Raw genomic sequence first — 57,397 nt, forward strand, 5'->3', positions numbered from 1 at the left:
CGCGACGCCACATCGCCGCGCCCTTCGGTGCACGAGCATCTTTGCGACGTCAGCGCGATGCGGCTGGTTTTCCGGCAGAGCCGTGATCAGTTGCACTGTACCGACGATCTGGCCATTTTCATGTTCCGCGATCAGCAGCACGCGCTCGCCGCGCGCGACATCGGCGGCGACCCTGATCCAGAACTGCACTGCCGTTTGCCGCGAGATCGGCAGCATGAAACTTACCGATGCCCCGCCCTCCACGCAGTCGATCAGTACGTCGGCCAGTCCGTCCACGCAATCTGCCGCTTCATTCGCGTCGACTCGGCGAACGGTGATGTTGTCGATCATCGGATGCTCCATTCAGTCAAAGAAAGCCGGCTAATGCGGCTGGCATGAGACGCGGGCTTGTCTGAAAACCGCACGACGCGATGATCGCATGAAGCGCCCTACCGATGTCTACCCTACGCAAGCGCGACGTCTTCCTTCAAACGAAACACCGCCACCGCGTCGTTCAATTCCCGGCTCTGCTCTTCGAGCGACACCGCCGCTGCCGACGCCTCTTCGACCAGCGCCGAATTGTGCTGCGTCATTTCCTCCATCTGCGTCACGCTCGTATTGACGAGTTCGATGCCGGCGGTCTGTTCGCTCGAAGCGAGGCTGATCTCGGTCATGATGGCGGTCACGCGCCGCACGGCCTGCACCACTTCATCCATGGTGGCCCCGGCGCGAGCGACGAGCGTGCTGCCGTCCTTGACCTTGATGGTCGAGTCGCCGATCACCTCGTTGATCTCTCGCGCGGCCGCCGCCGAGCGCTGCGCGAGGTTGCGCACCTCGGCGGCGACCACCGCGAAGCCGCGCCCCTGTTCGCCCGCACGGGCCGCTTCGACAGCCGCGTTCAACGCCAGAATGTTGGTCTGAAACGCGATGCCTTCGATCACCCCCACGATGCCGACGATCCGGTTCGAGCTTCCCGAGATGGCATCCATCGTGGCGACCACCTGATTCACCACCTGGCCACCGCGCGACGCGATGTCCGAGGCGCCCGTGGCAAGTTCGACCGCACTGCGTGCATTGTCGGCGTTCTGACGAACGGTGGCGGTCAACTGCTCCATGCTCGCCGCAGCCTGCTGAAGCGACGCGGCATGTTGCTCGGTGCGCGCCGACAGGTCCAGACTGCCGCCCGCGATGGCCCGCGCGTCGTGCACGATCGCCTCGGTGCTCGCCCGCACTTTCTGAACCGTCTGCACGAGGCTGTTCTGCATGCCTTTGAGCGCGTCGAGCAGATAGCCCATTTCGTTGTTGCGCTGTACGGCAATCGCGCCGGTCAGATCGCCGTCGGCAATGCGGCCGAAGTGATCGACTGCCATGTTGATCGGCTGCACGATTGCGCGCGCGAGGATGCGCTGCGCCAGCACGCCGATAAAGAGCGCGACCCCACCGGTTATCCCGAGCGCCCACAGCATGATGTGAAGGCGTGCCTCGGCGTGACCGAAGCGCGCTCTCTCACGTTCGACCTGATAGTTTTCGAGCGCCGTGAGGGCCGCCTGATAGTCGGCGAACAGCGCGGCCGGTGCCTCACGCTGCGTCGCGAGGAAGTCGACGAGGTTGTCGTCGTCGAGCTGTTTCAGCGCGCGCTCGAACACCTGATTGAGGAGTTGCTGACGCTTCGCGTTCATCGCGTCGACGAGCGGTTGTTCGATGCTATCCGGCACATGCAGTGCGCGGTAAGCGTCGAGTTCGCGATTGCTCGCGTCGAGCAGGACATGCAGTTGCGCGATGGCAGCCTTGGCCGGCTGACCCGCGCTGATGATCTGCTCCGTTTCCCCGAGCCCGCCACGCAGTTGCAGCAGACGCTCGGAACTCGTCTTCAGATGCAGCAGCGAAGCGGTGTCGTCCTGATACATGTCGCGCAATGCGGTGCTGCTGTCGTAAAGGCCGGCAATGCCGGCCACGATGACCAGCATCAGCAACAGCGTGTAACCTGCAATCGTCGCGGCCAATCCACCGCGAATGGTGATGTGTCTGCGCATAGGCATGAGACAGGATCGGACAGCGGTCACACGCTGCCTGACCCGATCCGTTCCTCCGGATAGCAAAGATCGAGCTGTGAAAGGGATGAGCGATCGGAAACCGACCCACAGCTTTACGGCAGGAACGCCGCCGGAGATTTGTGGCAATGCGACGTTGATATAGCGGATTGCGACACGCGGGAACAGATTGGCCGTGTGCATCCGGCACGCTCGATCTGCTCCCTGGTGATAAGCTCGAAGTCCCCGACACGCTGTCCCCCAGAAGCAAGGTGCTGGTGCGTATCGTGCGTGCTGACGCAAGCGTGCACGCCATCGGCGCGACGCCGGCCAGATTCATTTGCGACGCAGATCGTTGAACGATTCTTGAACCTTAACCCGATACCGCCGCGGAACGCGCGGCCTGCACGAGAACACCATGAACATCGATCAATCCGTTCTCTCCGCGTTCACGCCGACAGGCAAGCTGCGCGCGTCGATCAATCTTGGCAATCCGATTCTCGCCAACAACGATCCAAAAACCGGCGAGCCGTTCGGCGTCTCCGTCGATCTCGCGAGAGCGTTCGCGACGAAGCTGGGTGTCGAACTGGAACTCGTGGTGTTCGACGCAGCCGGCAAATCCGTGCAGGCGGTCAGCGAGGAACGCGCCGATTTCGGCTTCTTTGCCGTTGATCCCTTGCGTGGCGAGACCATCGCGTTCACCGCACCGTATGTGTCGATCGAAGGTTTTTATCTGGTGCGTGAGAACTCGCCCGTCAGAACGAACCAGGACGTCGATCAGCCGCATAACCGCGTCGCTGTCGGCAAAGGCAGCGCCTATGATCTTTTTCTCACGCGCGAACTGAAGGCCGCGCAGATCGTTCGCGCGCCAACGTCGCCGACGGTTGTGCAGACCTTCATCGAACAGGGTCTTGAAGTCGCGGCCGGCGTGAAGCAGCAACTCGAAGCCGACGCGCGAACGACTTCCGGCCTGCGGCTGCTCGACGAGCGCTTCATGGTGATTCAACAGGCAATGGGCACGCCGAAAAGCCGCGGCGAAGCGGCGGCGTCCGCGCTGCACCGCTTCGTCGAAGAGATGAAGGCGTCAGGTTTCGTGGCGGAGTCGCTGGCGCGGCATGGGATCGCGGGAGCGTCGGTCGCGCCCGCTGCCTGATACGCATAGTGTCGATGCGAAGGCCAGTGCGGTATGGAATACTGTGAGCCTTCGCTAACGCTCCATTGCCTCGCACGCTCTCCGGCCTGAATCGCGCATGCTCAGTTATACCGGCGGTCTCGTCCTCTTCGCTGCCGTGCTCCATGCAAGCTGGAACGCGATGCTGCACGGCAACCGCGACCGGTTCCTCTCCATGACGTGGATGAGCATCGCCATCGCGGCGGTCTGCACGCCGATCGCTCTATTCACGCCGTGGCCGGCCGCCGCCGCGTGGCCGTATATCGCCGCATCGGGGCTCGTGCATATCGGCTACAACGCGAGCCTCGTGCGCGCGTATCGCCGCGGCGACCTGGCGCAAGCCTATCCGATTGCGCGCGGCTCATCGCCGCTGCTCGTCACGCTCGGCGCGGCGCTCTTCGCGCATGAGGCGATCAGCCCGTTGCACGCGCTCGGAATCGCGATGATATCGGGAGGCATCATCGCGCTTGCGTTGCAAGCCAGTCACGTGTCGCGCGCGGGCGTGCTGGCCGCGCTGACGACCGGCGCGACCATTGCGCTGTATACCGTGATCGACGGCATCGGCGTGCGTTTGTCAGGCGGCGAGGCGCTCGCCTACACCGCGTGGATGTTCCTGTTCTATTGGCTAATGCCGTTACTGTTCGTCGCAATGCGCGGGCTGCCCGCGCTATGGACACCGATACGGGCGACGCCCATGGCAGTCGGCTCATCGCTCGCCGGCGGCCTCGTGTCGATTGCGGCGTATGGCATCGTGATCTGGGCGATGCAGTCGGGCGCGATGGGCACCGTCTCCGCATTGCGCGAAACCAGCGTGGTGTTCGCGGTGCTGATTGGGCGCGTGTTTCTCGGCGAAGCGGTCAGCGGCAAGCGCTGGCTCGCGTGCGTGGTCGTCGCGGCCGGAGCCGTTTGTCTGGGGCTTTAAGCCGGGAATCGCTGAGCGCGCGGTGTTGCGCTTTCCCGGGCGCTTCCCCGCGCGCTTCCTCGTGCCGCTCATTGGAGGGCCGTACACATTGGCTGGAATACACGCTTACCGGCCGACCCTCCTGCGCGTCAATGCACTTACATCGGTGGAGCGACGCCATCTTTTTCGACGACCACACGCTGAGCGACAAACGCACCCTGCGCTGCCGCCGTTGCCACCACGAACACTTTCTTGCCTGGCGTCAGGTCGGTGCGTGCAGCCGGCGCAAACGTCACGATGGGTACGTTGGGCGGCACCGTCACGTCATTGCTGCCACCTTTGTACGACAGTTTCAGGTTCCTGCCGCTGGTCGCCTGAACAACCGTATCGACGTTCGCATTCGTCATCGTGCTGTTCGGGCCGAGATCCCAACTGTAATGACCTTCGCCCGTGCCGCGCGCGGATTCCGGGAAGACGACCACTTCCGTCGCCGTCAGTTTGCCGTCGGTGCCGGTCGTTGCGGCCGTGCCGACGAACGAGCCCGGCTTGATATCCGAAAGCTGCATCGACTTGACCGCCGACACGGCAACAGTCGGCTTGAGTTCGACCGATACCGTATCGCCGCTACGGCGATGCACCTTCAGCACGTCGCCGTCGAGCGCGACGATCTCGCCGCGAATGCGCGACGGTTTGGCGGCGGGCGTCTGAGCGAGCGCGACACCGGCAAAGGCCAGCGCCGAAAGCGTGACGCCAAGTTTCAGGCGGATAGACATGAATGCTCCATATGGGCTGTTGAAGGGGACTGCTCAAAGCACGGCTGAGAGGACTACTGAGCCGGAAGTGGACTGCTTGAACATCAGGAACCGCCGAACCAGTTGTAGCCCTGGTTCTCCCAGTAACCACCGGGATATTCGTTCGTCACGCTGATCGCGACGATATGCTTTGGATTTTTGTAGCCGAGCTTGGTCGGCATGCGCAGCTTCATCGGGAAACCGTATTTCGGCGGCAGCGTCTGCCCGTCATAGCCGAGTGTGAGTTGCGTCTGCGGATGCAACGCCGTCGGCATGTCGATACTCGTCCAGTAGTTGTCCGCGCAATGCAGCGACACGTATTTCGCCGTGATGTCGGCGCCCGCGCGTTTGAGGAATTCCGCAAAGCGCACGCCGTCCCACCGGCCGATCGCACTCCATCCTTCGATGCAGATATGACGCGTGATCTGGCTGTGCTGCGGTAACGCGCGCAGTTCGCCGAGCGTCCACACGCGCTTGCCGTTCGCGAGGCCGCTTACCTGGAGCCGGTAGGTAGCCACGTCGACTTCGGGCACCTCGTCGATATCGTAGAACGCGTTGAACGGAAATGGCCGCGTGATTATCGACTCGGGATAGGTCGGCGCCAGCATGTTCGGATTGAACAGGAGCGCTTGCACGTCGTCGTTGAAGGACGACATTTTGCGCAGCATGCTGTTCACCGATTTGTCGTTGGACAGGTCGCAGCCTGACAGCATCGCGATGCCGCCGAGCGTGAGAATCCGCTTGCCCAACAAGCGGCGCGCGGGATTTTTCAGTTCGTTGCGCGCATCCGTGATAATGGATTCGGCGCGACACGATGCAAACGTATTGGGTTTTTCCGGCCTGTTTCGAAAGCTCATGATCAGCGTCCCCGAATCATCACAATGAGCGAGCGCGGCACCAGCGCGACCATCGCGACGTGCACAACAAAGAACGCGACCAGCACGCCCATGGCGACGAAATGCACGACTCGCGCATTGTCGTATCCGCCCATTAGCGTGCGCAGCAAGGGGAATTGCACCGGCTTCCATATCGTGAGCCCCGACACGATGACGAGCGCAATATCGGCAATAACGACAAGGTAGGCCAACTTCTGCACCGCGTTGTACCGCGTGAGGTCGTCATGCCCGAGCTTGCCGCGCAGCGCGGCGGCGAGATCCGTCGCAAGCGACCTGAAACTCACGGGCAACAATTTTGTGCGCAGACGTCCGGAAGCAATATTGAGCCCGACGTACAGGAGAAAGTTCGCGACCAGCATCCACATCACCGCGAAATGCCATTGCAACGCGCCACCGAGCCAGCCGCCCAATGTGATGGCGGAAGGAAACCGCAAGCCCGGAAAGACCGGCGATGCGTCGTAGATCTGCCAGCCGCTCGTCACCATCAGAACGACAGCGAGTGCGTTGACCCAGTGTGCGATGCGGACCCATGCGGGTTGAATCGTGGTGTAACTCAAAGCGACCTCGTGGTTGGTAGCCGCAAGCGATCAGGCGGTGTTACTGGCGTAAACATCGCTGGCGCGCAGCTATTCCATTGCACGAGAAATTATTTTGTCGGTGCCTAAAATCTCGCCGGGCCGAAGCCCGGCTCTCTTCGAGCGGAATCAGCTCTCCGGCAGCTCACCCGTGTATTCGAAGGCCACCGTCCCTTTCGGATGTCTGAACCAGCCGGGGTCGCGGTAGTCGTTCCTGCCGAGCCCCTCTCGCACCTTCACGACGCTAAACATGCCGCCCATTTCGAGCGCGCCGAACGGCCCTGTGCCGGTCATCATCGGCAACGTGTTGTCGGGCAGCGGCATTTTGAACTCATAGACGAAGGTCTTGCCGGGCGGAATATGCGGTTGCGTGAGGCCGCCCACTCCGTCCATTCCGCACGGGACCCGCATCCCCTGCCAATGCACGGTCGTGTGTTCCGGCAGTTTGTTCGTGACGAAGATGCGGACCTTGTCGCCTTCGACGGCCTCGATGGTCGGGCCAGGCGCCTGACCGTTATATCCCCACAGATTCGCCTTCATGCCGGGCGCCACTTCGCGCACGACCGGCTCTGCCGTCAGGTGGAACTCCTTCCAGCCGTTCTTCATGCGCCATGGAAGCGTCCAGCCGTTCAGCGTGGCCACGGGTGTATACGGGCGGCCGTTGGGCGGCATGAGCGGGGGTTGGGTAGCGGTTTTCTGCATCGTGGGCGCTTCCGGCAGCGACGCCGCACCGGCCTTGCTGACCAATGCCGCGCCAAGCAGCGCAGCGCCCGAACCGCCGAGAAATGTTCGACGTGAGAGCATATTCATTTACCTTCTGAAATCGCGGACGCGCCGTTCGCGGGTACTGTTTGTTACTGTTTGTGATTGCGCTGTATGCGTCGAGGGATCGTGCGCGTCGTGTATGTCAGGTACGTCCGGAGCTTGCGACATGGCAAGCGGCGGAAAGCGGCCGCCAAGCGACTGCTGCAACTCCGTCTCTGCCAGCCAATAGTCTTTCAGTGCGTCGATATAGCCGTTGACGGCGACCGCCTGATCGCGCGAATCGGCTAGTAGCTCGAACACGCTGGCGAGCATGCCGTTGTAGCGCAGCAGCATTTCATCGGAGACGATCTTGCGTAAGGGCACGACCTCGTCGCGATAGTGCTTCGCAACGTCGTAGCTCGTCAGGTAGGCGGAATACGATTCGCGTACTTCGGAGCGCGCGTCGATTGCCGTCTGGGCGAGCCGGTTCGCCGACTGCATATAGATGGCCTCGGCGCGCGCAACCTGTGCGCTGCCCCAGTCGAACAGCGGAATCCTCATTTAGGCGGGCCGCCTGCCCAATCCCGGCTTTACGGGTCGGCCTCGGAGATGCCCAGTTCGCCGTATGAAGCCTGCAGTCCCCGGTTGTTCAGCAACGCAAGCTGGATGGCATGGTCCATGGCCAGCGGCTTGGAAAGCAGTTGCTGCGTACGCTTGGAGACAGCGTCGCGGTCCGCGTCGGTCTTCATTTTCGGCACGGTGTTCGTGGTGTTGACGGCAGTCTTCTTTCGAACGGGTGGCGTCCGTATGATGCGCGAGATGGCGCACGGAGAACACGAACATCATGGGAGCGGCCACGGTTCTCATGATCGCGGCTCGCACTCACGTGACCAGCGTTCGCGTCAGGAACATTGAACGGGTGCCTGAATTGCGCAGCGCCCGCGCAAAGAATCCGGCCCTACAGTAGCGCTTTCGCGTGCACATCGCGAAGGAAATGCAGTACATGTTCACGTCCTCCCCGCTGCCATACATCGACGTGGTTCGCTTGGTCGATCAGCATTAGTCTCGCCGGCGCGCGGATCGCCGCATACAGTGCGGCAAACAAGGCGGGCGGTATCACGTGATCCGCCAGGCCGCCGTATCCGAGAACCGGCACGCGCACGCGGCCGATCTTCGATACATTGTCGTAACGGTCGCGCATGAGCCAGCGAAACGCGAACAGCGGAAAGCGCGTTTTCGCGACGTCCATGCGCGAATGCTCGATGCACTGCACGTCATACGCGGGGCCATGCTGCCGCAGCAACGCTTCAAAGCGGATTTCGACGATGCGCCAGTTCATGCGCGGCGAGTGTCGACAGGTCGTCGAGTAGCGCATCATCGAAGCCCCACGGCTTTGCCCTGAAGCTCGCCAGCGAACGTGCCAGAAAACTTCATACGCCGAACGGATACAGATCCGGCTCGCGCTCGGTTGCGCGCGTGGCGAGCGGCTCGACCGCAGTTGTCGTGTCGAACCATACGTATCCATCGAATTGCTCGGGCAGCACGGCTTCCGCATAGTGACTATGCAACTCCGTCTCGGGCCGATAGATGACGCCGATAAAACGTTCGAGCCGCGCCTCATTCAAGCGCTCGCGAAGTAGCGCATCGGCACCGCGCGACAAATCGACGAAACAGCGCGCCTCGCCGGACGCATGAAACTGATACTCATAGCTGTCGTCACGCGAAGGCCGCACAACCTTGACTTCCATCGGGCCGTCCCAATCAGACGCCGCGGCGACCGCGCCTGCGTGGGTGCCGAAGCCGATCAATGCGGCGGTGTCGCAGAAACGTTCGCGGCAAAGTTGTCCAACGTTCAGCTCGTTGCGCACGCGGCCCATTTCCGTCGCGGCCGCGTTGCCGATGTGCGAGTTGTGCGCCCACACCACCGCGCGGCTGTCGGGTCCGCGCGAATCGAGCAGGCTCTCGAGCGTCTCGAACATGTGCGTGTCGCGCAGATTCCAGCTATCCGCCGAGCTTCGATACATGATTCGATAGTAGCGTTCGGCCGACGCCACGAGGCGCGCATTCTGCGCGGCATCGAACCATCGGTCGCTGTCGCCGTTCGATTGCTCGAGCCGCTTGCGCAAGAGGTCTTGCAACTGCTGGACCACCGCGTTCTCGCAAGTCGCGAAGCCCGCCGAGAAGGCCGCACGTCCGTACACTTGCGGGTCCTTCTGCCACGGTGTCAGACAGCCGTAGCGTTCACGCGCGACCTGCGCTGCTTCGGGATCTGTGCGGTCCAGATAGTCGAGCACGGCGGCAATTGACGCGGACAGGCTGTACATGTCGAGGCCGTAAAAGCCGCAGCGTCGTTCATCGGCTGCGCGTTCGTTATGCGCGCGCAACCAGCGGACGAATGCGGCGAACTCCTCGTTTCTCCACATCCATACGGGAAAGCGCTGGAACGGCGGCTCGTCGGTGCGCGGCTCACGCGAGCGCACATAGCCGTCAATGACAGCCGCATCGGGCCAGTCGGCTTCGACGGCGACAATATTGAAGCCATGCCGCTCGACGAGGCGCCGCGTGATCGCAGCGCGCCCCCGGTAGAACTCGGAGGTGCCGTGACTGCATTCGCCAAGCAGCACGACGCGCTTCGTACGCAGATGATCGAATGCATCGCCGAAGCTCGCGTCTTCGGGCTCGGGCAGCGGGCGCGCGGCAGCGGCGATCAGACCGGCGAGCGGCTGGGGTTGTCGTTGTTTACGCGGCTGCGCTTGCCGCTGTGACTGCCGCTGTGATTGCGGCTGTCTTTGGGTCGGAGATTGTTGCTGTGGTTGCCGCCGCGATTGCTTCAGAGGCATGCCGCCCGGCGGCTCGCGAAACTCCTTCGCGGGCGTTGTTTCATTGCCGTCCTCGGGCCAGCCCTGTTCGCCGATCAGCGGCACGAAATGCACGTCCCAGAGGTTCTCTTCGTCGAACTCCGTGTCACTGCGGCGCGTCACCTTGATGAGCTGCTGCGTCTCCATCGACGCGCCCACGGGCATCACCAGTCTGCCACCGATGGCCAATTGCTCGCGCCACGCCGGCGGCACATCGGGACCGCCCGCAGCCGCGATGATCGCATCGAACGGTGCGGAAGCCGGCCAGCCGCGCGTGCCGTCGGCATGATGCACATCCACGTTATAAAAGCCGTGCTCTTGCAGAGTATGCCGCGCGGAATCCGCGAGCGATTCATAACGCTCGATGCTGTCGACATGCGCGGCGAGACGCGACGCGACGGCCGCCGCATAGCCCGATCCGGTGCCGACGTCGAGCACGCGATCGTCAGGCGATAACTCCGCCGCTTCGAGCATGCGCGCAACGATCACCGGCTGCGAAATCGTCTGGCCGTCGGACAACGGCAACGGGGTGTCGCTGTAGGCGAACTCGGCCAATTGCGGCAGCACGAACAGATGCCGCGGAACCTCGCGCATTGCATCGAGCACGCGCGGATCGCGCACGCCGCGCGACGCGATCTGGCTATCCACCATCTGTTGCCGTGCTTCTTCGAATGCTTCGTCCTTCGTTGTGGATTCATCCATCGTCGACCTTCAATCAGGTATCGGACTGTTTGCAATACACCTCACGATGAGGCCATTACGCGGCACTCCCTCGCGCAGGAGCGGCACGCGGCAGCGCAATCCTTGCAGTGCTGCGCGTCGTGTTTTTCGCATTCCTGCGCGCACGCATCGCAGAGATCCGCGCACATACCGCAGATCATCCTTGCCCGCTTGCTGCCGCGCGCCATCGCGCCCGACGCGAAACGGCAGGCCGCTGCGCAATCGATATCGGTTTTGATGCACTCGGCCATTTCGGCAACGCGCTGTTCGGAAAGGCAAGAGGCGGCACAGTGATCGCACGCTGTCGCACATGCGTCGCATGCTGAAATACAGGACTGAAACGGTTCATGCGTCATTCGATCCTCCATTTGGTGAGTCGGGTTTTCGACAGCTCACGCAACATGTTGGAAACTAAAGTGTGCTCAATAGCGAGGGAGCAAAGCGTATTCCGCGTTCGTTTCCGTGTACCCGAACGTCTACGTTTGAGGCCGCCATTCGCTAGCTTCGACCATCGCGCGCTCGGCGCTCTCCGATGACAGTTTCATGTCGAAGCCGAGCTTCGCCGCTTCCTGCACCTGCAGCGCGAGATATTTGTAGGCATCCACGGAATACGGCGCACCATCGCTCACGCCGGGCCAGCGAAGATCGAGCAAAACTTTCCCGCACTTTCCTCCTCGTTCCCTAGCGGCTCATGTTTCGAAACGACACAACCGGTCCTCAATTCGACGACGCAATCCCGAAGGGGCACCGCTTCGTATTGCGGAAGACCGGCGAGAAAAGCGATCAGCGGATGGCGGCCGGACATATCGATTCCCTTGGGCAGTTAAATAGTTGATGAGTGTCGGCACGGGTCCAATTCAATGCATTCGGTTCGGTGCACTTCGTCAAGCCAATGCACGCAAACCGCATTCCTTTCCTCCAACTGCACGCACTGGCACGGTGGATGCTGGGCGTTCGATAAGAACGAGGTGAGCAAGGGGCGCAACATGCAAAAGTCCCAGGCCCGCGAGCAGAAACACGCGGCACTGAGCGGAAAGCTTGTGATCATCGGTTTTGGTTCGATTGCGAAAGCAGTATTGCCGCTCCTGCTGCGCCATATCGATGTGAGCACGGACCGCATTGTCGTCATATGCACGCATGCGGACGACACGACGCTGGCGAGGGAATGCGGGGTCGAATTGTGTGTCGATCCGCTGACCCGCGACAACTACGTCAGCATCCTCCAGCGTTTCGTGAGCCAGGACGACTTTGTTCTGAACCTGTCGGTCTCAGTCTCTAGCGAAGCATTGGTGCGTTTTTGCTGGGAGCGCGGCGCGTTGTATCTGGACACGTCGATCGAACCTTGGGGCGACAGCGTGACCGACGAAAACGCGCCGCTATCGCAGCGCTCCAATTATGCGTTGCGTGAGGCCGTGTTGTCGTTCCGGCTCGACAAGCGCAACGGTCCGACCGCGATCATGACGCAGGGCGCGAACCCCGGCCTTGCGTCGATGCTCGTCAAGGAAGCGCTCGTCAATATGGCTGCCGATGAAGGCATCGACCCTGGCCGTCTTGCATGTTTCGAGGACTGGGCCGCGCTCGCCATGCGGCTCCAGATATGCGCCATTCACATCGCGGAGCAGGACACGCAGATCGCGGAGCGGCGCAAGGCGCGCGATGAGTTCGTCAATACGTGGTCGGTGGACGCGTTCATCGAAGAGGGGCTGCAACCCGCGGAGCTCGGCTGGGGTAGCCACGAGAAGCACTGGCCGGCCGACGCAATGCGTCACGGTTTCGGTAGCGACGCCGCGATCTATTTGCGGCGCCCAGGGTTCGCCACGCGCGTACGTAGCTGGACGCCCCTGGGCGGACCGTTTCACGGCTTTCTGATTACCCATGGCGAGTCGATTTCCATCGCCGATCATCTGACGCTGCGCGAGAACGGCGTCGTCAAATACCGGCCTACGGTTCATTACGCTTATCGCCCGTGCGACGACGCGCTGCTATCCATCGACGAACTCGCGGGCCTCGGATGGATCGCCCAAGCCAACAGCCACATCTTGCGCGAAGACGTCACGCAGGGCATGGACGAACTCGGCGTGCTGCTGATGGGCAATCCGCGCGGTGTCTACTGGTTCGGCTCGCGCCTCACGACTGACGGCGCGCGCCGGCTTGCGCCTCAGAACACGGCGACGAGCCTGCAGGTGGTAGCCGGTGTGCTGGGTGGCATCGTGTGGGCATTATCGAATCCGCGGGCTGGCATAGTCGAGCCCGACGATCTCGACCATGAGGCCGTGATGCGGGTGGCGCGTCCCTATCTGGGGGAAGTTGTCGGCGTGTATGGAGACTGGACGCCGCTCAGCCATCGTCTCGCGCTTTATGAGGAGCCGAAGGATGAAAGCGATCCCTGGCAATTTGTCAATTTCCGGGTGTCCTGACTGCCGGGCGGCCGACACGGAGAACACTCAGCAATGACCGGCTTGCACGGGCTGGTTTTCGCGGGCATGGCCGGGCGGCTCATTGCCGAAGCGATTGCAGGCGACAGCTCGCGCTTCGATGTGTTCAGCAGCATCAGGCATCATCGCTTTCCGGGCGGGGCGACGCTGCGCACGCCGGCGCTGGTGCTCGGCATGTGGTCTACCGGCTGCGCGACCCGTTGTAGCCGCCAGACGCCGGAGGTTTATGCAACGGGCACCGTGTACCCGTTGCAGTCTGCCTTGACAGCCGTGATGTCTTTACTTCGCTGTCGGCATCGCGAACTCGGCGCCCTTCTCGGTGCTTTCCGGCCAGCGCTGCATGATCGACTTCTGCCTCGTATAGAAGCGCACGCCCTCTTCGCCATAGGCATGCGTATCGCCAAACAGGCTGCGTTTCCAGCCGCCGAAGCCGTGCCACGCCATCGGTACCGGAATCGGCACGTTGATGCCGACCATGCCGACCTCGATATGCCGGCCGAATTCACGTGCGATATGACCATCGCGCGTGTAGCACGCTACGCCATTGCCGAATTCATGCGCGTTGACGAGTTCGACCGCTTCGCTGAAATCCTTCGCCCGCACGCACGCGAGAACCGGGCCGAAAATCTCTTCCTTATAGATGCGCATGTCCGGCGTGACATTGTCGAACAGCGTGCCGCCGGTGAAGAAACCATCTTCATGCCCTTCCACCTTCAGACCACGGCCGTCGACCACGAGCTTGGCGCCTTCCTCGACACCCGTCGCGATATAGCCTTCGATACGCTCGAGCGCTTGCCGCGTCACGACCGGGCCCATTTCCGCATCCGGCTCCATGCCGTTCTTCACGATCAGACTGCGCGCGCGTTCCGCGAGGCGCGGAATGATCTTGTCGGCCACATCGCCCACCAGCACGGCAACCGAGATTGCCATGCAGCGCTCGCCCGCCGAGCCGTAACCCGCGCCGACCAGCGCATCGACGGCCTGGTCCAGATCGGCGTCGGGCATCACGACCATATGGTTCTTCGCGCCGCCCAGCGCCTGCACGCGCTTGCCATGTTTCGCGCCCGTTTCGTAGATGTAGTTCGCGATCGGCGTCGAACCCACGAAGCTGATCGCCTTCACATCGGGATGCGTGAGCAATGCATCGACGACCACTTTGTCGCCCTGAACGACATTGAAGATGCCGTCGGGCAAACCGGCTTCCTTCAGCAGCTTTGCCATGAAGAGCGACGCGGACGGGTCGCGTTCGCTCGGCTTCAGAATGAATGCATTGCCTGCCGCGATCGCAACCGGGAACATCCAGCACGGCACCATGCACGGGAAGTTGAACGGCGTGATGCCGGCAACCACGCCTAGCGGCTGGCGCGTCGTCCAGTTATCCATTCCCGTCGACACCTGTTCCGTGTAGTCGCCCTTGAGGAGCTGCGGAATACCGCAGGCAAACTCGATCACGTCGATGCCGCGCGCAACTTCGCCCTGCGCGTCAGAAAACACCTTGCCGTGTTCCGCCGTGATGATCGCGGCAAGTTCGTCGCCATGCCGGTTCATCAATTCGAGGAAGCGCAACATCACTCGCGCGCGGCGAATCGGCGCTGTGTCGCGCCATTTGGGGAACGCGCGTTTCGCACTGGCGACCGCCGTATCGACGTCCGCCGATTCGCCCAGCAGCAGCTTGCGCGGCCGCTCGCCCGTGGCCGGATTGAAAACCGCCTGGGTCCGCTCGCCCGCGCCACGTACCGGCTCGCCATGAATGAAATGGGTTACGTCTGCTGTATCGCTGTACGCCTGCATGTCATCTCCTCTACGTTGGTGTGTCGATACAGAAGTGTAAAAAGCATTGCGCCCCCCGCAAAGACGCTATCATTGAAATGATTGTTTTCAATAGCGAACAATAGACCGATGGATATGCAAAAAGTGGAAGGCCTCTGGGTCCATCTGCACTGGCTCTCGGTGCTGGCGGAACAGGGCTCTTATACGGCCGCGGCGGCACGGCTGGGCGTCAGCAAGGCCGCGATGAGCCAGCGCATCGCCGAACTCGAGCGCGCGGCGGGCATCGCGCTCGTGCAGCGCACCACGCGCAGCATGCGTTTTACCGAAGCCGGACAGCGGCTGGTCGAAACCACCCGCGCTCAATACGATCAGATCGCAACGAGCTTCTCCGCCGTTCAGGAAATGGCCGGAGTCGTGCGTGGGCTCATCAGAGTGACAGCGCCCGTTGCGTTCGGACGCCAGCAACTCGTCCCGCGGATGCCGCTTTTTCTGCAGGCCAACCGCCAGGTGAAAGTGCAACTCGACCTATCGGACCAATTGAGCTCGATCGCCACGGAAGGATTCGATCTGGCGATACGCCATAGCGCGCAGATACCGGAGACGCACGTCGCATGGAAGCTATGCGAAACGCGCTCGGTCATTATCGCGACGCGTGCCTATCTCAAACGGCAGGGACGACCCGCAGAGCCCGCGGATCTCGCCTCGCACGATTGCCTGTTCTATCCCCGCGCCAGTGGTTCCGGCATCTGGACCTTCGAGCAAAAAAGCGGCCGCAAAGCACAGGCAGGCCCCGTCAGCGTGACCGTCAACGGTCCGTTTGCCGCAAACAATAGCGAGTCGTTGCGCGACGCAGCGCTCGACGACCTGGGCATTGCACTGGTGCCCGACTTCACGGCGCAGCAGGCCGTTCATTCCGGCAAGCTGGAGGTCGTGCTGCCCGACTGGCGTCCAATGGGCGCTTTTGCCGAGCAACTGTATGTCGTACGCCCTTATGCGCCACACGTGCCAAGAGCGGTTGCATTGTTCATTGCGCACCTGAGAGAGACCTTCGCGGAGGGCTTTCCGCTGCAACGGCCTTGAACGCGCTCTGATGCGCGCCCGGCCAGCCGGGCTAAACAGCGCCCTATGCGATGCGCACGAACACACGGACAAAAACTATTGGTTTTCTCTAGAGTTGATGGATCGTCGGTCAATGCCGGCTGACGATGCCGCGCTGACTTCGCAGCACGGGGTTAACCAAGGGAAAATAAAATGGGAACGTCTCTTTACAACGAAATATCGACCAGCGACGACGGGTACGGCACACTCACGCTGCACCCATCCAGCGCGCCGCTGGCGCTCAAACACACGATCCACCCGGAACAGATCCGCGACAACCTGCCCGCGGGCCAGGGCGGCGTCGGCTTTCTCTTCCACGCTACAGACTGGGATACGCTTTCCTTCTCCTTTCACAATGTAAAAACCAGAAATGCGTCTTTCGAAGAAGAACTGTGGCGCACCAAGCCCTTCATTGCCTCACCGATCTATTCCGGCTCGCAGATGATTGGGGCGAATATCGCCTGCCCCGTGCCACTGGAGTTGTGGCTCGGGAGTCCACGCGGCATCAAGCGGTTTCGCGAGACTCAATTCTTTCCCGCGCTCGAACTGGCGAGGCAGGCGGGATTGAATATGGTGGCAATGGGCGCTTCCACGCCTTATGCCTGCAACTACGGCGCACTGCCCCGGCAAACCAGGCCGCCGCATATCACGACCGGTCACGCGGCGACTGCGGCCATGCTGAAAGACTGGGCGATTCATTGCTGCAATGAACTCGACCTCGAGTTCGGCAAGACGAAGCTTGCCCTTTTCGGCGCTGCCGGCCGGCTTGGCACCACGGTGGCCAAGTACCTGCTCTATAAGGAGACGCCTAAGGAGCTCGTGCTGATCGACTTGCCGGACAAGGTCAATCTGCTCGCGGATCAGGCGAGAGAGCTGATGGCGGCGGATCTGCTCGGACGCACGAAGGTCTCAATCCACACTTTCAGTCCCGATACGCCGTTGCCGCAATTCGATGGGGCCATCCTTGCGAGCAGCACCAGCGTGCCTTACCTCACCGCCCACGACCTCAAGCGGGCGCGCTTCTGGATCGACGACTCGCATCCGCGGGCTGCGAGCGCAGAAGCGGAACTCGCGTCTCGCGGACATACGCTATATATTGAATGTTTCGCACGTGGCCCGGCCGGTCTCGATACGAGGTTCCCGTTCAGGCTGCCGAGCACCCGCGATTGCTACACCTGTTTCGCCGAGGGGTACGCAGCCTGGCAGGAAGGCATCGCGTCCGACTTCATTATCGGCAGCCCGCCCGTGTGGTCCGTTTCCTATACCCACGGCTTATTGAAAAAGTACGGATTTTCGGTCGGACCTTTTCACGGTAAAGACGGCTCGGCGATCAATCTCGATGTCGTCGTCGCTGCAAACGTGAATTGACAGGGTCGTAAATGTCATTGGAGGCCAGATGCTAATACCGCGCGAAAGCATGCAGGACGTGCTGGAACGAAGCCGGTTCGCAATTCGATGGGGAGGCGCGCTCGGCCTCGTGTGCCACCCCGTCTATTACCTCGTCTGGACTTACATCCTGCCGCAGCCGTACGACAACCTGCCACTGCGTCTGAGCGCGGCGCTCATCTGCATCCCATTGATCTTTCAGGCGCGCTGGCCAAAGCGCTTCAACCACTACCTGCTGATTTACTGGCATGTCTGTCTGATCTACGTATTGCCGTTCGTTTGCACGTTTCTCGCGGTCAGGAATTCATTCTCCACTATGTGGATGATGACCGAGGTCATGATGATCTTCATCATGGCGCTGTGCATCGACAACCCGTTCCTGCTCATGGGCTGTATCGGCATCGGTGTATTTTCCGGGGGGTTCGCTGCGGTGGCCAGCTCGCCGGTTCCCATCGTACTGAGCACGGCCAATCAGTCGGATCTCGCGTTGCTGCCGGTCGTCGTGTTGTGCAGCATGGCCTTTAGCCATGCAATCAGCAAAGGGCGCATCTTCGTCGAAAAGAACCGGGCGCTGCAGGCACTCGCCGGCTCGATCGCCCATGAAATGCGCAACCCGCTCAGCCAGTTGAAACACGTTCTGGATCGTGTGGAAGAGACGCTGCCCGCCCTCACCGACTCGGGCCGCGTACCGGCGTTTTCGGGGGCGGGCGCGGCGCTGCTCTACCGGCATCTCGCGCACGGGCAGTTATCGATTGAGCGCGGCCTGCGCGTGATCGCCATGACGCTCGATGAAGTCAGCGCGAAACAGATCCGCTCGGACGCGCTTACCTATCTGAGCGCGGCGGCCACCACGCGCAAGGCGCTGGACGAATACGGCTTCGCCGATAAAAAGGAGCGCAGCAAGGTCCGCCTCGTGGTGCTGGAAGATTTCACGTTCAAGATCGATGAAACCGTCTATCTGTTCACGCTCTTCAATCTGATCAAGAACGCGCTGCATCATATTGGCCCGCTTCCCTCGGCCACGCTCACGCTGACGGTGGACCGTCAGTCGATCACGGTTCGGGATACGGGCAGCGGCATCGCGCCGGAAATTCTGCCGCATCTGTTCGAGCCGTTTCGCACCGCCGGCAATTCGGCCGGCACGGGCCTCGGACTCGCCTACTGCCAGCGGGCGATGCGCGCCTTCGGCGGCAGCATCGGTTGCAAGTCGGAGGCCGGCAAGTTCACGCAATTCACGCTGCAATTTCCCGCCGTCACGGAAGGCGAGGTGGCGGAGCACGAGCGCATGATCGTCGAGCGCGCCACAGCCGTGCTCAACGGCAAGCGCATCCTGCTCGCCGACGACGACGCCGCCCATCGCGCACGCATGCGGCGCACGCTATCGAAGGTCGGCGCGGACGTGAGCGAAGCCGAAAACGGGGAGGTTGCATTGATGATGCTCCGCGAGGCGTCGCCTTACGACCTCGTGCTGATGGACGTCAACATGCCGGTGCTGGACGGCTACACAGCCACCGAAAAACTGCGTGCCGACCGCGAGCATCCGAACTGGAACGTGCTGGTCGCCGCCTACACGTCCGAGCCGGGCAATGTCGCACGCGTGCTGGCCCGCAGAGCGGGCATGGACGACATGATCAGCAAGTCCTGCGGCCCGATGGAACTGTTCACGTCGTTGCAGGCGCTCTTCGAAAACGGCAACCGGCGCCATCTGAACCAGGGATTCGACGACTTCTCCGGCAAAACGATCCTGGTCGCCGACGACGACAATTACAGCCGGCTCGTCGCCAAAGCCTATCTCGAGCGATTCGGCGCAAGCGTGCTCGAGGCCGAACATGGGCAGGCGGTGCTGGAGCGGCTCGACGACGATGTCGTCATCGACGCCATCGTGGTGGACATGAACATGCCGGGCATGGACGGCCTGGAAACGGCCGCTGCGATTCGCGCGCGCACCGACGCATATGCAAGCGTGCCGATCATTGCGTTGACGAGTCAATCCGACATCGGCTCCGTGCAGGCGTGCATCGCCGCGGGCATGAACGAGGTCATGGTGAAGCCGGTCCAGGTCAGCTCGCTCTATGCCTGCCTGACGAGACAGTTTGCGCAGCAACGCGGCGGCAGAACGCCGGTCGAGGTGGAACGGTCGCCCGCAGTGCCGGCGTCGGGCGAGCTGGACAACCGGCTCGTCGCGATCGACGAAAGCGATCTGCTCGACGAACATCACCTTGGAGAACTGGCGGCGCTCGGACTGCTCGACGAATCGTTCGCGAACGGCATCGAGCAGATTCGCCTGCAGATCGCGCAACTCGGTGCAAGCGTGGCGGACCGCGATCTCGACGCGACGCACAGCGCGCTGCACCTGCTGCTCGGCGCAAGCGGCAATATCGGAGCAAAGGCGCTGCACCAGTTCGCACGGCAGATCTATCCGCGGACGCTCGAAGGCAAATGGCCCGCTGAACCCGACTGGCTGAACCGCATCAACCGGCTGGGCGAGCGTTCAGCCGACGCACTGCATCGCTATCTGGCGTCGGCCAATGCGGGTCACGCTCACCCGGACCTACCCAACGACCCAACGTCGACGAACACCAGCGGGTTCGCCGTGCGTGAGAATTAACCGGCTTGGTGCTTAAACCGTGCGGGTGACGGATGCCTGCTCGCCGTCGGCGTCGCGTATCCGGCCCCTGGAGCCCGGAAAACGCATCGTCACCGTGGTGCCCTCGCCGAGGGTGGATTCGATCCGCAGGCCGCCGCCAAACGACTGCATGATACGGTTGCAAAAGATCATGCCCATGCCGTGACCGCCCTGACCCGCGTGCGTGGTGACAGGGTCGAGCAGCAGCCGCGCCTTCACCTCCGGCGCGATGCCCGGGCCGTTGTCGCGCAAGCGGATTTCCGGTTCGGGCTCGCTGATCACTTCGATGCATAGCGAAGGCGCCGGGCAACCGTCGAGTGCGCGCAATGCATTCGACATCAGCGAAGAAAGAACGAGCGCCACACAATTCGGCATTGCATGGACGACAAAATCGCCATGCACATCGACGTCGATCCATTCGCGTTGCAACCCGGCAAACGGATAGGAATCGAGCAGCGTAGCAAGCAGCCGCGCCGCCCTGACCTCACGCACCCCGCTGCCCGACGCCGGTTGCTGGCCGCCGCTTTTATGCACGGTCGCCCAGAACGACGAGATGAGCGTCAGGCAATATTGCGCGTTGTTCAGCATCGAAGTTGCCGCGGCGCCAATCTCTCTTTGACGCTGCGGATCGTATTCCTGCGCGACGTCGTTTTCCACCGAGCGGGCAAAGAGCGAAATGGCGGCAAGCGGCGTATTCAGTTCGTGAGCGAGGAACGCGAGCGTCTCGTCCATGGCGAGCAGCCGTTGCTGACGCGTTTCGCGCTCGGCGTAGCGCGCCACCGCCTGTTTCAGCACCTCGCGCACCGAATCCATGCGAAGCGGCTTTTCGATGATGCGGAACAGGTCGCCGGTATTGAACGTTTGCAGCAGCATGTCCTTATCGGCGTAGGCAGTGACGAGGATGCGCACGATTTGCGGATACGCTTGCGCGACCTCGCGTAGCAGATGGCCTCCGTCGCGCCCCGGCATGCGAAAGTCGGTCACGAGCACGGCAATCTCGGGCCCGAGTTCCTTCAGCAGGACCATGGCCTCGTCCGCGCCTTGCGCGAGATGCACACGGTAATCGTCACTTACGGCGCGCGCGAAGTGGTGGCGCGACATCTGGTCGTCATCGACGAACAGAATGGAAAACGGCGGTTGTATCGTGTCACTCATCGTATTTCCGGCAGATCCATGGGCGGAGCGTCGACAGTTGCGGCTCGAATTGCATTTTACCGTCGCGACACAGCGGATCGGAAACGCAAAGCGTCACCTCTACCGGCAAACGGAGAACTGAAGTCAATTCGACCGGATTTACACGCCCCCGGTAATACTGGCATTACAGATTGCCGACGATTTTTCACACATCACCAATACGATAATTACGTTCAACCGACATCGCCCTTCAGTCCCGCACTCAGCACGATATTTGCTGCATGGATTCGCACGGATATGCCTGCGCCGGTTCCTGCAGACGCCTGAAGGTGGGCGTACACTCGCGCTCAAAGCCCATGCCACGGGGCGCACCGGGCGGTTGAATGGGCCATTGTCGAACAGCGTTACCTGAGACTGAGGAGACTGGTCAATGAACTGGACACGGGAACAGAGAAACGTCACGATCGCCGCCTATCTCGGCTGGACACTCGATGCATTCGATTTCTTTCTAATGGTGTTCGTATTGAAGGATATTGCCGCGCAATTCAATACGACGATCCCTGAAGTCACATTCGGCATCATGCTGACGCTGATGATGCGCCCGGTCGGCGCGCTGATTTTCGGCTGGCTCGCGGACCGCTACGGGCGCCGGCCCACGCTGATGGTCAACATTGCGTGCTTCTCATTGCTCGAATTGCTGTCGGGCTTCTCGCCGAATCTCGCCACTCTGCTCGTGCTGCGCGCGCTGTTCGGCATCGCGATGGGTGGCGAATGGGGCGTGGGCGGCGCACTCACGATGGAAACGGTGCCGCCGAAATCGCGCGGCATCGTCTCCGGTCTGCTGCAAGCCGGCTATCCGAGCGGCTACCTGCTCGCCTCGGTCGTGTTCGGCATCTTCTATCAATACATCGGCTGGCGCGGCATGTTCTTCGTCGGCGTGCTGCCGGCGCTGCTCGTGCTGTACATTCGCGCGCACGTGCCGGAATCGCCGGCCTTCAAAACGCTCGAGAAGCAGGCGCGCCCTGGCCTCGTCGCGACGTTGAAGCAGAACGTGCAGTTGTCGCTCTACGCGATCGTTCTGATGACGGCCTTCAACTTCTTCTCGCACGGATCGCAGGACCTGTACCCGACTTTCTTGCGCGTGCAACATCAGTTCGACGCGCATACGGTGTCGTGGATCACGATCACGCTGAACATCGGCGCGATCTGCGGCGGGCTCTTTTTCGGCATGTTGTCGGAGAAGATCGGGCGCAAGCGCGCGGTCTTTATCGCCGCGCTGATCGCATTGCCGGTGCTGCCGCTGTGGGCTTTCTCGAGCACGCCGGTATTGCTCGCGGTGGGCGCGTTCCTGATGCAGATCTCCGTGCAAGGCGCATGGGGTGTCATCCCCGTTCATTTGAACGAGATCTCGCCCGATGAAATTCGCGCGACCTTTCCCGGTCTCGTGTATCAGCTGGGCAATCTGATCGCGTCGGTGAACGGTCCGCTGCAAGCAAGCGCCGCCGAAGCACACGGCAACAACTATGCGCTCGTGATGGCGGTTGTGATCGGCATTGTCGCCGTCGTGATATGCGCGCTGATTCCGTTTAGCCGCGAGCGCCGCGGCATCGACATGACGCAGTCGGCCCAACATGTCGGCGCCCATCCGCAAGCAAGTCCCGTTGGAGGACAGCTTTGAGCGTCGAACCCGATCGCTCGCCGAAACGCTATTTCGCCGGGCGCTTATCGGGCACAATAGGCGCAAAGGCAGCTCGAACCGCACGGCGCGACGCTCGCGCCGCAGTACGTGAAAGCAGACATAACAAACGCGCGCAAGCGTAAGGCCAGCGGAGTACCCATTCATACGAGGCCGTTCCGATTCGTCGGGACGGCCTTTTTATTTTCGGCGCCGCCACCGCGCATCGAATCTTCATCAGATTTCTAGAGGAGTTAATCGACACGCAAGCTTGCTCACATTCACCATCCTTCTTATCCTGAAAAAAACGGCTGTTTCAAATACACATTTGAATCGCCTGTTTGCGGGCGGGGCGCCCGGCAACTGGGAGACGCAACATGGCAGGTCGCACAACGAGTCGGCACGCCGGCGATACGAAGTCACGCATCCTCGACGCCGCCGAGGCGCTCTTCATCGATTGCGGATATGAGGCCATGTCGCTGCGCCAGATTACTTCGCGCGCCGAAGTCAATCTTGCGGCGGTCAACTATCACTTCGGCAGCAAGGAATCGCTGATTCACTCGATGCTGTCGCGCCGGCTCGACAGGCTCAATCAGGAGCGACTCAAGCTGCTCGACCGCTTCGACGTGATGCTTGGCGAACGTCTGACCTGCGAGCATGTGCTCGGCGCGATGTTCATTCCGGCACTGCGGCTCTCGCGCGATCCGCGCGTCGGCGGCAAAGCGTTCCTGCGTTTGCTGGGCCGCGCTTATACCGACCCGTCCACCTTTATTCGCGACTTTCTGAATGGGCACTATGCGTCGGTGGCCGTGCGTTTTTTCGATGCGTTCCAGCGCGCGTTGCCGCATCTGCCGCGCGAGGAACTCGGCTGGCGCCTGCACTTCGCGATCGGCGCACTATCCGGCGTGCTGGCGGGTGCCGATACGGACAGCCTGATCGCCGAGTTTTCGCAGGGCAAGTCGATGAACGACCTGCAACTGATCGCGCGCCTCGCCTCGCTGATGGTCGCCGCGCTGAAGGCGCCGCTGCCTGACGCGTCGCAGCTTGCCATGTTCGCCGCTGTGCTCGGGGACGCCGCGGACAACGGCGAGGAAGGCGCTATGGAAGGTTGCGCGGATGCTGGCGAGGTTGGCGAGGTTGTCAATGGAAGCCTTGCCGCTGGCGAAGCGCAGAGCGGCGACGGCTCGGGCGAGTCGTCGTCAACGGCGGCTTCGTCCGGCTCGTCCGTTCCATCTGGCCCGCCCATCTCCGGCGGCGAGCATCGCGGCGGCGCAATCGAAGCCAGTTCGTTCCAGCAGGCAATGGACGGCGCGACGTAAAAGCCGCGCGCCGTCGGCCGTGAAAGCGGCGCCATCACGGGCCGTTTTACAGATGCAGGCGGAACGCAGGATTTCGCGGAACCACCGAAGCACAACATCAACAAAAACGTGAACCGTCCGCACGCTGTGGATGCGTTCGCACGCACCGTCGAAACAGGGAGAAAGCGTCATGTCGTGGTTCGTCTTGCTGCTGGTGATCGCCGCTTTTGCACTCGTCTATGTTCAGGCGCGAGCGCTCTGGTGGCTGGCCTTCATGATCGTCTGGGTCGCGGCGGCGCGTATGACGGGAGCGGCGGGCGTGACGGCAACCACGCTCTTGACCATCGTACTGGTACTGCCCGCGCTCGTGCTCGCGTTCAAGCCGTTGCGCCGTGCGTGGCTCGCTAAGCCGGTGCTCGACGTGTTCCGCAAGATCCTGCCGGAAATGTCGCCGACGGAGCGCGACGCGATCGAAGCCGGCACGGTCTGGTGGGACGCCGAACTGTTTTCCGGACGCCCGCATTGGGACAAGCTGCTCGGCTACGGTCCGGCGACACTGACGGTCGAAGAACAGGCGTTCCTCGACAACGAATGCGAGCAGTTGTGCGATCTCGCGAACGACTGGGAAACCACGATGCTGTGGCAGGACCTGTCGCCGCAAGCCTGGCAGTTCATCAAGGAGCGCGGCTTTCTGGGCATGATCATTCCGAAGCAGTACGGCGGCAAGCAGTTCTCCGCGTACGCGCATTCGCAGGTCATCATGAAGCTGGCCACGCGCTGCTCGGCCGCCGCCGTTTCGGTGATGGTGCCTAACTCGCTCGGCCCTGCCGAACTGCTGATGCACTACGGCACCGACGAGCAGAAGAACCACTATCTGCCGCGGCTCGCGCGCGGCGAAGAAATCCCCTGCTTCGCGCTGACGAGCCCTTACGCCGGCTCGGACGCCGCTGCGATTCCCGACGTCGGCATCGTCTGCAAGGGCGTGTTCGAAGGCCGCGAGACGCTCGGCTTTCGCGTCACGTGGGACAAACGCTACATCACACTCGGGCCGATCGCGACCGTGCTCGGGCTCGCGTTTCGCGCGCTCGATCCCGATCGCCTGCTCGGCTCGAACGACGAACCCGGCATCACGTGCGCATTGATTCCGACCGGTCATCCGGGGGTGAACATCGGCCGCCGCCATTGGCCGCTGAACGCAGTATTTCAGAACGGCCCGAACTCCGGCAAAGACGTCTTCATTCCGCTCGACTGGGTGATCGGCGGACGCGCGCAAGTGGGCAACGGCTGGCGCATGCTGATGGAATGTCTCGCGGCGGGCCGCGCGATTTCGCTGCCGTCGTCGAATGTCGGGATGGCGAAGATCGCCGTGCGCGGCACCGGCGCGTATGCCGCGATTCGCCGCCAGTTCCGCACCGCCGTGGGCAAGTTCGAAGGCGTGCAGGAAGCGCTCGGCCGCATGGGCGGCAACCTCTATGTGATGGACGCCGCGCGGCGCCTGTCCGCGCATGCGGTGGACCTCGGCGAAAAGCCCTCGGTGATTTCGGCAATCGCCAAATACCACATCACCGAACGCGCTCGCATGGTGATCAACGACGCCATGGACGTCACCGCCGGCAAGGGCATTTGCATGGGGCCGTCCAACTTTCTGGCGCGCGCGTACCAGCAGGTGCCGATCTCGATCACTGTGGAAGGCGCGAACATCCTCACGCGCTGCCTGATTATCTTCGGCCAGGGCGCAATTCGCTGTCATCCGTATGTGCTGAAGGAAATGAGCGCGACGCGCGAAACGGACCGCGCCAAAGCGCTGCGCGATTTCGATGACGCGTTCTTCGGCCACGTCAGTTTCACGCTCTCGAACGTGGCGCGCAGCGTCGTCTACGGCATCACGGGCAGCGCCTTCATCGCGAGGCCGCGCGCCGCTCATGCGCCGCTGCACGCGTACTATCGCGCGGCGACCCGCCTCGCCACGGTGTTCGCGTTGCTCGCGGACGTGTCGATGTTCGTGCTCGGCAGCGATCTGAAACGTCGTGAACGGATCTCGGCACGTCTTGGCGACGTGCTCTCGCAGCTTTATCTGATCTCCGCGACGCTCAAGCGTTTCGAGGACGAAGGCCGTCAGGACGACGACCTGCCGCTCGTGCGCTGGGGCGTCGAAGACTCGCTGTACCGTGCGCAACAGGCGCTCGACGGCGCGCTCGCGAACTATCCGAACCGCTTCGCCGCCGGCCTCGTGCGTGTGCTCGCGTTCCCCTTCGGCTTGCCGCACCGCGAACCGTCCGACCGCCTCGGCAGCGAGATTGCCGAGCTGATGCAGACGCCCGGCGCGGCGCGTAACCGTCTGCTGTCGGACTCGTACGTGCCGCATCCCGACGTCGATGCGCTCGGTTACGGCGAACTCGCGTTCGAGCTGAACCCGCGCTCCACGCAGATCGAGCAGAAGCTGCGCGAAGCGGTAAAACAACGGCTTCTGGAACCGATGCCGCAGAGCCTCGCGCAACTCGCCGCATGGGCCGATGCCGCGCTGCAAAAAAGCCTGATCGATGCCGACGAGCGGCGCGTGCTCGATGATTACGCGCGCTATGCCGCGCAGGTCGTGAAGGTCGACGACTTTCCTGCCGACTTCGACATGCTTGCGGGTCTGCAGAAACGCAAGGAGGCGCTCGACAAAGCCCTCGAAGTGACAGCCTGATGTCGACCGGCGCGTGTACCAACCGCGTGAAAAAACCTCGCTGCGAGGCACGCCGATGCGCCAGACTCAGTGCACACTGACAGACGTCCGGGCGTGCCCAGCGGAGCAACGAACAATATGAACGACTCTTATCTGAACTTCGTCAATTCGCCGTTCGGTGCGCGGCTTGCGCGTTCGTTCGGCCTGCCGAAGCCCGAGGTGCTGCGCCGCTATCGCGCCGATGAGCCGGAGTTCGGCGGACTGGTCGCGATCGGCGCGGGGCGCGAGCCGCATTTGCTCGATCCGCTCGCGGACCTGGTGGCGAGCATCGGCGTGACGAGCGTCGCGCATGAAAGCGCCGGGCTCTGGATGCCGCTCGCGCATCGCCACGGTTTGATGACGGGGCGCTTCGAACCCGCGGATTCAGGCTCGCCGGCGCGTCTCGCCGCCTTGATCTTCGATGCAAGCGGGATCGAGGACAGCAGCCAGCTCGGACCGTTGCACGCGTTCTTTCACGACACGCTGCGCTCGCTTGGGCAATGCGGCCGCATCGTCGTGCTGGGACGACCGCCAGAAGGTTGCGCGAGTCCGCGTCAATGGACCGCGCAGCGCGCGCTGGAAGGCCTCACGCGTTCGCTCGGCAAGGAAGCGCGGCGCGGCATCACGGCGAATCTCGTCTATGTCGAACAAGGCGCCGAGCATCGCGTGGAAGCCACGCTGCGCTTCTTTCTGTCGCCGCGTTCTGCGTATGTATCGGGCCAGGTGGTGCGGATTGCCGCGAGCGGTTCGGATATCGCTACGGACGGTAACTCCCCGGTGCCGCCCTTCGACTGGAAGCAGCCTCTCGCGGGCCGGCGCGCGGTGGTGACGGGCGCGGCGCGCGGTATCGGTGCATCGATTGCGAATGTGCTCGCGGCGGAAGGCGCACACGTGATCGGCATCGATATTCCGTCGGCGCGCGACGCGCTCGAAGCCACCATGCGCCAGTTGAACGGCACCTCCCTGGCCTTCGACATCGCCGCGCCCGAAGCGCCCGCGCAGATCGCCGCCGCGCTCGACGATCAGGGCGTGGACATCGTCGTGCACAACGCCGGCATCACGAAGGACAAGACCATTGCGAAGATGACCGGCGCGATCTGGCAAAGCGTGATCGACATCAACCTGTCCGCGCAGGAACGCATCGACGACGCGTTGCTCGCGGCGGGCATTCTGCGCGACGGCGGGCGCATCATCGGCGTGTCGTCGATCAGCGGCATTGCGGGCAATCTCGGCCAGACGAATTACGCGACCTCGAAAGCCGGTGTGATCGGCCGTGTGCAAAGCATGGCGCCGCTGTTGCGTGCGCGCGGCATCACCATCAACGCGGTCGCGCCGGGCTTTATCGAAACGCAGATGACCGCCAGGATGCCCCTGACCATCCGCGAAGCCGGACGCCGCATGAATTCGCTCGCCCAGGGCGGCCTGCCGGTCGATGTCGCGCAGACCATCGCGTGGCTTGCGCATCCGGGGTCGGCCGGCATCAGCGGCCAGGTCGTACGCGTGTGCGGGCAAAGCCTGATCGGAGCATGAGCATGGATGAATCCGGTGATCCGTTCGGCGGCAATCATGCGTCGCGACTCGCGCGGCATGATGCGGTGCGGCCGAAGACGGTCGTCGTCGAGACCTTGCCCACGCCGGCGAAACTCTATGCACGCGCGTTGTCCGGCATCGTCAAGCGCGGACGCCCTACGCACCTGCCGGCGTTGCGCCTCGTGCGTCCCGCCGTTGCGCTCGATCCCGGCCCGGTATGGCGTTATGCGCGCGTGTGCGGCTTTATCCCCGAGCATGGCGTGCCGCTCACGTATCCGCATCTGCTCGCGTTTCCGTTGCATCTGCTGATGCTCACCGACCCCGCGTTCCCGTGGCCCGCCGTCGGCCTGCTGCATCTGGCGAATCATGTGCGTTTGCGCCGGCCGCTCGCGTACAAGGACATGCTGCGCGTCGAAGTGGAATTCGGCGCGCTGCTGCGCCACGACAAGGGCCAGGCGTTCCTGCTGCACACGCGCATCTACCGGCGGGGCGAAGCGGTGTGGGACAGCGACAGCGTCTATCTGAAACGCGGCGTGCCGGTGAGCGGCGGGGCTCTCGATCCGCTCCAAGTCGACACCGCGGCGCTGCAACGCATTGCGCGCTGGCAACTCGCGCCGCAGCTCGGCCGCGATTATGCGAGCGTGTCGGGCGATTACAACCCGATCCATCTCAGTGCGCTATCCGCGAAGGCATTCGGTTTTCCGCGCGCGATCGCACACGGCATGTGGACGCTCGCGCGCGCGGCATCCGCATTGCAGCCGCCGAAGCCGCTTGCCGAAGCCACGCTCAGCGCCGAATTCAAGGTGCCGATGCTGCTGCCCGGCGAAGTGTCGTTGTGGAGCGCATCGTCTTCGCTCATCGAACGCGATATCGAGGTACGCGACATCGACGGAGAAAAGCCGCATTTGCGCGGCCGCATGCAATGGAGGCTGCAATGAAACGCGCACGCGTTTTTGCCGATAGCGATACTCGCGGTTGCGCCCGCCAGTCCGCTCAACAGACAACAAGCTGAAGGAGCCGAGCATGTCCCACCCGCTGCCAGCCGTGCGCCGCGTCGCGATTATCGGCGGCAACCGTATTCCGTTTGCCCGCTCGAACACCGCGTATGCGACCGCGTCGAATCAGGACATGCTGATCTTCACGCTGCAAGGACTGATCGACCGCTATAGCCTGCATGGCGAACGTCTGGGCGAAGTCGCTGCGGGCGCCGTCATCAAGCATTCGCGCGACTTCAATCTCACGCGCGAATCCGTGCTCTCCACCACACTCGCGAAGGAAACGCCCGCGTACGATGTTCAACAGGCCTGCGGTACGGGTCTGGAAGCGACGATCCTCGTTGCCAACAAGATCGCGTTGGGGCAGATCGAGGCGGGCATCGCGGGCGGCGTCGATACGACATCCGATGCGCCAATCGGCGTGAACGAAAACATGCGCAAGATTCTGCTCGAAGCCAATCGAGGCAGGAGCACAGGCCAACGCGTCGGTGCGTTGGCCAGGCTGCGGCCCGGCATGTTCTTCAAGCCGCTGTTGCCGCGTAATGGAGAGCCGCGTACCGGACTTTCGATGGGCGAGCATTGCGAATTGATGGCGAAGCGTTGGAACATCTCGCGCGAAGCGCAGGACGTGCTTGCTTACGAGAGCCATCGCAAGTTGGAGCAAGCGTACGCGCGCGGCTTCGTCAACGATCTGATGACGCCGTATCGTGGCCTCTCACGCGACAACAATTTGCGCTCCGATCTCACGCTCGAAAAGCTCGCCGCATTGAAGCCCGCATTCGACCGCGACGCCGGCACGCTGACCGCAGGCAATTCGACGCCGCTCACCGACGGCGCGTCCGCTGTGCTGCTCGCTAGCGAGGAATGGGCCGCGCGTCGGGGGTTGCCGGTGCTCGCGTATCTGAGCTGGTCGGAAACCGCGGCGGTCGACTTCTTCGACAAGAAAGAAGGTCTGCTGATGGCGCCCGCCTACGCGGTGCCGCGCATGCTCGCGCGAGCCGGGCTCACGTTGCGGGACTTCGATTTCTATGAAATCCACGAAGCGTTTGCCGCGCAAGTGTTGTGCACGCTCGCCGCGTGGCAGGATGATGAATATTGCCGCACGCAGCTCGGCCTCGACGGCCCGCTCGGCTCGATAGACAGCGCGAAGCTCAACGTGAACGGCGGCTCGCTCGCCACGGGTCATCCGTTCGCGGCGACGGGCGGCCGCATCGTCGCGGGCCTCGCGAAGATGCTTGCGCAACTCGATAAACCGGCGGGCACCGCGCGCGGACTGATCTCGATCTGCGCGGCGGGCGGCCAGGGCGTGGTGGCGATAGTCGAACGCTGACCGTCATAGACGCAAGATGCAGGACCATGCAGCACACCACACAAACAGATGAAGCCACGGCTTCAGGAGACGACCGATGACCGAGCCCACTCAAGCCTCGCCTTGGCCCACCGCGGCGAACCAGGCAACCGGGCGGCCGAACCACGCGCCCAACACCGACGGCATCTGGTACGCGTCGTATCCCGCCGGCGTCCCGCATGAAATCGATGTCGGCAAATACGAATCGGTCGTGCAATTCTTCGACGAATGCATCGCGCAGTTCCGCGAGCGCGTTGCTTATGTGAGCGTCGGCGCGAGCATGACCTATGGCGAACTCGGCCGTAAGGCGACGGCGTTCGCCGCGTATCTGCAAAGCATTGGCGTGAAGCCGGGCGACCGGGTCGCGATCATGTTGCCGAACACGTTTCAGTATCCGGTGTCGCTGTTCGGCGTTCTGAAAGCCGGCGCCGTGGTGGTCAACGTGAATCCGCTCTATACCGTGCGCGAACTCGCGCATCAGTTGAAGGACAGCGGCGCGCAGAGCATCATCGTGTTCGAGAACTTTGCGAAGACGGTGCAGGATGCGCTGCCGGGCACCAAGGTGCAGAACGTGATCGTGACCGGACTCGGCGACCTGCTCGCCGACGGCCTCAATCTAAAGGGGCGTCTGCTCAATTTCATGCTGCGTCATGTGAAGAAGATGGTGCCCGCGTACGACCTGCCGCAAGCGGTGCCGCTGCTGGAGGCGCTCGCCATCGGCTATGCGCGGCCTTTGACGCCCGTTCGCCCGACTCATCACGACATTGCTTTTCTCCAGTACACCGGCGGAACGACCGGGGTCGCGAAGGGCGCAATACTTACGCACAGGAATATCATCGCCAATCTGCTGCAGGCGAAGGCGTGGGCCGAAGGTCAATTGAGCGGCGAAGTCGAAACGGTGCTCACGCCGCTGCCGCTCTATCACATCTATTCGCTGACGGTGAACGCACTGATCTTCATGGGGCTCGGCGGGCGCAACATTCTGATCGCGAATCCGCGCGACATGAAGCGCGTGATGATGATCATCCGTCACGAGAAATTCACCGGCATGACGGCGGTCAACACGCTGTACAACGCCTTTCTCGAGAACGAGGAGTTCTGCAAGCGCGACTTCTCCAATCTGAAGCTCGCGATGGCGGGCGGCATGGCCACGCAGAAGTCGGTGGCCGATCGCTTCAAGGCCGTCACGGGCAAGCCGATCATCGAAGGCTACGGCCTGACCGAGTGCTCGCCGATCGTGTCGATGAACCCCGTCGACATCTCCAACCTGCGCGACTTCGAAGGCTCGATCGGTCTGCCCGCGCCGTCCACGCAAGTCCGCTTCAGGAAAGACGATGGCAGTTGGGCGAACATCGGCGAAGCGGGCGAGTTATGCGTAAAGGGACCGCAGGTGATGAAGGGCTACTGGAACCGCCCCGAAGAAACGGCGAAGACGATCGACAACGAGGGTTGGCTCGCGACCGGCGACATCGGCGTGATGGATTCGCGCGGCTTCATTCGCCTCATCGACCGGAAGAAAGACATGATCCTGGTGTCGGGCTTTAACGTCTATCCGAACGAAATCGAAGACGTGATCGCCGCGCATCCCGATGTGCGCGAAGTGGCGGCAATCGGCGTGCCGGACGACGCGCAGGGCGAGCGGGTGAAGGTGTTCGTCGTGAAGCGCAATCCGTCGCTGACCGCCGAGCAGGTGATCGCCCATTGCCGCAAGAATCTGACGGGCTACAAGGTGCCGAAGGTCGTCGAGTTCCGCGACGAACTGCCGCAAACGAACGTCGGCAAGATTCTGCGCCGGGCGCTGCGAGACGAGGAACTCGCGAAGCAAAAGACTGCCTGACAGGTAAGGCGCTTGCGTGAAGTCTTGCGCCACCTTTCCGGAGAGATCGATGACGCACCGCCTGTTAGCACGCCTGGGCCTTGTTCTTTTTGTGCGTTGCGTACGGCCCGGCGCTGACGCCGGCGTGGCGGCGCCATCGAGCGCGGTGGATTCACGCGCATCGCGGCGCAGGTTCCGCCACGGCACGCTGCTGCTCGGCGCGCTAATAGTAATGGCTGGCGCACTGAGCATGGCGACATTGCCGGCCTTCGCGCAAAACGACGACAAGCCGCCTGCGCTCGAAGCCGCGAGCGGCGTCAAGCCGCCCGCCACGCCATCGACGCAGGTCGGCAAACTGACGCTCGATCAGCAGGTGAAATGGCTGCGCGCCGCGCAACGAAGCGGCGCGCTCGAACAACTCGACGACGCGAAACTCGTCGCGCTGTTCAAGTCGATCGATCCGCTCGCGCTGCCGCGCTATATCAAGGAAGGACCGAACGGCTACGCGTCGTATGAGTTCACCATGTCGCGTTCCGAGCGCATTCACGGCCAGTGGCCCGACAAGCCGGACCACATGCTCGTGCGGCTCGCGCACAACCCGCTGCGCATTTACGCGAAGTGGCTGCCCGACGGCGCGCGCGCGGGCCAGGAAATCCTCTACGACGAGTCCAAACGCGCCGATGAAATGTATGGTCACCTGGGCGGCATCATGAATGTGATGCCGTTATGGACGTCGCTAAACGGCGCCCTCGCCCGTTCGCAATCGAATCACGACGTGCGCGATCTCGGCACCGAATACATTGCTCAACAGTATTTGAGCGAGGGCAAGAAATACATCGAGGCCGGCTTGCCGCGTTCTACGCAGGTGGAAGTGAAGACGATCGACGGCGTACGCGTGGTCGCGTTCACGTTCGAGACGCCGACCGGTCAGCCGCAGTTCTACGCGAAGAAGGAAACGCTGGGGCTCGATTTGCGGCATCCGTATTTCCGCACCGTCGAGTCCTATGACAACGACGGTCGCATCTTCGAGAAGATCGTGTTCGAAACCATCACGCCGAAAGCTTTCGACGATTCCACTTTCGATCCGAAAAACAAGGCCTATAAGTTCTAGCGCGGCGCGAATACGAAGCTCACGTAAGTGGACTGCGCGGCGGACTGCGCGCCTCGTTCGTGACTGTGCTCCACACGATGAGTCGCGCGAGTGGCGAGCTCCTTCAGCACGAAGTAATCCGAGGCGCGCGTCACGCCGATCAGCCAGGATGCCGTGCCCGCCTCCGCCGATGTCTGTAAAAGCGGCGCAAGTGTGGTGTGCCACAGTAAGCCGATGTCGTCGCCGGTTTCAAACGTCGGCAAGTTCATGGCAGCGGCATAGCGGGCAAACGCGGCGCTGAATGCTAAAGTCGAATCGGCTATCGCGACGGTGTCCCTGTGCGACGCGGCATGCGCGAGCCAGGGCCACGCGGTGCCTGCCGTGGTCGAAAGCCATGCACTCGTCATCATGAAGGCGCGTCGGTCCATGCGTTTTATCCAGTCATCGTTCCTGCCGGTCAGGTATATCCGCGCCGGTCGCGCCATGCCGCCGGCCAGATGCCCTGCTTGCCCGGCGCGAGAATGCCGTTCGGGTCGAGCGCGTCCTTGATCGTTTCCGACAGCCGCAGCAACGCGCCGTCGTTGAAGCTGTACTGTGCAGCGGCGAAATCCATATACGCGAGATGGGCGCGATATTCACCGTAACCGGCCGCACGCGCATCGCTCATCAGCGAACGCAATAACGCGCCGGCCTGCTCGACCTGGCCGGCGTCGTCCCGATCGAAAATCGCCGCAAAAATGTGATGCAGATGACGCACGCCCGCCGTAAAACCGCCGTAGTAATCGAAGCCGTATTCCGCGGCGCGCGCCTTTACCATGAAGTATTGGCGCAGCGCATCGCGCCCGGTCGCGGGGCACACCGGCGCGAAGTCTACATGCGCGCCCGCGCCGCCGCGCCAGTCGAGCATGCGAAACGCGCTCATCGCCGGGATGCCCGCAAGATTGCGGTCGCCACCCGCCGTGGGCTGCGCATCGCCCGCATAACGCCTCGCGAAGAGCCGCGCTTGCGGCACGCGCGCGAACGCCCGCTGCACGATCGCGTAGCGCGCGTCGATCAGTTCAGGCGTGCCGTACAGCGCGAAATGCAGGTTCCAGCGCCCGACGTTCAGCTTGTCGAGCATCGCGGCCACCGCGCTCTCGGGCATCGGGCCGGGACCGTCGTACCACTGGGCACGCGCCGACAATCCTGCCGCGCGACGCAAACCACCTTCGATCACCGCGTGGTTGCGGATCGTTTCATCGAGCCGCAACGGCCGCAAGGTTTCGACGATGGCTTCGAGATCCGCCTCATGGCGAAACTGGATTTCACCGAGCAGATACGCAGGCGGCGCGGGCATCAGCCATACGCCGAGCTTCGTGACGATGCCGTAGTTCGACTGCATGAACATCGCGTCGAACGACGGTCCATAGCCCGGCTGATAAAGCTGCCACGCGGTGCTTGTGTCGATTGCGCCCATGCCCGTGCGTAAGACGTCGCCGTTGGCCAGCACCACTTCCATCCCGCATTGCGTGGCCGCATGATCGCCATACGCCGTGTAGCCGAAGCCGCGTTCGAGCGTATTGCCGACCACGCTGCCCCAACCAGCCGCCGGCGGATCGACCCAAAGCCGGTAGCCCTTGTCGCGCAGATGCGCGTACAGATCGAAGTAGCTCACGCCCGGCTCGACCAGCGCATAACCGAGGGTTTCATTGACCTCGATGATGCGGTTCATCCGTTGCAGATCGAGCACGACCGAGCCGGCGAGACGTGGCGCCGCGCCGCCGTACGCGAAATTGCGCCCGGTCGAGACCGTCCACAACGGAATGCGATATTGATTCGCTACGCGCAGTACCGCGCGAATTTCATCGACGGATGCGGGCACTAGCGCGGCGCTCGCCGAAAACGCCTCGCGCTCGCCGGGCGCGAACGGATCGAGATAGGCGGAGAGTCCAGTCGCCGAATTCACGACGTGCGGCTCACCGACAATCGAGCGCCAGGCGGCGAGCGCACGGTCGAACTGCGCGGCGGAAACTTTCGGCGGCAGGCTGCGGGTCAAGGGCTCTCCTTCGGCGGCGGAACGGCCGGCGCTCGTGCGCTCGAGCATTCGCCGCTTCTTTCGTCATCGCGGCACGGCACGCCTTGCATGCGTCGACTTGCGGCGACGTAGGCGTGGCCATGTATCGAAGTATAGGAAGCGACGAGCAACGCAATAACGCCGCGCTACTGCCACGTTTCGGGCTTGCCGCCGAGCGCGCTGCAGACGTCGACGGCGATCGAGCGCAGCTTGCCTTCCGCGATCGGCCCCGACAACGCGTAGCCCATGCCGTCGTTGATCCAGTAGAAGGTGCGCCGGTTGCCGTCGCGCAACAGGCGGAACGCGGTCTCGTCGCGCGCGGTGCCGGTCACATACAGCGTGAGCCGCGCGCCGGCGCGGTTCTCGTACATGAACTGCGCGGCCGGTCCCGCTTCGCCGGGCAACAGACGGCCGCCCACCAGCGAATAGCCGTATTCCTGCAACGACGGCACGGAAAGCGGCCGGTTCAGACGTTTCGAGAGCCAGTTGATCAGATGTTCTTCGTCGCTCGCCGCAACTTCCACAGGATGACGCCGCTCGGGCGTGTACACCGCGTAGGCGACGTCGGCGCGCTCCGCGAAGCTCGGCGGCCGCGCGCCCAACCCGTTCCACGCGCCGCCGGTCAGGCGCGGCGCGAGCGGACCCAGCGCCAGCGCGAGCCCCGCGCCCACGGCAAGCCAGCACGCCGCGATACCGACACGCTGCCACCACGGCGCGCGCGGACGCAGGACGATGACAGCGGGGTCGTCCGCATCATGGGCCTCATTACGCCCGGCCTGTTCCGCTCGTTCGGCTTGTTCATCGGAAGCGCGGCGCGCGTCGCTCGGCGGGGCGCCGCACAGCGCGCGCAGCGCGGCCTTTTGCGCGCGCCATGCCGCGACGCGCGCAGCGGCTTGCGGATGCTGCCCGAGCAGCGCCGCGATGCGCTCGCGCTCGGCCTGCGTCACCTCGCCGTCGACAAACGCCGACAGCGCTCGCAGGTCTACCCCGTCGGGCAAGCTGGAATCGTGGTCGTTATTCATCGCGGATTTCTCACTACTTTCAACGGCGGCGGCTTGCGCGCCGGCCCCTGAGCGGGTTCTTCCAGCAACGCGCGCAGATGCTCGCGTGCGCGCGACAGACGTGACATCACCGTGCCGACCGGCACGCCGAGCGCCTTCGACGCCTCCTGATAAGTCAGTTCCTCCACGCAGACGAGCAACAGCACTTCACGCTGCTCGAGCGGCAGGCAATACAGCGCACGCTGAAGGTCACGCAGCACCAGACCGTCGACCTCGCGTTGCGGCGCTTCAAGATTGCGCCAGGGCGCGCTTTCGTCGTCGATGGCAATCTCGCGGCGGCCGCGAAGTTGATCGATATAGAGATGCCGCAGGATAGTGAGCAGCCACGCGCGCAGATTGCTGTTCGGCCGGAACGCCGTCCAGCGCGCGAGCGCACGCTCCGCCGTATCCTGCACGAGGTCGTCGGCCCAGGCGCGGTCACCCGTCAGCGCGCGCGCATAGCGGCGCAACTGCGGGAGCCACGAAATCACTTCCGCTTCAAAACTCACGCGGCGCGCAACGCTCAGTAGCCGCCGCCACTGCTGCTACCGCCGCTGGTGCTCGAAGCGCTGTTGTCGGCCGTGGACGTGCAGGCGCTCGTGGCGAGCGAACCCAACGCAAGCGTGAGCAGCATGAAGATGACGCTGAGGACGCGGAATGCTTTCATAGTGAGTCTCCTGTGTCGACCAGAGTTAGCGCTACAGCGCTTACTCTGGTCCCATGCAACGCGGTCGACCAGAGTTGGCGCTGTAGCGCTTCCTCTGGTCCCATGCAACGCGGTCGACCAGAGTTGGCGCTGTAGCGCTTACTCTGGTCCCATGCAACGCGGTCGACCAGAGTTGGCGCTGTAGCGCTTACTCTGGTCCCATGCAACGCGGTCGACCAGAGTTGGCGCTGTAGCGCTTACTCGAGTGCCGTGCGTGTTGCCCTACTCGACTTAACGCAAGCGCCCGGTGATTTATTCCACCTATGCGCCACCATGCGCCCACTTTTTCCGCCATCCGCGTCCGGGACGGCGAACGGTGGCGGAATACGCCAGTCAATCGTCGGCTGATTTCGTAACTCAACGTTACAGCCAATAGTTATCAGGTGCTTATGTGAGCGCAAGCCGTTATAGTGGACGCAGTTCGCCCGCCGACGCGTTCTGCCCCCGCACAGGGTAGAATCGCGGCGAACAACCGTCTTTCTAACCTGAATTGTCCATGGCTTCCGCAGAATCGCATCCGCAAAACGACTTCATGAACGCCGCGCGCAAAGAACGAAAGCGCGTTGAGATCTATCTTGTCAACGGCATTCGCCTGACAGGTTGCATCGAGTCGTTCGATCAGTACCTGGTGATGCTGCGCACGCCCGTCGGCCTGCAAGGCATCTACAAGCGCGCCATCTCGACGATCCAGCTCGATACCGGAACCCGTCCGGCTCCGCGCGCGGGCCGCCCTTCGCATGGCGAACACACCACACGCGGGCCGCACGGCTCGCGGGAACCGCGCGAGCATCGGGAACCGCGCGAACCACGCGAATCGTACGGTGCGCCGTCGTCCGACCGACCCGCGTCGGATCGCGGCAGCGCGTCTGACGGCCCGGTGGTCGTGACGCGCCGCCGGCGTCTGTTCGGCACGGGCGGCGGCGACGGTGGCAACCACGGTAATCACGGTAATCACGGCAATAACGGCAATAACGGCAATAACGGCGGCGGCAACAACGGCGGCCAGGAGTAAGTAAGCGGTAACCGGCCGCCGCGGCGTCCGGTCACTCCGTCCGAGGACCGAGCCGCTGCAGAATTTTCTCTACCCGCGCTACCTGTTTCTCTGTCAGTTCGAATCCGCACCTAACCGCCCGCACGCGACGCCGCCAGTAGACGGCGTCCAGCATGCGTTGCGCCGGCTGCTTCGTTGCCCAATCCAGATGCTCCAACTCTGCCTCCACCACGTGTGAAGCGTTGAAACGCTTCGCGCGCACGGGTTTCTTGTCCATGGTGTTCGCTGCCTTGTTGTTCGCGGATTCTGTTTGCGCCCCTCCCGAGCTGGACATTGCAGGTTCGCGGCAGGCGGTGTAAGGCCGGTCCACGCGGCCGGCGATGGTTTTGATTTTCCGCGCTGTATTGCCTGCGACACACGGAAAACGAGCCGGCGAGCTTACGTTTTAAGTTTTTCTTTTATTCAACGTTTGCGCTCGCGCGCGTCGATGCGCGGCTACCGCGCGGACGCCGATCGCGCGGGCTACGCCATTCGGCCAATGTCGCGGATCCAATGTTTGCGCTATGCTCAATCGTCGACTTTGTCCACAGGGAGACTGTCATGACGAGCAAGAAGCACACTGCATCACCGCCTGCCGAAAAGCAGCCGGCGACGGACTCGACCGATAGCCGCCTCGACGAGGCGCTGGAAGAAAGCTTCCCCGCAAGCGACCCAATCGCCGTGCATGAGAGGGAGTCGCATCGCGCGTCGGAAAAAGAACAGCCGGCGGGGGAAAAGAAGCGGCGCTAGCGCGCGGCGAGAATCGACGCGCATGCTGCCGAAGGCAGGCGCGCGGACTTGACGCGAATGGCAATACCGCTCGGGCAACGCGCCGTATCGGTGAGCCGGGCGGCGCCTGTACACCGCTGCGTCCGGCTCATGTGCGACTCGTCAGACTGCTCGTGTCAGTGTGAAGGCAAGCCGCTTTCCAGTTGCCGCTGCAACTCGCGCACCTGACGCTGCGCGGTACGCAATTGCTCCTGCGCGGCCGTCTTTTGCTGAGCGAGCGCGACCGTTTCCGCGCGGGTCTGCTGCTGCTGGTTCGCCACGATAGTCTGCTGCTGACGCGCGACGTCGAGGTCGGCCTGCAGACGGTTCGCACGACCCTGCGACAACGCGATCATGCGTTCGGTGAACGCCTTCTGCGCTTCGAGTTGCGTGCGGCGAATTTCGACGTCGGACAGTTGGACGGTCTGGCGCACGAAATCGCGGTAGATCATTTCGGCGCGCGCGGCGTCCTGCGTCTTGATCACGCGCCAGAAGTTCTTCTGCTGGAACAGCGCGACGTAGTACGTCATGTCCTTGCCGAGGAACAGCAAGCTCGTTCCATAGCTGCCGTTGTACGTGGTGCGCAACTCGCTGAGATCCGAGCCCTTGATCATCTGCTGCAATTCCGCGACGTTCCCCGCGGCGGATTGCTTTGCTTCCTCGGGCGTCAGCGCGGAGGTCTGAACTTGCGCCTGCGCCGGCTGCGCCGCGGACAGCAATGCGGTTGTCGTAGCCGGTTGAGAAACGACCCCGGCCGTTCCGTTGTTCTCAGGCTGAGCCTGCGCGTTCACGCCTTGTACTACCCCCAACGCCATGATCGCGGCGGCAGCGATCTGTCGTAGTTTCGATTTTTGGTCCATGTAATTCCTGCTTCGACAGTTTTTGTTTTAGTTCCCAATCGTCTCATTATTACTCACTTTCGCGGATTTCGGGTTCCTCGTCGAAAATTTGATACTTGCGCATTTTTTCCCACAGCACCTTGCGGCTAATGCCCAGATAGAGCGCCGTGTCCTGACGCCGCCAGTTGTTGGCGTCGAGTGCGGCAAGCACCCGGTTGCGCTCGACCATGTCCCATTTGCTGCGGTCCACCAGCACTTGCGCCGCGTTCTCGGCCGGCACCGGCAGCGTGCTGCGGGCAAGCGCGATGAGACGCTGCAGGCGTGCGGCATCCCATGCGCCGATCTGGCGCACCGTTACACCGATCCGTTCGGCCAGGTTGCGCAACTCGCGCACGTTGCCCGGGAAATAAGTATCGGCGACGGCGTCCGCGAGCCAGTACGGCAGATCGGGCAAAGCCGCGAGGCGCTCGCCGCCCACCACCTGCGCGATCAACGCCTTGAAAATCGCGATCTTGTCCACCGCGCCCCGCTCTTCCAGCGACGGAATCTTCAGCTCGATCACCGCCAGCCGGTAATAGAGATCGGCGCGAAATGCACCGTCCTTCACGAGCCGCGGCAGATGTTTATTGGTCGCCGCTACGAGGCGGAAGTCGAGTTTCACAGGCGTCGCCGAGCCGATCCGCGTGACCGCACTGTCTTCGAGCACGCGCAGAAGCTTGACCTGCTGGTAGAGCGGCAGATCGCCGATTTCATCGAGGAACAGCGTGCCGCCGTCGGCCTGCTCGAAGTAGCCTTTATGGGCGACAACCGCGCCGGTAAACGAGCCCTTCGAGTGACCGAAGAAGAGCGACTCGAAAAGTCCGTCCGGAATCGCGCCGCAATTCACTGCGACGAACGGCCCTTGTCCGTAGCGGCTGTGTTTATCGTGCAGCAGTTGCGCGATGCGCTCCTTGCCGACGCCCGTTTCGCCATGCACGAGAACGCTCGTGTCGCAGTCGGCGAAGGTATCCACTTCGTGCAGCAGCGCCTGCATGCACTCTGAGTTCGCGATGATCGCGTCGGACTCGTGCGTCTTCGCGCTGTGCGCGCGCATTTGCAGCACGAGCTTCGTCACCATGCCGCGCAACTCGGCGCAGGTGAAATCGAGCGGCAGGATGTGCGAATACTCGGCTGGGTACATCGATGGATCGTGGCCGCGCGGCGCGGCGCCGACCCACACGACCGGGATGCCATGCGCGGCCTGCCAGTCGCGCAGAATCAGCGCGCCGCTGTCGATCACCGAAACGCTGATGATCGCGAGCGACGGGCGCAGCGCGGTACGCTCGGGCGAGATTGCAATGTCGTCCGCACGGATCACTTCCACATCGAAGCTCGCCATGCAGCGCGCGACCCGGTCGACGATGTCGGCCTTGCCCTCCCAGACGTAGATATCGAGTTCCTCGATTTTGATGGTGGTTCTCATGGTCGCCGAATCAATAAACCAGTTGTGCCTGACCGCAGGCAAGTCCGAGATCATGGACCGTGCTGACGCCGACCTGCACACCCAGGAGTTGCAGGAGCGGAACGAGAAGCAGGTCGAGCGAATTCAGAACGGGTGTGAGCAGGACCGCGAGCCCGCTCAAGAGTGGCCCAGCGCTCCCCGTGATGTCGACGCCGAGCGCCCTTGCGCGCATCGAGCCCGCGAGCCCGGCCGCAAGCTGACTGACGAGACCGCCTGTCGCCGAACCGAGGCCGTTGGTGTTGGTGCTCTGATAGTCGTCGCTGTCGCCGGTTACGTTGTTGAACCTGAAGACGGTCGCTTGCGGCGGCTGCAAAGTCAGATTAAAGCCATTCGCCGGCGAGGTGCTCCCGACCGACACATCGATCACGCCGAGACTGATCAGCGGCAAGCTGACCGAGGTCAGCGGCGCGGGTTGCGAGCACGCCGTTGGTACAGTGGTGTTCGTCAGGTTGCTCAATGCGTCGCCGCCCACACAGAGCGCGGTCACGCCTGGCGTCGCCGAGATCCAGCTATAACTGGTGGATTTTTGCGTCGAACATTGCGTGCTTTGCAGATCGGCAGTGCTCTGCGCGACTTCGAGGTAAATCGGCAGGTTCAGCACGCTGATATTGACGAGCGACGGAATACTGACGTTGACCAGCTTGACGTTGAGATACAACTGGATGGCCGCCGAATGCGCGCTCGTGCGGTAGGTGCCGTCAGCGTAGACGCCGGCCTCACCGACCGCGATCACCGGCGGCTGCAGAATCCGCACCTGCGCCGTCACATTCGCGACCGGACTCAGATTGAGCGCGGTGCCCAGGTTGACAGCCGATGTGCCATGCGCGATCTCGGCGGCCACTATCAGCGCGTCGAGTGCATTGATGGTGGCCGACGCCGCCGCTTCCGGATTGGCGAGACCTATCGCCAGCAAGCCGCTCGTGCTCGTCGTGTTGCCGATGTTCATCGTCGTGGCGCCCGTCGTCGTGCCCGTCGACGCGCTCGCAATCGTGTTCAGTCCGCTGATCGCGCTCGCGCTAGCCACATTGCCCTGGCTGAGCACGGTGGCCATCGCCGAAGCGAGCTGCGCGAAGGTGACTTCCGTCTGCAGCAACTGCGACATCGAGGCGACGCCGAGCGCGGCGGCGAGGTCGAGCAGTTTCACCTGCGCGGTGGCGAGTCCCTGATACGACGCCACGTCGAGATTCACATTGGTGCCGAGCAGGCCATTCAACAGCCCGTTGACGAGCCCGCCCGACAGGCTCGCCACTGAGGTGCTGAGCGAGAAGGAGCGAATATTGGTGGCCTGCGCGACGGCGCTCGCCGTCAGCTCGCGCGTCTGGCCGCCCAGAAACAGAAACGACACCGGCCTGCTAACGACCACCTGCAACGCGTTCAGCGGCGCGCCCGACGCGGCGAAATGCGATTGCCCGGCGTTAGCCGACGGGTCCCATCGTCCGCAAGTGGACTGGACGGTGCCGGCGCCTTGCAAGCCATTGGCGGTCGCGTTCAGCTGCGCGGAGCTGGCAGCCGCCGTGCAGCCGCCCGCGCTGCCGATCAGCTGCACACCGGCTGCCGCCGCGAGATCGGCGGTGCGCTGCAAATCGCGGCGCGCGTAATAGAAGTGGCCGATATCCACGGCCCCCAGCGCCACAATCGCGAGGCTCACCCACACCGCCGCCAGCAATGCAATCGCGCCGCGCTGTTTGCGCGCGGCCGCAGCGACAGGCACAGCGACAGGGACAGCGACAAGGAGAGCGACGGCGGCGCCACGACGCATGCGCATCGAACGGACGCATCGCGAATGGCGGCGAGTGGGAACGCGTAATGGCATATCAGTTCTGCGGCAATTGACCGGTCATACCGCCGCCCTGTCCGCCGCCGCTGCCCTGACTAAGCGCCGAGCCGTACAGATCGGGGATCTTCGATCTGAACGACTGCATGTAGCGCCGATACGCGAGCCCTGCTTCTTCGCCCGGCATCGGCTGGACGGGCGCGGCCTGTGCGTTGCTACGCTGAAGATCGAGCCATGCCGATGTGGAATGTCCGACCTCGCTGCGGGCAACTGGCTGCTGGTCCGCTGCCGCGGAACCGGCGACTCCGGCGGACTCCGCGCATGCGTTCGCCGCTGCGCTGCTCGCCAGCATGAGCATCAACACGCGCGCCATAAGCCGCCGCCGTACGGCATTCCATTCATTGTTTTTCACGCTACCCCCTGCGGCCGCGCCTGTCATTGTGCAAACCGCTGCAGCAGACGCGGCGCCTGTTCCATCCTGTTCGGTGTGCTCGCGACCGCGCCCACCGGCGCCGCTTGCAAGCCCTGCGGACCGGACATGCCGGCCGGCGCTCCATGCCCCACTGAGCGCCCGGCGGCGGCGACTTTCGCCGCGTCGCCGCGGATTGCCGCGCGTACGTCGGGTGCGAGTTTCTGCTGGTTCATCACCGCTTGCGCCTGCTCTGCTTGCCCGTTCGCCAGCAGAAACAGCGCGATGTTGCTGACGATCTTCGGATTGGCCGAATCGAGTTCCGCGGCCTTCATCAACGGCACGCGCGCACCGGCGACATCGCCCGCACGCAGACGCGCATAGCCGAGATCGGACAGCACGAGTGGATCGGTCGGCGCGAGTTGCGCGGCTTGTTGGAGCTCGCTTGCCGCGCGGCCGAAATCGCCCTGCGCGCCCGCGATCAACCCAAGCCCGCGATAACCGCGCGAAGCAAGCGGCGTCTGCAACAACTGCGTATAGGCCAACGCGCTCGCCTCGGGCTGATCGGTCATGCGCAGAGCCTCCGCGCGCAACAGGATCGAATCGGGCGTGAGGCCGTACTGTTTCTCGTACGCGTCGATATGCGCGAGCGACGCGAAGTACAAGCCTTGCGACTGCATCCGGTCGATCAGGCCGAGATACATGCCAGGCGTGTCGGGCGCGGGGTCGCGCCTCGCCTGCTGCAAGAACGCCTCGCGCTCGGCCTGCGGGCCGACGCCATAGCCGGATTCCTTCGACGCACACGCGCCCAGCAGGCCTAGCACCAATGCGGCGCAAGCACAGCGCGCCGCATGCGTTGAATATTTCGGTATCTTGATCGATTTCATCGCCATATCCTTATCGATGCATCGCCTTGAGCGAGTGCGACACCGACAACACGCCCGGCCCCGCCGTGACGATCATCAGTGCTGGAAGCAGTGTCAGAACCATCACGCCGGTCATCTTTACCGCCATCCGGCCAATCCGTTCGCGCAGCATCGCGCGGCGCGTTTCACGCAGCCGGTCGCCGAACTGCTTCAGCGGCTCCTGCACCGCGCCGCCGTGACGGTCCACCTGAATCAGCAGGCGCACGACCGCGCGCAAGTCCTCGTTCTGGAAGCTCGATGCAAGCCGCGACAGCGACTGCTCGCGCGTGCGGCCGGCAGCGAACTGGCGCTGTGCGATTTCCAGTTCGCTCGACAGCACCGGCAACACGCCGCCAAAATCGTTGACCACGACCTGAAGGCTCTGATCGAGCGAGAGGCCCACGCCTTGCAACAGGCGCAACAGGTCAACGAGCATAGGCAGTTCATCGACGACCGCGCTGCAGCGCGCCGCCGCACGCCGGCGCAACACCAGCTTCGGCGCCATCACACCGCACACGAACGCAACGATGACCGCCAACACATAGCGCGGACGGTCGACCTGTGCGTGTCCGAGCGCGGCGACGACGAGCGGCAATACAATCGCGCCGACGATCCGTGCGATCAGGAAAAGTCCGCGCGCGCGGACATCCACGAAACCGCATTGTTCGAGCAGGCGCCGGTCCTCCTGCGCCACGACTTGCCGGCCAATGGACGTATCGAGCCAGCGGCTGCCTGCGTCGGCGCAACGTTCGAGCAAGCCCTCGATACCGTCCCGGCGTGTGCCGTGCGGCGCGACGCCGCGCAATGCCGATGCATTCGGCGAATGGGATGCATTTGACCCGTTGGCCGCATTGGACGCCTTCACTGCGCTTTGATCGACGCGCGCCGTCGCGGCCACCGCGCTTTGCAACGCGCGCTCATCGAGTGCATGCGCGAGCGTGCGAACGCTGCGGCGCGCCGCGGCAAGACGCGCGATCAGCAAGCCGGCAAGGAGCAGCAAAGCGGCAGCCGCGACAACGAGAGCAAGTGCGAGAAGCTGGGTCGGCTGCATCGTCATCCCTTCAACCGGGCTAGCCGGTAAAGCAGATACGCGCCTGTCAGTTGCAGCGCGAAGGCAAGGTACAGAATCTGGCGGCCGCCCGGATCGAACCACATCGAGCCGAAATAACGCGGGTTCGTCAAAATCAGAAATCCGCCGATGCCGATGGGCAACATGCCGAGCACCCAGGACGACAGCCGCGTTTCCGACGACATCGCGATGAGTTCCCGCTCCGCTTGCTCCAGGTCGCGCATGAACGACGACATTCGATCGAGCATCACGTCGGCGCGTCCGCCGTATTTGACCGACAGCCTCAGCACCGCGCCCACCAGTTCCAGTTCGCGCGTGCCGTAGAGCACCGCGACGTGAGATAGCGCGCGGTCGATCTCCACGCCCGATCTCAGCATCCTCGAAACATGATCGAGGCATTCGCGCAGCGGCGCCTCGGTGGTTTGCAGGGAAGCCTGGAACGCGGCGGGCACGCTGTTGCCGAGCGTGATCAGGCGGACGATGCCGTCGAGAAACGACGGCAGTTGCCGCACAATCGCCTGGCGGCGCCTCGTTGCCCGCATCGACATCGCGAAGTAGAGAAACACCACGCAGCCAAACAGGGTGACGCCAGCGGCCAGAATCCCGCCACGGCTGCCGGCCAGGAAGCACAAAGTCGCGACAATGCCGGTAACGAGCATCGTCAACGCGCGCGCGTGACGCAGACCGGCGCGGTTGAGCATCGTGTCGATCGCGTAGCGCGCGCGTGCGCTCGCATACCGCAGGTAGGTGTTCCAGTCCGCGCCCGACGCCGGGGCCTGCGGCGCGAACGCCATCCCGGGCGCCGCGCGACGTCCGGCAGCCGATCCTGACGCCGCGCCGGAGCCCGACCCGGAAGCGGAAGCCGAAGCGCCGCGCGTTGCCGTTGCCGCTCCCGCGCCCATGGCCGCGGCCGGCGCCGTGTTCCGCACGACGCCCACGCGGCTATCGATAAAGCGCTCGGCGCTCACCTGCTCGTAGCGTTGCGCGCCGCGCTGGAGGATCAGCAGTGCGAGCGCCGCGCACAGCAGCGCGAGCGCGGCAAAGATCAAGGCCGCGCTAGACATTGAAGCCGCCGCCGAAACCGCCGCCGCCGCCAAAACCTCCGTTGCCCGCATTGCCAGCGCCGCCCGGGTCGCCAAGCGGCTGACGGAAGCGCGCGAGTTTCGGCGAATGCGGATGAATGCCGAGCGACATCCATTGATCGAGCTCTTCGCCGTCCGCCGACATCACCGGCTCGTAGCGGTAAAGCTCTTGCGTCGCGATGATGTTGTCGGACAGGCCTGTGACCTCCGTGATCGACAGAATGCGGCGGCGTCCGTTCGAGAGCCGTCCAATCTGCACGATGAAGTCGATCGCGTTGGCGATCTGCCGGCGCAGGCTCGACTCGGTGCCCTGAAAGCCCGCGAAACCCGCCAGCATTTCGAGCCGGTACAGGCACTCGCGCGGCGAACTCGCGTGAACGGTGCCCATCGAACCGTCGTGGCCCGTGTTCATCGCCTGCAGCATTTCGAGCACCTCGCCACCGCGCACTTCGCCGACAATAATGCGATCCGGGCGCATGCGCAGCGTATTGCGCAACAGGTCGCGGATCGTCACGACACCGGCGCCGTCGAAGCCACCCGGGCGGCTTTCGAGCCGCACCACATGCGGATGGTTCAGCGACAGCTCGGCCGTGTCCTCGATCGTCACGACGCGCTCCGGCTCGGGGATGTGAAACGCCAGCGCATTGAGCAGCGACGTCTTGCCGGAACTCGTTCCGCCCGACACCAGCACATTGCAGCGCGCCTGAACCGCGGCTTCGAGCAACGTGCCGATCTCCGCGCTATAGGTGCCGTTGCCCAGCAGATCGTCGGGGCGCAGCGGGTCCTTGCGGAATTTGCGGATCGAGACGATTGGACCGTCGATCGACAAAGGCTCGATCACGACGTTCACGCGTCCGCCGTTCGGCAGCCGGGCATCGACCATCGGATTCGATTCGTCCAGACGCCGCCCGATCGGCGCAAGAATGCGCCGCACGATGCGCAGCAGGTGCGCGTTGTCCGCGAAACGCACTGGTATCTTCGCCAGCATGCCATGGCGCGATACGTACACATCGTTGTAGCCGTTGATGAGAATGTCCTCGACGGCCGGATCGTTGAGCAGATCCTCGATCGGACCGAAGCCCGCGAGTTCTTTCGTCAACGCTTCGGCGATCGCGCGCACCTCGACCTCGTTGATCGGAATGCGCCGTAGCCGCACGAAGCTATCCATTTCCAGATCGACGAACTGGTTGATCGCGTTACGCGACCAGCGGCCGAACTCCGATCCCAGTTCCTCGATACGCGTGAGCAGATGTTCGTGGGCGGCGTTCTTGATATCCTGGAACTGCTGGCTTTGCGCGAACGACGGCGCGTTGTCGGCGAATTCGATTTCTTTTGCCATCGTCTATGACCGCCTGGAGGAAGTGGGAACGAAGCGCCTGAGCGCGCCTAACGCGGACTTGCCGCGCACCGGCGCGCTCGCGTGCGCGGGACCGGCGAGCCGCTCGATCAAAGGTTCGAGCGCGCGGATGTATGGATCGCGTGCGCTGGAGTCGGCGAGCAGCAGCCCCTGATTCGCCGTTTGTCCGAGCACGACGCGCCGGTCAGGCAATGCCGCGAGCAGCGCGATGCCCAAACGCTGCGCGATCTGCGCGGCGGCGAGGCCGAGATCGGCGTCGAACTTGTTGACGATCAATCTGACGTTGGCCGTGTCCACACCCGCGTCGCGCAATCCCTCGAGCACGCCGACCGCCGACACGATCGACGCCACGCCCTGATCGCAAACGAGCCACGCTTCGTCCGACGACTGCACGACGTGCGCGATGAACTCGATGTTGGAAAAGCCGCCCATGTCCACGATCTGTTGATCGAAAAACGCGCGCAGCCGGTTGAGCAGACTGATCGACGACGAATACGAGATCTCGCGCATGTCGGCGAGATTGGGCGGCAGCGTCGTGAACGCAAGGCCGCTCGGATGATGCGATAGCGCCGTGTGAACGAAGGTCTGGTCGAAGCGCCGCAGATTGCGCACCGCTTCGACGAAATGAAATTCGCTGCGCGCGTTGAGCATCAGGAGACCGTCGCCAGCGGGCAAGCCGAGATCGAACAACGCCGTCTGTCGGCCCTGCTGCGCGTCGCGCCGTTGCAGCATCACCGAAAGATTGGTTGCCAGCGTGCTCACGCCCATGCCGATGCGCGCGCCGAGCAACGCAGTGACGCGGCCCTGCCGGCTTACCGGTTCGACGAGATTGTCGAGCACCTGCTGCGTGATACGCAGCGCGTCGGCGGCGGGCGCCGACAGGTCGATGAAATCGCGCACGCCAGCGCGCAACGCGGCAAGCGCGCTTTCGGGCTCCGCGAGCGAACCTGTCGCGACGATGTGCAGACCGGGATACAACGCGCGCACCGCGCTCGTGGCTGCGCTCGCCGCTGCGCCGCGGCCGCCCGAAAAGTCCACGAAGACCAGCGCGGGGTTGAGCGTCGCAATACGCTGCGTCAGCATAGACGGGTCGAGCGTCACCGCTTCGACCGCGCCCGCGCTCAGCAACGTTTCCGAAAGCCAATGCACGTGCTCGTCGACCAGCGACGCGAACATGAAACAGTCGGTGACAGCGTGTTCAGTCAATGAATGCGTTCTCGCGTTCATGGTGCCCATCCTCTTGCGGCATCGGCCGGAGCGCCTTTGCCTTTTCTTTTACTCGTGCCTTCCCTCGCCCGCTACGGCGCGTCGCGACGCGAGCGGGCCGACCGCCTGCCAACGACTCCGCACGACTGGGGCCGCGAGCGCCCGCGCCTGCTCACTTCGAAAATCCCGGCACGGCGTCGCGTGACGCCACGCCCCCTAACAATGAACGCCACACCGGTGCGTTGCGCTGCTCGGCCTGCTCGCCCGGCGTGGCCGGCAAGGTCGCGCCCCTGGCGAGCGGGGACACCAGATGCGGGGTCACGATAATCACCAGTTCCTTGTCGTTCTGCTGATAGTTGAGCTGCTTGAAGAACGCGCCGATTATCGGCAGGTCGCCAAGTAGCGGCACCTTGGCCACGTTCGAAATCGTTTCGCGATCGATCAGTCCGCCGATCACGAAGCTCTCGCCGTCGCCGAGTTCGACGGTCGTATCGGTGCGGCGCGTGGTGATCGCGGGCACGGACACGCCGCTGATCGTGACGGCGTTCGCGAAGTCGAGCTGACTCGCTTCCGGCGCGACTTTCAAAGCGATGCGCTGCGGACTCAGCACGGTCGGTGTGAGGGTGAGGCCCACGCCGTACGGCTTATATTCGATCGACGTGGTGCCGAGACCCTGCGGAATCGGCACGGGAATTTCACCGCCAGCGAGAAAACTTGCGCTCTGTCCGGACAGCGCGACGAGCGTCGGTTCGGCGAGAATCCGCGCGAGGTTGTTGCTCTCCATCAGGCTCAGGTCGGCGAACAGACCGTGCGTGGCCGAGTTGAATACGAGGTTGAACGCCGACGAGATCGGCGCGACCGACGTGAACGACGGCGCAGGGCCGTTGGTGGCGGAAGTCAGCGCGGACCGCGCAAACGAGCCAAACGTAAAGCCGTTGTTCTGCTTCAGGATGTTCAGGCCGACCTGCTTGAGCACCGAGCGGCTGAATTCGACGACGCGCACGTCGACTTGCACGACCGAACGGGTGGCGACCGTGGACGTGTCGTAGATCTGCGCGCCATTCGTGCCGCCCGCCCCGCTTGCGCCATCGCCACCATTGCCGTTGGCCTTGCCCTTACCGTTGCCATTGCTTGCCGCGCCGCCGTTCGCTCCTCTGCCGAGCGCCGCTCGCTGATGCGCCTCAATCTCAGCGGCGGCCACAGCACGCTGATGCATTTCCATCGTCGGCGCGGCGCCGGAAATCAATGCGGTGTCGCCGAGCACCTTGACCGAAGGCGTGCCGGGCCCGATCAATGTCTTTGCAGCGGCCGAGCCCACATTCACGACGTACGACATCGGCGTGTCCTTGCCCTGCTCCCACAACATCACGTTCGTACTGCCCGGCGACTTGCCGATCAGCAGTACGCCGCCAGCCTTCTCGCCCCTGATGACGAGCACGTCGGCGACGCTCGGGTCGCCAATCGCGACACGCCGCAGCGTGTGTCCGCTCGCGAGCGACTGCTGCGACCCGACCACGATGTCGAGTTCTTGCGCGCCGCCCGCAGCCAGGCTCGCCGACGACACGACCATCGACGAGCCGCACAGCAGCGCCGTTGTCCCGTACCCAAAGATGCGTTTGTTCATTTTTTTATGGACGCGCGTGGCCGCGTGCTCCCTGAAACCGCTATCGGGCGACCGTTTCGGCGCGCCCACCCCGTATCACTTCGATTGCCCCGCCCGCGCTGCCAGCGTTCCCCGCGTTCGCCCCGTTCCTCGCTATCCGGCTGGGCGGCGGGGCCGGACGCGGTGCGGACGGCGTCCGTGGCGCGGCGTTGGCACCGCCGCCCGACAACGCGTCGAGCGAGACGCCGGCCGCGGCACGCGTCGAGTCCTGTAGCACCGCCGCGCCCGCTGGCGTCGATGTCTTCAGGACGGCCGGCAGCGGTGCGAAAGCGTCGACGTCGGTTACTTCGGCATCCTTCGGATTGCGCAGCGCGAACACCAGCCGCCCGGACGTCTCGGCAAGCGCCAGGCGGTCGACATCCGCAACCGGCACGGCGAGCACTGCCGTGCGCACAACACCGTTCGGCTCGCCCGACGTGTCGCCGCCAGCCGTTGCATTGCCAAACGCGAGAACGCGCACTTTCGACATCAGAAGACGCGCCTGGGTACGGTCGACTTCCGCGCCGCTGCCCAGATTGCCGTCGCGTTTGAGCGTGAAGAACACATCGACGAAATTGCCTGGCCGCAAGCGGTTGCCAACCGCATTCGATTCCTCGACGGGTACCGCCACCGCCCGCTCGCCCGCTTCGATCCGCTCGGCCAGTCCCGACGACAGTTGTTGTTCGAGCACGGGCGACTCCGCGCCGATGTCGGCTGCGGGCAAGCGGCCCACGAGCAGCGATGGATCGGCGAAAGCGCCATTGGGATTGATTGGCAACGGCTGGACGCGCAGCGCGTCGACGGCGATCGGCTTGCCCGCGGGCAGAACGCGGGTCGCCACGACCACCGGGAAAACCGCTTGCTTGAAGGAGGTCACGGGCGCGGGCGCCGGCCGGCGCAACAGCGTCACGGCGAATAGGCCGAGCAATAGCGCAAGAGCGATCAGCGCGCCGGCCGCGATGCGGGTCAGCTTCAGCATGATGGCCCGCGCCAGGAATCGCACGGGGCCATGCAGCCCGGATGCGCGGATGAACGGGCAGGACTCGACGAGACAGGAGTGCGTGCGTAAGTCAAAGTATGTTCACCGGGTTGAGTTGGACCGTGGCGGTACTGGTCAGGTTGTCGGGCAGCACGAGTCCGAGCAAAGGCAGATTCGGAATCAGAGGATGAGCGGCGTAGTCGTACGTCAGCGTCACCGCGATACACGTCATGCTGGGCTGATAGCTGCATGCGCCCGGCGTGGTCTGGCATGCGGCCGTGTTGATCATCTGCGCGACCATATTGGTTGCCGTGGTGCACGCGGCTGCGGCGCGCAGGTTGATCGCGGCCGGGACGTTGCTCGCGCTCTGGTAATTCAATGCGGCGCGCGCGCCTTCTTCGCTGGCAAGCGTGAGGCTCTGCTGCGCGACGAAAATCAGACTGAACGTCACGAGCGCATAGAACACGCAGAAGAAAAGCGGGAACACAAGGGCGAATTCGATCGCCGTGGCGCCGCGTTGGAGGCGCTTTGTGCGCGTCAGGCAATTCATGGGCTCGGCGCGCCTGGTAGCTTGCGGTTTGTGGGCGTGGCACGTACGTGGGCTCATCGGACGCCTCCCGGAGCGACTTGCGCGGCGAGCCATACGATCCGCGGCAAGGTGAGACATGCCGCAAACGGCGGCGAGCGCCGGCCCGCCAGGTCGAACGTCGGCTGGCGGCGCTCCAGCAACACAGCGACGCGTGTCCGGGTCGCGATGAGTATCCACAGCGCATGTATGCCGGCGGCGACACTCGCCACGGCCCACAGCCCGACCAGCGCATGTATGCCGCACCACGCGCCAGGTACGGCGAAAACCTTGACGTCCGCCGCGCCCATCACGCCCATCGCGAAGAATGGCAGCAGCGCGACGAGGCCAGCGGCAGCGCCGGCCCCGGCCTGGCCCAGCGAGATTCCAGACGGACTGACGTGCATTAAGGCGCACGCGAACGCCGCCATCGATCCCATAACGACAAGTGCATTGGAAATACGCCGGCTGCGGTAATCGCAAATCGCGATCCACGCACACCAGACCATGAGCAAAAGAAGCGCGACGGGTAATTTCATGTCGGACTCGATAGGCGAAACAATTTCACCCGGACTGCAATGGCAGTCCGAGTGCGGCCTATCAGGCAAGGTCTTTACAGCAAATAAAAGCGTGAGCTGCTAAAGAATTAGTGGCTCACGCGAAATTCGCCGGGGACCTGCACCGCTTTTTTAATTACCGCTGCTCGAAGCGGTCGGCAACAGGCTAGCGACCGTCTCAAATGCCGTTTTAAGCTGCGTACCGAGACCCTGCACGGTTGAGCCGATAACGACGACGATGAGCCCCGCGATGAGGCCATATTCCAGAGCTGTAACGCCCCGGTTATCTCTCAGGAAGCGTGTGGCCAATTTTTTCATTGTTACCCTCGGTCTTTGATTTATTGGTGTTTCTGTGTGCCGCGTTACGTAGCGAAGTCTTCAACGCCTGGCGCCGTGGGTCTCTCATTCCTGGCACCAACTGTTACGTTGCAATTGCTCCGCTTTGCGACCGCCCTCGACAAAACGGATGTTGTATGAGCTGTCTGTTCGATAACCCACCTCCCTCGTGAATCCGTCCAACTTCCGGTTTTTATAGCCGAACAATCCCGTTTAAGCAATTGTTCTTTGCCCGCATACATGTGTTCTTGTCATTGCTTGTCTTTCTTGTCCGTGCTTGCCCACACATAGGTTAACGGCAGTTCGTGCGCTTGCAGCACATAGGATTAACCATAATTTTTGAATCGGTGCACTAATTATCTGTTTAACAGAACCTTTCAAGTGCATGAGTTTGCGATGCGCGTCTCGCGTAACGGCGGCGTCGTAACGGCGCACGCTGCGCGCTACGTTACACAGCCTCTTTAAAGGCGACGAAAATCGGTTTTATCGAGCGCGTTCTGATTTAGCGTGCACTTCATCGAATCCTGCGGCGCCTTATTCAATAAGGCCTGGCCGTGCGTATTCGAAGAAATCTGGGCCATTGATCAGTTTAATGGCACGGGTCCTGCAGAGATAGCCCGCAGCAGCAACCAGATAACACATGCGATGCGAGGCGACATGAACATTCAAACAACCAACAGCACCAACAGCACCAACAGCAGGTTAAGGGCAACCCTGCTTGCCGCCAGCGTGGCCGCAATGCTTTCTCTCGGCGCTTGCGGAGGCTCCGGAAGTCTCAGCTCAGGCACTAGCTCAGGCACTGGCAGCGGCACCAGCAGAGGTTCGTCCGGCGAAACATTGTCGACGACAGGCGGCAGCGGCTCGACGGGCTCGACCGGTTCGGGCAGCGCGTCGGACACCAGTACGGATACCAACACGAACCCCGACACGGACCCCGGAACGAACCCCGGCACAACGCCGGTGGCAAATGCAATTGGTACTGTCGCGGGCAACGCGGGAGGCGTGATCGGCGACGCCGGGTCGACGGTTACGAGCGTCGGCACGGTGATCGGCTCGCAGACGCTACCGGGCGTCAGCTCGAAAACCAGCCAGGCCGCGGGCGGCATCATCCAGGAAGTGGGCTCGGCGGTCTCGACGCTCGGCAGCGGCGTCACGCAGGGACTCGGCCAACCGGGGACGGGCGGCGATGCGCTTGGCACAACTGTATCGAGCCTCGGCGGCGTCGTCGGACATATCGGCGGTGCGGCGACGGACTCGGGCAGCCTCGTGACGAGCCTCGGCAGCGGCCCGCTGGCTCCGTTGTCGGCCATTACCACACCGCTTGGCGGCGCGCTCGGCACCGTCGGCGGCGCAATCACTAACGGCGGCAGCACGCTCACTACGGCCCTCTCGACGGGACCGGTCCAGCAAGTCACGCAAACGCTCAGCACCGCGATCACGCCGATCACGTCGATGGTCGCGTCCACCACGCAAGCGGTCGGCACGACGAGCGGCCTCGGTGCGCCAGTCAATACGCTGCTATCGACGGCCGGCGGCGGACTCGGCAAGGCCGGCACGCTGTTGAGCGCCACGGGCGGCAATCAGGCCACGACAGCGCTCGGACGCACGGTGACGGACACCGGCACCACGATCGCTTCAGTCGGCGGGCTCGTTACGGGCGGCAGCGGCGGCAACCCGCTTGCGCCACTTACTAGTGCGTTAGGTGGGCTCGCGGGTGGCACGAGCGGTGCTCCGCTGGCGCCAGTTACTAGCGTGGTGGCTGGACTCACGGGCGGCACTGGCAGTAGTCCGCTCGCGCCGGCTACTAGCGCGTTGGGTGCTCTCGCGGGTGGCCCGAGCGGCGGGTCCCTTGCGCCGGTTACGGGCGTACTCGGTGGCGTGACCGGCGCGGTTGGCGGCACCTCGAGCGGCGGCAGCACGCTCGCCCCTGTCACCAGTGCTCTTTCCGGCGTGACAAGTGGATTGAACAGTGCGGCCGGTGGCAGCAGCCCGCTCGCGCCGGTCACCGGCTTGCTGTCGACCGTCACCGGCGCGATCGGCGGCGTCACCGCTCCGGCGGCGACGTCGAGCGCACCCGGCACCGGCACCGCCGGCGTATCGCTCACGGCCAGTTCGGGCAACGCAACGACGAACAATCCACTGGCGCCCGTGACCTCGCTGGTCGGCGGCCTGCTCGGCGGGTTGTCAAAGAAATAAGCACGCCCGCTGGCGTAGCCGGGACGAACGGCAGAACACGCGCCGCGTGGCAACACGTGCTGTGACCACGCTATCGGCAGCGCGCATCAGCGCAAGCCTGAGCGCAGCCACGGCAGCAGCGTTCAGCCCCGGTCCCGAAGTCGACTTTGAATGCGGCGCGCCGTCAGACTTCCATCGAGACGGCGCATTACAACAGCACACATAACAGCCACAACGCATTGAGGAGTACACATGTCCACATATCGCCTGTTTAGCCGCCGTATCGCCGCGATGACCTTCACGTCGTTGCGCACACCGTTGATTGCAGTGGCCGTCGCCGGCGTGCTCGCGGCGTGCGGCAGCACCCTCAACGCACCGCCGACGACCTCGGGCACCGGAAGCGGCAGCGGCTCACGTTCGTCCGGCGGCGGTGGCGGCACGACGACAACCACCGGCAGCTCGGGCGCCATCACCACCGCGGCAAAGACGACGAACGACCTCGGCACAGCGATCGCCGCGCAGACCATTCCCGGTCTCAGCCCGCAAGTCACGCAAGGCCTCGGCGACGCGGTGTCGCGCACCGGCACCACGCTGAACTCGCTCTCGAATGCCCTGGGCAGCGGCGTCGGCCAGATGGGCACGACGTCGAATCCCGTCGGCACGACGGTCGCCGGTCTCGGCTCGGTCGTCAGTTCCACCAGCGGTGTCGTGCAAGGACTGAGCACCGCGGTCGCAGGCCTGGGCGCCGGTAATCTGGCGCCGCTGTCGCCGGTTACCACGCCTTTGGCCGGCGCGCTCTCGACCACCGCTGGCGCACTGAACTCGGGCGGCGCGACGCTCGGCAATGCGCTGGCATCGGCGCCGGTCCAACAGATCATGCAGCCGGTCAGCACCGCGATCACGCCGCTCTTGACGACCGCGGGTCTCATCACGCAGGCGGTCGGCACGCAGACAGGGCTCGGCGCGCCGATCGGCGGAATACTCGCTCAGGTTGGCGGCGCACTGAGTTCGGCCGGCTCGCAAGCGGGCTCGGTGACCGGCAATCCGGTCGGTGCCGATGCCGGCGCGCTGGTCGGCTCGCTCGGCAACACGGTGACGAACGCAGGCGGCCTCGTCAATCCGAACGGCCCGAATGGCGCGCTGCCGATTCCTGGGTTGATCACGAGCCTCGTCGGCAGCACGAACTTCAGTATTGCCAATGGACCGCCGTCGGACAGCAATCCGTTCGGCCCCCTGCAAAGCACGCTGACGAGTCTCGGTCTCGGCGGCAATTCGCTCGACTCGCTATCGACGCTGCCCGGCGGTACGCCGCTCGCCGGAGTCAGTTCGGGATTGAGCGGCACGCCGCTCAGTTCGCTGACGTCGGCGCCGGGCGGCACGGGCAGCGCGGGGAGCCCGCTGTCGTCGCTGACCGGCGTGCTGTCTGGCATCGCGAGCGGTGCGACCAACGGTGCGACCAACGGTGCGACAAGCGGTGCGACAAGCGGCGGCTCGAGCGGCAGCGGCACGGCGCTCGCGCCGGTGACTACGCTTCTCGGGCAACTGACGGGCACGCTGAGTTCAGCGGCCGGTTCGACGGGCAGTTCGAGCAATCCGGCGAGCGGTCTCACGACGTTGCTCGGCGGCGTCGTGCCGGCAACTCATAAGTAGTCCGCATAGGCCGCATCGCCGCAACGCAACGCGACGCGACGCGCACGGCATCGTATGAGACCGCTCTCAAGCCCTCAGCGATGTCGTGCCGCCGCGACGCTCATCCTGCAATCCGGACAAGCAGTCCGCATCATCACGTGCCCCGTACTTTCGCCAACTGCATTCAAGCTCCACGGAGTAT

50 protein-coding genes and 2 pseudogenes (1 of these 52 running past the window's edge) are annotated in these 57,397 nt (G+C 63.6%); 19 read left to right on the forward strand and 33 right to left on the reverse strand.

All coding sequences use genetic code 11. The features are described from left to right. Both C0Z16_RS17245 and C0Z16_RS17250 read right to left on the reverse strand, forming a co-directional pair. A protein-coding gene (locus C0Z16_RS17245; protein ID WP_102633332.1) for a GNAT family N-acetyltransferase crosses the window boundary here: on the reverse strand, positions 1-330 show its 5' portion. Its footprint begins 198 nt before the window's first position; the window shows 330 of its 528 coding nt (coding positions 1-330); it begins with the start codon at positions 328-330; its stop codon lies off the left edge, out of view. A 113-nt stretch (positions 331-443) separates the two neighbouring features. Then, positions 444-2,012 (reverse strand): methyl-accepting chemotaxis protein, encoded by a 1,569-nt coding sequence (locus tag C0Z16_RS17250; RefSeq protein ID WP_102633333.1) that lies wholly within the window; start codon positions 2,010-2,012, stop codon positions 444-446. Positions 2,013-2,427: 415 nt separating this feature from the next. Between C0Z16_RS17250 and C0Z16_RS17260 the strand changes: the two genes are divergently transcribed. Together C0Z16_RS17260 and C0Z16_RS17265 are read left to right on the forward strand one after the other, a co-directional pair. After that, on the forward strand, positions 2,428-3,162 hold the full coding sequence (locus C0Z16_RS17260) for an ABC transporter substrate-binding protein (protein WP_102633335.1): 735 nt from the start codon (positions 2,428-2,430) through the stop codon (positions 3,160-3,162). Between the two features lie 97 nt (positions 3,163-3,259). Next, entirely contained in the window at positions 3,260-4,102 is an 843-nt protein-coding gene (locus tag C0Z16_RS17265; protein WP_102633336.1) for a DMT family transporter, read from the forward strand. Positions 4,103-4,239: 137 nt separating this feature from the next. Here the strand turns inward: C0Z16_RS17265 and C0Z16_RS17270 are convergent, their stop codons facing one another. The 9 genes and pseudogenes from C0Z16_RS17270 to C0Z16_RS37775 all read right to left on the reverse strand — a co-directional run bounded on the left by C0Z16_RS17270 (position 4,240) and on the right by C0Z16_RS37775 (position 11,318). Next, positions 4,240-4,854 carry a hypothetical protein gene (locus C0Z16_RS17270; protein ID WP_102633337.1) on the reverse strand — a complete coding sequence of 205 codons (615 nt, stop codon included), beginning with the start codon at positions 4,852-4,854 and terminating at the stop codon, positions 4,240-4,242. Between the two features lie 83 nt (positions 4,855-4,937). Further along, entirely contained in the window at positions 4,938-5,729 is a 792-nt protein-coding gene (locus C0Z16_RS17275; protein ID WP_102633338.1) for a molybdopterin-dependent oxidoreductase, read from the reverse strand. Positions 5,730-5,731: 2 nt separating this feature from the next. Next, positions 5,732-6,325 (reverse strand): cytochrome b/b6 domain-containing protein, encoded by a 594-nt coding sequence (locus C0Z16_RS17280; protein WP_102633339.1) that lies wholly within the window; start codon positions 6,323-6,325, stop codon positions 5,732-5,734. 147 nt (positions 6,326-6,472) lie between these two features. Then, positions 6,473-7,153, reverse strand: coding sequence for a multicopper oxidase domain-containing protein (locus C0Z16_RS17285; protein ID WP_167403533.1), 681 nt, complete (start codon positions 7,151-7,153; stop codon positions 6,473-6,475). Beyond that, positions 7,154-7,648: pseudogene (locus tag C0Z16_RS17290) on the reverse strand (TolC family protein); the annotation flags it as partial. A gap of 29 nt (positions 7,649-7,677) precedes the next feature. Continuing rightward, a complete protein-coding gene (locus C0Z16_RS37770) occupies positions 7,678-7,836 on the reverse strand; it encodes a hypothetical protein (RefSeq protein ID WP_158244495.1) in 159 nt (52 codons plus the stop codon). A gap of 209 nt (positions 7,837-8,045) precedes the next feature. Then, positions 8,046-8,426 carry an alpha/beta hydrolase family protein gene (locus C0Z16_RS17300; RefSeq protein ID WP_146014319.1) on the reverse strand — a complete coding sequence of 127 codons (381 nt, stop codon included), beginning with the start codon at positions 8,424-8,426 and terminating at the stop codon, positions 8,046-8,048. A 91-nt stretch (positions 8,427-8,517) separates the two neighbouring features. Continuing rightward, entirely contained in the window at positions 8,518-10,647 is a 2,130-nt protein-coding gene (locus C0Z16_RS17305; RefSeq protein ID WP_102633342.1) for a protein-L-isoaspartate(D-aspartate) O-methyltransferase, read from the reverse strand. Positions 10,648-11,141: 494 nt separating this feature from the next. Continuing rightward, positions 11,142-11,318, reverse strand: coding sequence for a hypothetical protein (locus tag C0Z16_RS37775; RefSeq protein WP_158244496.1), 177 nt, complete (start codon positions 11,316-11,318; stop codon positions 11,142-11,144). A 333-nt stretch (positions 11,319-11,651) separates the two neighbouring features. Between C0Z16_RS37775 and C0Z16_RS17315 the strand changes: the two genes are divergently transcribed. Together C0Z16_RS17315 and C0Z16_RS38750 are read left to right on the forward strand one after the other, a co-directional pair. Further along, complete coding sequence (locus tag C0Z16_RS17315; RefSeq protein WP_167403534.1) at positions 11,652-13,082, forward strand: homospermidine synthase; 1,431 nt, start codon at positions 11,652-11,654, stop codon at positions 13,080-13,082. A gap of 45 nt (positions 13,083-13,127) precedes the next feature. Next, positions 13,128-13,306, forward strand: a pseudogene (locus C0Z16_RS38750) (FAD-dependent oxidoreductase); the annotation flags it as partial. Positions 13,307-13,379: 73 nt separating this feature from the next. On the opposite strand, the gene C0Z16_RS17320 reads toward C0Z16_RS38750, so the two are convergent. Then, on the reverse strand, positions 13,380-14,891 hold the full coding sequence (locus tag C0Z16_RS17320; protein ID WP_102633344.1) for a CoA-acylating methylmalonate-semialdehyde dehydrogenase: 1,512 nt from the start codon (positions 14,889-14,891) through the stop codon (positions 13,380-13,382). 108 nt (positions 14,892-14,999) lie between these two features. On the opposite strand from C0Z16_RS17320, the gene C0Z16_RS17325 reads away from it, so the two are divergent. The 3 genes from C0Z16_RS17325 to C0Z16_RS17335 all read left to right on the forward strand — a co-directional run bounded on the left by C0Z16_RS17325 (position 15,000) and on the right by C0Z16_RS17335 (position 19,962). Next, the gene (locus tag C0Z16_RS17325; RefSeq protein WP_102633345.1) at positions 15,000-15,950 is read left to right on the forward strand and encodes a LysR family transcriptional regulator; all 951 of its coding nucleotides are present in this window, start codon (positions 15,000-15,002) and stop codon (positions 15,948-15,950) included. A 171-nt stretch (positions 15,951-16,121) separates the two neighbouring features. Next, entirely contained in the window at positions 16,122-17,336 is a 1,215-nt protein-coding gene (locus tag C0Z16_RS17330) for a hypothetical protein (protein WP_102633346.1), read from the forward strand. A 28-nt stretch (positions 17,337-17,364) separates the two neighbouring features. Beyond that, the gene (locus C0Z16_RS17335) at positions 17,365-19,962 is read left to right on the forward strand and encodes an ATP-binding response regulator (protein ID WP_102633347.1); all 2,598 of its coding nucleotides are present in this window, start codon (positions 17,365-17,367) and stop codon (positions 19,960-19,962) included. 12 nt (positions 19,963-19,974) lie between these two features. Here the strand turns inward: C0Z16_RS17335 and C0Z16_RS17340 are convergent, their stop codons facing one another. Next, on the reverse strand, positions 19,975-21,135 hold the full coding sequence (locus C0Z16_RS17340; RefSeq protein WP_102633348.1) for a hybrid sensor histidine kinase/response regulator: 1,161 nt from the start codon (positions 21,133-21,135) through the stop codon (positions 19,975-19,977). Between the two features lie 409 nt (positions 21,136-21,544). Here C0Z16_RS17340 and C0Z16_RS17345 point away from each other — a divergent pair, with 409 nt between their 5' ends. From C0Z16_RS17345 to C0Z16_RS17380, 8 genes are all read left to right on the forward strand, one after another. Further along, a complete protein-coding gene (locus tag C0Z16_RS17345) occupies positions 21,545-22,792 on the forward strand; it encodes an MFS transporter (protein WP_102633349.1) in 1,248 nt (415 codons plus the stop codon). Positions 22,793-23,166: 374 nt separating this feature from the next. Beyond that, entirely contained in the window at positions 23,167-24,108 is a 942-nt protein-coding gene (locus tag C0Z16_RS17350; protein ID WP_102633350.1) for a TetR/AcrR family transcriptional regulator, read from the forward strand. 169 nt (positions 24,109-24,277) lie between these two features. After that, positions 24,278-26,776 (forward strand): acyl-CoA dehydrogenase, encoded by a 2,499-nt coding sequence (locus C0Z16_RS17355; RefSeq protein WP_102633351.1) that lies wholly within the window; start codon positions 24,278-24,280, stop codon positions 26,774-26,776. Positions 26,777-26,893: 117 nt separating this feature from the next. Beyond that, on the forward strand, positions 26,894-28,324 hold the full coding sequence (locus tag C0Z16_RS17360) for a 3-oxoacyl-ACP reductase (protein WP_102633352.1): 1,431 nt from the start codon (positions 26,894-26,896) through the stop codon (positions 28,322-28,324). Between the two features lie 2 nt (positions 28,325-28,326). Then, positions 28,327-29,262, forward strand: coding sequence for a MaoC family dehydratase (locus C0Z16_RS17365; protein WP_102633353.1), 936 nt, complete (start codon positions 28,327-28,329; stop codon positions 29,260-29,262). 85 nt (positions 29,263-29,347) lie between these two features. Next, the gene (locus C0Z16_RS17370) at positions 29,348-30,649 is read left to right on the forward strand and encodes an acetyl-CoA C-acetyltransferase (RefSeq protein WP_102633354.1); all 1,302 of its coding nucleotides are present in this window, start codon (positions 29,348-29,350) and stop codon (positions 30,647-30,649) included. 76 nt (positions 30,650-30,725) lie between these two features. Continuing rightward, a complete protein-coding gene (locus C0Z16_RS17375) occupies positions 30,726-32,504 on the forward strand; it encodes an AMP-binding protein (RefSeq protein ID WP_102633355.1) in 1,779 nt (592 codons plus the stop codon). 49 nt (positions 32,505-32,553) lie between these two features. After that, on the forward strand, positions 32,554-33,594 hold the full coding sequence (locus C0Z16_RS17380; protein WP_175130683.1) for a DUF1571 domain-containing protein: 1,041 nt from the start codon (positions 32,554-32,556) through the stop codon (positions 33,592-33,594). On the opposite strand, the gene C0Z16_RS17385 is transcribed toward C0Z16_RS17380, so the two are convergent. From C0Z16_RS17385 to C0Z16_RS38185, 5 genes are all read right to left on the reverse strand, one after another. Continuing rightward, positions 33,591-34,001 (reverse strand): hypothetical protein, encoded by a 411-nt coding sequence (locus tag C0Z16_RS17385; RefSeq protein WP_102633356.1) that lies wholly within the window; start codon positions 33,999-34,001, stop codon positions 33,591-33,593. The genes C0Z16_RS17380 and C0Z16_RS17385 overlap by 4 nt on opposite strands. A 29-nt stretch (positions 34,002-34,030) precedes the next feature. Next, on the reverse strand, positions 34,031-35,608 hold the full coding sequence (locus C0Z16_RS17390) for an FAD-binding oxidoreductase (protein WP_102633428.1): 1,578 nt from the start codon (positions 35,606-35,608) through the stop codon (positions 34,031-34,033). A 164-nt stretch (positions 35,609-35,772) separates the two neighbouring features. Next, a complete protein-coding gene (locus tag C0Z16_RS17395) occupies positions 35,773-36,648 on the reverse strand; it encodes an anti-sigma factor (RefSeq protein ID WP_102633357.1) in 876 nt (291 codons plus the stop codon). Continuing rightward, a complete protein-coding gene (locus tag C0Z16_RS17400) occupies positions 36,645-37,175 on the reverse strand; it encodes a sigma-70 family RNA polymerase sigma factor (RefSeq protein ID WP_102633358.1) in 531 nt (176 codons plus the stop codon). Before C0Z16_RS17400 ends, C0Z16_RS17395 begins: the two co-directional genes overlap by 4 nt. A gap of 14 nt (positions 37,176-37,189) precedes the next feature. Then, complete coding sequence (locus tag C0Z16_RS38185; RefSeq protein WP_167403535.1) at positions 37,190-37,333, reverse strand: hypothetical protein; 144 nt, start codon at positions 37,331-37,333, stop codon at positions 37,190-37,192. Positions 37,334-37,868: 535 nt separating this feature from the next. Here C0Z16_RS38185 and hfq point away from each other — a divergent pair. Continuing rightward, entirely contained in the window at positions 37,869-38,384 is a 516-nt protein-coding gene (gene hfq / locus C0Z16_RS17410; protein WP_102633359.1) for an RNA chaperone Hfq, read from the forward strand. A gap of 31 nt (positions 38,385-38,415) precedes the next feature. On the opposite strand, the gene C0Z16_RS17415 is transcribed toward hfq, so the two are convergent. After that, positions 38,416-38,640, reverse strand: coding sequence for a hypothetical protein (locus C0Z16_RS17415; RefSeq protein ID WP_102633360.1), 225 nt, complete (start codon positions 38,638-38,640; stop codon positions 38,416-38,418). Positions 38,641-38,963: 323 nt separating this feature from the next. Between C0Z16_RS17415 and C0Z16_RS17420 the strand changes: the two genes are divergently transcribed. Next, positions 38,964-39,152, forward strand: a complete 189-nt coding sequence (locus tag C0Z16_RS17420; RefSeq protein WP_102633361.1) for a hypothetical protein — start codon at positions 38,964-38,966, stop codon at positions 39,150-39,152. 155 nt (positions 39,153-39,307) lie between these two features. Here C0Z16_RS17420 and C0Z16_RS17425 read toward each other — a convergent pair whose 3' ends face one another. From C0Z16_RS17425 to C0Z16_RS17490, 14 genes are all read right to left on the reverse strand, one after another. Beyond that, positions 39,308-40,030, reverse strand: coding sequence for a DUF2968 domain-containing protein (locus C0Z16_RS17425; RefSeq protein ID WP_102633362.1), 723 nt, complete (start codon positions 40,028-40,030; stop codon positions 39,308-39,310). A 49-nt stretch (positions 40,031-40,079) separates the two neighbouring features. Beyond that, positions 40,080-41,471 (reverse strand): sigma 54-interacting transcriptional regulator, encoded by a 1,392-nt coding sequence (locus C0Z16_RS17430; RefSeq protein ID WP_102633363.1) that lies wholly within the window; start codon positions 41,469-41,471, stop codon positions 40,080-40,082. A gap of 10 nt (positions 41,472-41,481) precedes the next feature. Next, positions 41,482-43,275: a TadG family pilus assembly protein gene (locus C0Z16_RS17435; RefSeq protein WP_244201259.1), complete on the reverse strand. Its 1,794-nt coding sequence runs from the start codon at positions 43,273-43,275 to the stop codon at positions 41,482-41,484. 49 nt (positions 43,276-43,324) lie between these two features. Then, positions 43,325-43,696 (reverse strand): DUF3613 domain-containing protein, encoded by a 372-nt coding sequence (locus tag C0Z16_RS17440; RefSeq protein WP_102633429.1) that lies wholly within the window; start codon positions 43,694-43,696, stop codon positions 43,325-43,327. 23 nt (positions 43,697-43,719) lie between these two features. Then, a complete protein-coding gene (locus tag C0Z16_RS17445; RefSeq protein ID WP_102633430.1) occupies positions 43,720-44,580 on the reverse strand; it encodes a tetratricopeptide repeat protein in 861 nt (286 codons plus the stop codon). A 10-nt stretch (positions 44,581-44,590) separates the two neighbouring features. Then, a complete protein-coding gene (locus tag C0Z16_RS17450; protein WP_102633431.1) occupies positions 44,591-45,649 on the reverse strand; it encodes a type II secretion system F family protein in 1,059 nt (352 codons plus the stop codon). 2 nt (positions 45,650-45,651) lie between these two features. Then, the gene (locus C0Z16_RS17455) at positions 45,652-46,731 is read right to left on the reverse strand and encodes a type II secretion system F family protein (protein WP_102633432.1); all 1,080 of its coding nucleotides are present in this window, start codon (positions 46,729-46,731) and stop codon (positions 45,652-45,654) included. After that, positions 46,724-48,088 carry a CpaF family protein gene (locus C0Z16_RS17460; protein WP_102633365.1) on the reverse strand — a complete coding sequence of 455 codons (1,365 nt, stop codon included), beginning with the start codon at positions 48,086-48,088 and terminating at the stop codon, positions 46,724-46,726. Before C0Z16_RS17460 ends, C0Z16_RS17455 begins: the two co-directional genes overlap by 8 nt. A gap of 3 nt (positions 48,089-48,091) precedes the next feature. Next, positions 48,092-49,333: a fimbrial protein gene (locus tag C0Z16_RS17465; protein WP_102633433.1), complete on the reverse strand. Its 1,242-nt coding sequence runs from the start codon at positions 49,331-49,333 to the stop codon at positions 48,092-48,094. 151 nt (positions 49,334-49,484) lie between these two features. Continuing rightward, complete coding sequence (locus C0Z16_RS17470) at positions 49,485-50,936, reverse strand: type II and III secretion system protein family protein (RefSeq protein ID WP_102633434.1); 1,452 nt, start codon at positions 50,934-50,936, stop codon at positions 49,485-49,487. A 40-nt stretch (positions 50,937-50,976) separates the two neighbouring features. Beyond that, the gene (cpaB, locus tag C0Z16_RS17475; RefSeq protein WP_102633366.1) at positions 50,977-51,933 is read right to left on the reverse strand and encodes a Flp pilus assembly protein CpaB; all 957 of its coding nucleotides are present in this window, start codon (positions 51,931-51,933) and stop codon (positions 50,977-50,979) included. A gap of 91 nt (positions 51,934-52,024) precedes the next feature. Continuing rightward, entirely contained in the window at positions 52,025-52,483 is a 459-nt protein-coding gene (locus tag C0Z16_RS17480) for a TadE/TadG family type IV pilus assembly protein (protein WP_102633367.1), read from the reverse strand. A gap of 53 nt (positions 52,484-52,536) precedes the next feature. Further along, entirely contained in the window at positions 52,537-53,037 is a 501-nt protein-coding gene (locus C0Z16_RS17485) for an A24 family peptidase (RefSeq protein ID WP_175130681.1), read from the reverse strand. A gap of 150 nt (positions 53,038-53,187) precedes the next feature. Beyond that, positions 53,188-53,373 (reverse strand): Flp family type IVb pilin, encoded by a 186-nt coding sequence (locus tag C0Z16_RS17490; protein ID WP_102633368.1) that lies wholly within the window; start codon positions 53,371-53,373, stop codon positions 53,188-53,190. Positions 53,374-54,048: 675 nt separating this feature from the next. Here C0Z16_RS17490 and C0Z16_RS17495 point away from each other — a divergent pair. Both C0Z16_RS17495 and C0Z16_RS17500 read left to right on the forward strand, forming a co-directional pair. After that, positions 54,049-55,587 (forward strand): collagen-like triple helix repeat-containing protein, encoded by a 1,539-nt coding sequence (locus C0Z16_RS17495; protein ID WP_102633436.1) that lies wholly within the window; start codon positions 54,049-54,051, stop codon positions 55,585-55,587. Between the two features lie 231 nt (positions 55,588-55,818). Continuing rightward, positions 55,819-57,216 carry a collagen-like triple helix repeat-containing protein gene (locus C0Z16_RS17500; RefSeq protein WP_102633369.1) on the forward strand — a complete coding sequence of 466 codons (1,398 nt, stop codon included), beginning with the start codon at positions 55,819-55,821 and terminating at the stop codon, positions 57,214-57,216. The last annotated feature ends 181 nt before the right edge of the window (positions 57,217-57,397 follow it).

The sequence above is a fragment of the Paraburkholderia rhynchosiae genome (assembly GCF_002879865.1).
GTDB lineage: Bacteria > Pseudomonadota > Gammaproteobacteria > Burkholderiales > Burkholderiaceae > Paraburkholderia > Paraburkholderia rhynchosiae.

Excerpts from the sequence above, each read along its gene's own strand:
- C0Z16_RS17320 (WP_102633344.1), bottom strand. The coding sequence starts at position 14,891 with ATGCAGGCGTACAGCGATACAGCAGACGTAACCCATTTCATTCATGGC.
- C0Z16_RS17265 (WP_102633336.1), top strand. The coding sequence starts at position 3,260 with ATGCTCAGTTATACCGGCGGTCTCGTCCTCTTCGCTGCCGTGCTCCAT.
- hfq (WP_102633359.1), top strand. The coding sequence starts at position 37,869 with ATGGCTTCCGCAGAATCGCATCCGCAAAACGACTTCATGAACGCCGCG.
- C0Z16_RS17380 (WP_175130683.1), top strand. The coding sequence starts at position 32,554 with ATGACGCACCGCCTGTTAGCACGCCTGGGCCTTGTTCTTTTTGTGCGT.
- C0Z16_RS17315 (WP_167403534.1), top strand. The coding sequence starts at position 11,652 with ATGCAAAAGTCCCAGGCCCGCGAGCAGAAACACGCGGCACTGAGCGGA.
- C0Z16_RS17285 (WP_167403533.1), bottom strand. The coding sequence starts at position 7,153 with ATGAATATGCTCTCACGTCGAACATTTCTCGGCGGTTCGGGCGCTGCG.
- C0Z16_RS17430 (WP_102633363.1), bottom strand. The coding sequence starts at position 41,471 with ATGAGAACCACCATCAAAATCGAGGAACTCGATATCTACGTCTGGGAG.
- C0Z16_RS17450 (WP_102633431.1), bottom strand. The coding sequence starts at position 45,649 with ATGCAGCCGACCCAGCTTCTCGCACTTGCTCTCGTTGTCGCGGCTGCC.
- cpaB (WP_102633366.1), bottom strand. The coding sequence starts at position 51,933 with ATGCTGAAGCTGACCCGCATCGCGGCCGGCGCGCTGATCGCTCTTGCG.
- C0Z16_RS17375 (WP_102633355.1), top strand. The coding sequence starts at position 30,726 with ATGACCGAGCCCACTCAAGCCTCGCCTTGGCCCACCGCGGCGAACCAG.
- C0Z16_RS17425 (WP_102633362.1), bottom strand. The coding sequence starts at position 40,030 with ATGGACCAAAAATCGAAACTACGACAGATCGCTGCCGCCGCGATCATG.
- C0Z16_RS37770 (WP_158244495.1), bottom strand. The coding sequence starts at position 7,836 with ATGAAGACCGACGCGGACCGCGACGCTGTCTCCAAGCGTACGCAGCAA.
- C0Z16_RS17260 (WP_102633335.1), top strand. The coding sequence starts at position 2,428 with ATGAACATCGATCAATCCGTTCTCTCCGCGTTCACGCCGACAGGCAAG.
- C0Z16_RS17335 (WP_102633347.1), top strand. The coding sequence starts at position 17,365 with ATGCTAATACCGCGCGAAAGCATGCAGGACGTGCTGGAACGAAGCCGG.
- C0Z16_RS17435 (WP_244201259.1), bottom strand. The coding sequence starts at position 43,275 with ATGCGCATGCGTCGTGGCGCCGCCGTCGCTCTCCTTGTCGCTGTCCCT.
- C0Z16_RS17275 (WP_102633338.1), bottom strand. The coding sequence starts at position 5,729 with ATGAGCTTTCGAAACAGGCCGGAAAAACCCAATACGTTTGCATCGTGT.
- C0Z16_RS17495 (WP_102633436.1), top strand. The coding sequence starts at position 54,049 with ATGAACATTCAAACAACCAACAGCACCAACAGCACCAACAGCAGGTTA.
- C0Z16_RS38185 (WP_167403535.1), bottom strand. The coding sequence starts at position 37,333 with ATGAAAGCATTCCGCGTCCTCAGCGTCATCTTCATGCTGCTCACGCTT.
- C0Z16_RS17470 (WP_102633434.1), bottom strand. The coding sequence starts at position 50,936 with ATGAACAAACGCATCTTTGGGTACGGGACAACGGCGCTGCTGTGCGGC.
- C0Z16_RS17385 (WP_102633356.1), bottom strand. The coding sequence starts at position 34,001 with ATGGACCGACGCGCCTTCATGATGACGAGTGCATGGCTTTCGACCACG.
- C0Z16_RS17420 (WP_102633361.1), top strand. The coding sequence starts at position 38,964 with ATGACGAGCAAGAAGCACACTGCATCACCGCCTGCCGAAAAGCAGCCG.
- C0Z16_RS17360 (WP_102633352.1), top strand. The coding sequence starts at position 26,894 with ATGAACGACTCTTATCTGAACTTCGTCAATTCGCCGTTCGGTGCGCGG.
- C0Z16_RS17460 (WP_102633365.1), bottom strand. The coding sequence starts at position 48,088 with ATGGCAAAAGAAATCGAATTCGCCGACAACGCGCCGTCGTTCGCGCAA.
- C0Z16_RS17480 (WP_102633367.1), bottom strand. The coding sequence starts at position 52,483 with ATGAATTGCCTGACGCGCACAAAGCGCCTCCAACGCGGCGCCACGGCG.
- C0Z16_RS17300 (WP_146014319.1), bottom strand. The coding sequence starts at position 8,426 with ATGAACTGGCGCATCGTCGAAATCCGCTTTGAAGCGTTGCTGCGGCAG.
- C0Z16_RS17325 (WP_102633345.1), top strand. The coding sequence starts at position 15,000 with ATGGATATGCAAAAAGTGGAAGGCCTCTGGGTCCATCTGCACTGGCTC.
- C0Z16_RS17355 (WP_102633351.1), top strand. The coding sequence starts at position 24,278 with ATGTCGTGGTTCGTCTTGCTGCTGGTGATCGCCGCTTTTGCACTCGTC.
- C0Z16_RS17270 (WP_102633337.1), bottom strand. The coding sequence starts at position 4,854 with ATGTCTATCCGCCTGAAACTTGGCGTCACGCTTTCGGCGCTGGCCTTT.
- C0Z16_RS17455 (WP_102633432.1), bottom strand. The coding sequence starts at position 46,731 with ATGTCTAGCGCGGCCTTGATCTTTGCCGCGCTCGCGCTGCTGTGCGCG.
- C0Z16_RS17350 (WP_102633350.1), top strand. The coding sequence starts at position 23,167 with ATGGCAGGTCGCACAACGAGTCGGCACGCCGGCGATACGAAGTCACGC.
- C0Z16_RS17340 (WP_102633348.1), bottom strand. The coding sequence starts at position 21,135 with ATGAGTGACACGATACAACCGCCGTTTTCCATTCTGTTCGTCGATGAC.
- C0Z16_RS17415 (WP_102633360.1), bottom strand. The coding sequence starts at position 38,640 with ATGGACAAGAAACCCGTGCGCGCGAAGCGTTTCAACGCTTCACACGTG.
- C0Z16_RS17330 (WP_102633346.1), top strand. The coding sequence starts at position 16,122 with ATGGGAACGTCTCTTTACAACGAAATATCGACCAGCGACGACGGGTAC.
- C0Z16_RS17395 (WP_102633357.1), bottom strand. The coding sequence starts at position 36,648 with ATGAATAACGACCACGATTCCAGCTTGCCCGACGGGGTAGACCTGCGA.
- C0Z16_RS17250 (WP_102633333.1), bottom strand. The coding sequence starts at position 2,012 with ATGCGCAGACACATCACCATTCGCGGTGGATTGGCCGCGACGATTGCA.
- C0Z16_RS17345 (WP_102633349.1), top strand. The coding sequence starts at position 21,545 with ATGAACTGGACACGGGAACAGAGAAACGTCACGATCGCCGCCTATCTC.
- C0Z16_RS17490 (WP_102633368.1), bottom strand. The coding sequence starts at position 53,373 with ATGAAAAAATTGGCCACACGCTTCCTGAGAGATAACCGGGGCGTTACA.
- C0Z16_RS17365 (WP_102633353.1), top strand. The coding sequence starts at position 28,327 with ATGGATGAATCCGGTGATCCGTTCGGCGGCAATCATGCGTCGCGACTC.
- C0Z16_RS17465 (WP_102633433.1), bottom strand. The coding sequence starts at position 49,333 with ATGAACGCGAGAACGCATTCATTGACTGAACACGCTGTCACCGACTGT.
- C0Z16_RS17445 (WP_102633430.1), bottom strand. The coding sequence starts at position 44,580 with ATGAAATCGATCAAGATACCGAAATATTCAACGCATGCGGCGCGCTGT.
- C0Z16_RS17500 (WP_102633369.1), top strand. The coding sequence starts at position 55,819 with ATGTCCACATATCGCCTGTTTAGCCGCCGTATCGCCGCGATGACCTTC.
- C0Z16_RS17370 (WP_102633354.1), top strand. The coding sequence starts at position 29,348 with ATGTCCCACCCGCTGCCAGCCGTGCGCCGCGTCGCGATTATCGGCGGC.
- C0Z16_RS17485 (WP_175130681.1), bottom strand. The coding sequence starts at position 53,037 with ATGAAATTACCCGTCGCGCTTCTTTTGCTCATGGTCTGGTGTGCGTGG.
- C0Z16_RS17305 (WP_102633342.1), bottom strand. The coding sequence starts at position 10,647 with ATGGATGAATCCACAACGAAGGACGAAGCATTCGAAGAAGCACGGCAA.